Annotated in this window: 40 protein-coding genes (1 of these 40 running past the window's edge); 15 read left to right on the top strand and 25 right to left on the bottom strand. The window is 61.0% G+C overall.

The genetic code is table 11. The annotated features are described in order from the left end of the window. The 6 genes from RRF64_RS04285 to RRF64_RS04260 form a co-directional block, all read left to right on the top strand. Positions 1 to 663, top strand: partial view of a DMT family transporter gene (locus RRF64_RS04285; protein WP_323844585.1) — the 3' portion only. The gene continues 252 nt to the left of window position 1, outside the view; the window shows 663 of its 915 coding nt (coding positions 253-915); its start codon lies beyond the left edge, outside the window; it ends in the stop codon at positions 661 to 663. A 162-nt stretch (positions 664 to 825) separates the two neighbouring features. After that, complete coding sequence (locus tag RRF64_RS04280) at positions 826 to 1983, top strand: acyl-CoA dehydrogenase family protein (protein ID WP_323844584.1); 1158 nt, start codon at positions 826 to 828, stop codon at positions 1981 to 1983. A gap of 197 nt (positions 1984 to 2180) precedes the next feature. Continuing rightward, positions 2181 to 2975 carry a transporter gene (locus RRF64_RS04275; protein WP_323844583.1) on the top strand — a complete coding sequence of 265 codons (795 nt, stop codon included), beginning with the start codon at positions 2181 to 2183 and terminating at the stop codon, positions 2973 to 2975. Positions 2976 to 2992: 17 nt separating this feature from the next. After that, entirely contained in the window at positions 2993 to 4309 is a 1317-nt protein-coding gene (locus tag RRF64_RS04270) for an OmpP1/FadL family transporter (protein ID WP_323844582.1), read from the top strand. A gap of 51 nt (positions 4310 to 4360) precedes the next feature. Next, positions 4361 to 6349: an alkyl/aryl-sulfatase gene (locus tag RRF64_RS04265; RefSeq protein ID WP_323844581.1), complete on the top strand. Its 1989-nt coding sequence runs from the start codon at positions 4361 to 4363 to the stop codon at positions 6347 to 6349. A gap of 12 nt (positions 6350 to 6361) precedes the next feature. Beyond that, a complete protein-coding gene (locus tag RRF64_RS04260) occupies positions 6362 to 6808 on the top strand; it encodes an OsmC family protein (RefSeq protein WP_323844580.1) in 447 nt (148 codons plus the stop codon). A gap of 237 nt (positions 6809 to 7045) precedes the next feature. Here the strand turns inward: RRF64_RS04260 and RRF64_RS04255 are convergent, their stop codons facing one another. The 3 genes from RRF64_RS04255 to RRF64_RS04245 form a co-directional block, all read right to left on the bottom strand. Continuing rightward, positions 7046 to 8527, bottom strand: coding sequence for a phospholipase D family protein (locus RRF64_RS04255; protein ID WP_323844579.1), 1482 nt, complete (start codon positions 8525 to 8527; stop codon positions 7046 to 7048). A gap of 72 nt (positions 8528 to 8599) precedes the next feature. Continuing rightward, positions 8600 to 9115 (bottom strand): hypothetical protein, encoded by a 516-nt coding sequence (locus RRF64_RS04250; protein WP_323844578.1) that lies wholly within the window; start codon positions 9113 to 9115, stop codon positions 8600 to 8602. Between the two features lie 283 nt (positions 9116 to 9398). Beyond that, complete coding sequence (locus RRF64_RS04245; protein ID WP_323844577.1) at positions 9399 to 10904, bottom strand: flavin-containing monooxygenase; 1506 nt, start codon at positions 10902 to 10904, stop codon at positions 9399 to 9401. 119 nt (positions 10905 to 11023) lie between these two features. On the opposite strand from RRF64_RS04245, the gene RRF64_RS04240 reads away from it, so the two are divergent. Continuing rightward, the gene (locus RRF64_RS04240) at positions 11024 to 12058 is read left to right on the top strand and encodes an AraC family transcriptional regulator (protein ID WP_323844576.1); all 1035 of its coding nucleotides are present in this window, start codon (positions 11024 to 11026) and stop codon (positions 12056 to 12058) included. A 20-nt stretch (positions 12059 to 12078) separates the two neighbouring features. Here the strand turns inward: RRF64_RS04240 and RRF64_RS04235 are convergent, their stop codons facing one another. From RRF64_RS04235 to RRF64_RS04225, 3 genes are all read right to left on the bottom strand, one after another. Beyond that, entirely contained in the window at positions 12079 to 13089 is a 1011-nt protein-coding gene (locus RRF64_RS04235) for an AraC family transcriptional regulator (protein WP_323844575.1), read from the bottom strand. Positions 13090 to 13250: 161 nt separating this feature from the next. After that, positions 13251 to 15017, bottom strand: coding sequence for a DUF3604 domain-containing protein (locus RRF64_RS04230; protein WP_323844574.1), 1767 nt, complete (start codon positions 15015 to 15017; stop codon positions 13251 to 13253). 275 nt (positions 15018 to 15292) lie between these two features. Next, positions 15293 to 17611, bottom strand: coding sequence for a multiheme c-type cytochrome (locus tag RRF64_RS04225; protein WP_323844573.1), 2319 nt, complete (start codon positions 17609 to 17611; stop codon positions 15293 to 15295). A gap of 483 nt (positions 17612 to 18094) precedes the next feature. Here RRF64_RS04225 and RRF64_RS04220 point away from each other — a divergent pair, with 483 nt between their 5' ends. Together RRF64_RS04220 and RRF64_RS04215 are read left to right on the top strand one after the other, a co-directional pair. Next, on the top strand, positions 18095 to 19120 hold the full coding sequence (locus RRF64_RS04220; protein ID WP_323844572.1) for an HAD family hydrolase: 1026 nt from the start codon (positions 18095 to 18097) through the stop codon (positions 19118 to 19120). 81 nt (positions 19121 to 19201) lie between these two features. Further along, on the top strand, positions 19202 to 20755 hold the full coding sequence (locus RRF64_RS04215; protein WP_323845594.1) for an arylsulfatase: 1554 nt from the start codon (positions 19202 to 19204) through the stop codon (positions 20753 to 20755). Positions 20756 to 20860: 105 nt separating this feature from the next. On the opposite strand, the gene RRF64_RS04210 is transcribed toward RRF64_RS04215, so the two are convergent. From RRF64_RS04210 to RRF64_RS04195, 4 genes are all read right to left on the bottom strand, one after another. After that, on the bottom strand, positions 20861 to 22657 hold the full coding sequence (locus RRF64_RS04210; protein ID WP_323844571.1) for an arylsulfatase: 1797 nt from the start codon (positions 22655 to 22657) through the stop codon (positions 20861 to 20863). Between the two features lie 429 nt (positions 22658 to 23086). Then, positions 23087 to 25165, bottom strand: coding sequence for a DUF3604 domain-containing protein (locus RRF64_RS04205; protein WP_323844570.1), 2079 nt, complete (start codon positions 25163 to 25165; stop codon positions 23087 to 23089). 31 nt (positions 25166 to 25196) lie between these two features. Then, positions 25197 to 27221, bottom strand: a complete 2025-nt coding sequence (locus RRF64_RS04200; protein ID WP_323844569.1) for a DUF3604 domain-containing protein — start codon at positions 27219 to 27221, stop codon at positions 25197 to 25199. Positions 27222 to 27278: 57 nt separating this feature from the next. Then, complete coding sequence (locus RRF64_RS04195; RefSeq protein WP_323844568.1) at positions 27279 to 28877, bottom strand: DUF1254 domain-containing protein; 1599 nt, start codon at positions 28875 to 28877, stop codon at positions 27279 to 27281. Positions 28878 to 29216: 339 nt separating this feature from the next. Here RRF64_RS04195 and RRF64_RS04190 point away from each other — a divergent pair, with 339 nt between their 5' ends. Then, positions 29217 to 30329 (top strand): cation diffusion facilitator family transporter, encoded by a 1113-nt coding sequence (locus RRF64_RS04190; protein ID WP_323844567.1) that lies wholly within the window; start codon positions 29217 to 29219, stop codon positions 30327 to 30329. 135 nt (positions 30330 to 30464) lie between these two features. Further along, a complete protein-coding gene (locus tag RRF64_RS04185) occupies positions 30465 to 32144 on the top strand; it encodes an NAD-dependent malic enzyme (protein ID WP_323844566.1) in 1680 nt (559 codons plus the stop codon). A gap of 112 nt (positions 32145 to 32256) precedes the next feature. On the opposite strand, the gene RRF64_RS04180 is transcribed toward RRF64_RS04185, so the two are convergent. The 7 genes from RRF64_RS04180 to RRF64_RS04150 all read right to left on the bottom strand — a co-directional run bounded on the left by RRF64_RS04180 (position 32257) and on the right by RRF64_RS04150 (position 42313). Next, entirely contained in the window at positions 32257 to 34422 is a 2166-nt protein-coding gene (locus tag RRF64_RS04180) for a M3 family metallopeptidase (RefSeq protein WP_323844565.1), read from the bottom strand. A 324-nt stretch (positions 34423 to 34746) separates the two neighbouring features. After that, a complete protein-coding gene (locus RRF64_RS04175; RefSeq protein ID WP_323844564.1) occupies positions 34747 to 35562 on the bottom strand; it encodes an SDR family NAD(P)-dependent oxidoreductase in 816 nt (271 codons plus the stop codon). A 132-nt stretch (positions 35563 to 35694) separates the two neighbouring features. Next, complete coding sequence (locus RRF64_RS04170) at positions 35695 to 36645, bottom strand: MBL fold metallo-hydrolase (RefSeq protein WP_323844563.1); 951 nt, start codon at positions 36643 to 36645, stop codon at positions 35695 to 35697. A gap of 229 nt (positions 36646 to 36874) precedes the next feature. Next, positions 36875 to 38128 (bottom strand): MgtC/SapB family protein, encoded by a 1254-nt coding sequence (locus tag RRF64_RS04165; RefSeq protein ID WP_323844562.1) that lies wholly within the window; start codon positions 38126 to 38128, stop codon positions 36875 to 36877. 209 nt (positions 38129 to 38337) lie between these two features. Next, a complete protein-coding gene (locus tag RRF64_RS04160) occupies positions 38338 to 39684 on the bottom strand; it encodes a patatin-like phospholipase family protein (RefSeq protein ID WP_323844561.1) in 1347 nt (448 codons plus the stop codon). Between the two features lie 162 nt (positions 39685 to 39846). Next, positions 39847 to 40356 carry a transcription elongation factor GreB gene (gene greB / locus RRF64_RS04155; RefSeq protein WP_323844560.1) on the bottom strand — a complete coding sequence of 170 codons (510 nt, stop codon included), beginning with the start codon at positions 40354 to 40356 and terminating at the stop codon, positions 39847 to 39849. 4 nt (positions 40357 to 40360) lie between these two features. Continuing rightward, positions 40361 to 42313, bottom strand: a complete 1953-nt coding sequence (locus tag RRF64_RS04150) for a S9 family peptidase (protein ID WP_323844559.1) — start codon at positions 42311 to 42313, stop codon at positions 40361 to 40363. A gap of 208 nt (positions 42314 to 42521) precedes the next feature. Here RRF64_RS04150 and RRF64_RS04145 point away from each other — a divergent pair, with 208 nt between their 5' ends. Both RRF64_RS04145 and RRF64_RS04140 read left to right on the top strand, forming a co-directional pair. Further along, entirely contained in the window at positions 42522 to 43376 is an 855-nt protein-coding gene (locus tag RRF64_RS04145; RefSeq protein ID WP_323844558.1) for a beta-keto acid cleavage family enzyme, read from the top strand. Between the two features lie 147 nt (positions 43377 to 43523). Continuing rightward, entirely contained in the window at positions 43524 to 45002 is a 1479-nt protein-coding gene (locus RRF64_RS04140; RefSeq protein ID WP_323844557.1) for an alanine/glycine:cation symporter family protein, read from the top strand. Positions 45003 to 45032: 30 nt separating this feature from the next. Here RRF64_RS04140 and RRF64_RS04135 read toward each other — a convergent pair whose 3' ends face one another. From RRF64_RS04135 to RRF64_RS04105, 7 genes are all read right to left on the bottom strand, one after another. Then, entirely contained in the window at positions 45033 to 45410 is a 378-nt protein-coding gene (locus RRF64_RS04135) for a SirB2 family protein (protein ID WP_323844556.1), read from the bottom strand. A gap of 79 nt (positions 45411 to 45489) precedes the next feature. Beyond that, positions 45490 to 46671: an acyl-CoA dehydrogenase family protein gene (locus tag RRF64_RS04130; RefSeq protein ID WP_422732607.1), complete on the bottom strand. Its 1182-nt coding sequence runs from the start codon at positions 46669 to 46671 to the stop codon at positions 45490 to 45492. A 19-nt stretch (positions 46672 to 46690) separates the two neighbouring features. Next, positions 46691 to 48694, bottom strand: a complete 2004-nt coding sequence (locus tag RRF64_RS04125; protein WP_323844555.1) for an acetyl/propionyl/methylcrotonyl-CoA carboxylase subunit alpha — start codon at positions 48692 to 48694, stop codon at positions 46691 to 46693. Continuing rightward, positions 48694 to 49485 (bottom strand): enoyl-CoA hydratase/isomerase family protein, encoded by a 792-nt coding sequence (locus RRF64_RS04120; protein WP_323844554.1) that lies wholly within the window; start codon positions 49483 to 49485, stop codon positions 48694 to 48696. The genes RRF64_RS04125 and RRF64_RS04120 overlap by 1 nt, the downstream gene beginning before the upstream one ends. Before the next feature lie 17 nt (positions 49486 to 49502). Further along, positions 49503 to 50669, bottom strand: a complete 1167-nt coding sequence (locus RRF64_RS04115; RefSeq protein WP_323844553.1) for an acyl-CoA dehydrogenase family protein — start codon at positions 50667 to 50669, stop codon at positions 49503 to 49505. Between the two features lie 259 nt (positions 50670 to 50928). Beyond that, positions 50929 to 52542 (bottom strand): acyl-CoA carboxylase subunit beta, encoded by a 1614-nt coding sequence (locus tag RRF64_RS04110; protein WP_323844552.1) that lies wholly within the window; start codon positions 52540 to 52542, stop codon positions 50929 to 50931. Continuing rightward, a complete protein-coding gene (locus tag RRF64_RS04105; RefSeq protein ID WP_323844551.1) occupies positions 52542 to 53435 on the bottom strand; it encodes an SDR family oxidoreductase in 894 nt (297 codons plus the stop codon). The genes RRF64_RS04110 and RRF64_RS04105 overlap by 1 nt, the downstream gene beginning before the upstream one ends. Before the next feature lie 189 nt (positions 53436 to 53624). Here RRF64_RS04105 and RRF64_RS04100 point away from each other — a divergent pair, with 189 nt between their 5' ends. Next, positions 53625 to 54248 (top strand): TetR/AcrR family transcriptional regulator, encoded by a 624-nt coding sequence (locus RRF64_RS04100; RefSeq protein WP_323844550.1) that lies wholly within the window; start codon positions 53625 to 53627, stop codon positions 54246 to 54248. Between the two features lie 197 nt (positions 54249 to 54445). After that, a complete protein-coding gene (locus RRF64_RS04095; protein WP_323844549.1) occupies positions 54446 to 57043 on the top strand; it encodes a hypothetical protein in 2598 nt (865 codons plus the stop codon). A 255-nt stretch (positions 57044 to 57298) separates the two neighbouring features. Here RRF64_RS04095 and yciH read toward each other — a convergent pair whose 3' ends face one another. Then, positions 57299 to 57622 (bottom strand): stress response translation initiation inhibitor YciH, encoded by a 324-nt coding sequence (gene yciH / locus RRF64_RS04090; protein ID WP_323844548.1) that lies wholly within the window; start codon positions 57620 to 57622, stop codon positions 57299 to 57301. Positions 57623 to 57671 lie beyond the last annotated feature (49 nt).

Here is a 57671-nt window from a genome sequence, read left to right as displayed (position 1 = left end):
AATCCCTTCCTTTATTACCTGGTGCTGTTTCACGCCTACGACATGCTGCCGGCGCAGCAGGTGCTGCCCCTGAATTACACTTGGGGCATATTGCTGGCGCTGCTGTCGGTGCCGGTGCTCAAGCAGCAGCTGCGCACCCAGGATCTGGTGGCCGCGCTGATCTGCTACAGCGGCGTGCTGGTGATCGCCACCGGCGGCGATCTGCTGGCGCTGGACTTCGAGAAGCCGCTGGGCGTGGGGCTGGCCCTGTTCAGCACGCTGATCTGGTGCTGTTTCTGGTTGCTGAACACGCGCATCGGCGGCAGTGCGTCGGTCAACCTGCTGCTCAGCTTCCTGTGCGGTTTGCCGTGGCTGGCGGGCGCGCTGGCGGTGCAGGGCGACCAGTTCCAGTGGCAGTCACCCGCCGGTTGGCTCGGTCCGATCTATGTGGGCCTGTTCGAGATGGGCATCGCCTTCCTGCTGTGGCAGGCGGCGCTGATGCACTGCGACAATACGGCGCGCATCAGTAACCTGATATATCTCTCCCCGCCGCTATCGTTGGTATTGATTGCGATTTTGGTCGGTGAGCAGATTCAAATGGCAACCATTGTCGGTCTGGTTTTGATTATGCTCGGTGTCGCAGTTCAGCAGGGGATTCTGCGCCGGCTGATATTCAAGCGATGATCAAATCGCTTTTGGCGACCAATATCAAAGTCGTCGTCATCCCGGCGCAGGCCGGTATCCAGTGCTGTGGCACCTGGGTTCCGTCTTGCGCCGGAACGACGAATGTGCTCCTACAAATATGTTTGGCAAACGAGTAAACGATAAAGAATAAGCAGGTACGGTATGGATTTCTCACTCACCGAAGAACAGCAGATGATCCAGGAAGCGGCGCGCCAGTTTGCGGACAGCGAACTGAAACCGGTTGCCGCCGAGCTGGACAAAACCGCCAATCGCGAACTGCTGCTGGAAAAACTCCAGCAGCTGGCCGAACTGGGCTTTATGGGCATCAATATCGATCCCGAGTACGGTGGCACCGGCGCTGGCACCATCGCCTTCAGCCTCGCGATCACCGAACTGGCGCGCGGCTGCGCCTCCACCGCCACCACCACTTCGGTAACCAACATGGTCGCGGAAGTCATTCAGGCGGTGGGCGATGATGCGCAGAAAGCGAAGTACCTGCCGAAAATCTGCAGCGGCGAATACGCCGCCGGTTCCTTCTGCCTGACCGAGCCCGGCTCCGGTTCCGATGCCGCCGCCATGCGCACCCGCGCGGTGAAAGACGGCGACGAGTATGTGCTGAACGGCAGCAAGCTGTTTATCAGCAGCGCCGAGTTCGCCGGCATCTTCGTGGTCTGGGCGGTGACCGATACCGAGGCGCCGAAAGGCAAGGGCATCTCCTGTTTCCTGGTGGAGGCGGGCACGCCGGGCCTGATCATCGGCAAGGCGGAAGAGAAGATGGGGCAAAAGGCCTCCGTCACCAATGAAGTGTCATTCGACGACTGCCGCATTCCCGCCGCCAACCTGCTCGGTGAGGAAAACCGCGGCTTCCGTATCGCTGCCGGTGAACTGGCCGGCGGCCGCATCGGCATCGGCTCGCTGGCGCTCGGCATCGGCCTCGAAGCGCTGGACTGCGCCCGCCATTATCTGCAGGAGCGCGAGCAGTTCGGCAAAAAGCTGGCGCAGTTCCAGGGCCTGCAGTGGCAGCTGGCCGACAAGTACACGGAAATGGAAGCGGCGCGACTGCTGCTGTTGCAGGCTGCATGGCAAAAGGATGCCGGCATGCACTTCGGCCCGGCGGCGTCCATGGGCAAACTCTACGCCAGTGAGAAAGCCAATGAGGCCTGCTATGTGGCGCTGCAGATGCACGGCGGCGTCGGCTATACGCGCGAGTTCCCGCTGGAGCGCATGACCCGCGATGTGCGCATCACCACCATCTACGAGGGCACCAGTGAAATTCAGCGCCTGATTATTGCGCGCCATTTGCTGGAAGACGTGCGCTGATCGCGCCAATTACCAAGATAAGAAGCGGGCCTTGCCCGCTTTTTTTATGTCTGGCTTTTTTTTTAAGCGGTAAAGCTGACTCCAGAATCATCAGTTCAATGATTTCAGCGCAACGGCACAGTTTGCCAGCAACATTTCCTTTCTAGACTGTCAGAAGCGATAAATTTTTTTTCTGGATTTCGCTGTAGGAGAAAGGGATGTCGAGATTCGCTGCGGTGTTGTTGTTATTGCTGTCACCTGCACCACTTATGGCTCAGAGCAGTGAAGAACTGGCCAAGAAACTTTCCAACCCCGTCTCCAGCCTGATCAGTGTGCCGTTCCAGAGCAATTTCGATCGCGATGTCGGTCCATTCGATCAGGGGCGCCGCTACACACTCAATATCCAGCCGGTGATTCCGATCAGCCTGAACGAAAACTGGAACCTGATCAGCCGCACCATTGTTCCTGTCATCAATCAGGAAGATGTGTTTCCGCAGGCCCCGGAGAAAACCGGCCTGGGCGACACGACCCAGAGCCTGTTTTTCTCACCAAAGGAGCCGGTGAACGGCGTTACCTGGGGCCTGGGGCCGGTGTTTCTCGTGCCGACCGCGACCGAGCCCGAGCTGGGCACGGAAAAATGGGGCGCCGGCCCCACCGGCGTGGTGCTCAAGCAGACGGGTGGCTGGACCATCGGCGCACTGGTGAACCATATCTGGTCCTTCGGCGGCAGAGGCAGCCGCGCCGACGTCGACAGCACCTTTATTCAGCCCTTTTTCGCCTATACGACCCCGAGTGCCTGGACCTACACGCTGCAGACAGAATCCACCTACGACTGGGAGGCGGAACAGTGGAATGTGCCTGTCGCCTTTCTGGTCGCGAAAGTCTTTAAAGTGGGTAAGCAGACCTACCAGATCCAGGCCGGACCGCGCTATTACGCGGACAGCCCGCCGACCGGCGCAGACAATTTGGGCTTCCGCTTTAACTTCGTGCTGCTGTTTCCCGCAGGAAATTAACCAGCACCTATCTCGAAATGGTGTTGATTATGAGGTCTCGTAAACTCTCGCCCAGAAAGATTGCGCTTCTGACGGCGGTCAGTGCGCTATCGGCAATACCTCTCGCTCATGCTGGCGGCCTGATGCTGTGGGAAATCGGAACGCCTACTCTGGGTACCGCAAGTGCCGGCTGGGCCGCAATGCCGGAAGACGCCTCCACCGCCTTCACCAATCCGGCCGGCACTGTCTGGCGCGACGATATTGAGATGCGCGCGGCAGGTCAGCTGTTGTACGGCGATATCGGCTTCAGCAACGGCGGCCTGACGAATGTACCCGGCAATGATGGCGGTAATCCTATCGATTGGTTTCCCGGCGGCGGTTTCTACGTCGCGGGCAGGTGGACCGACAATCTCGGCTGGGGCCTCGCCATGGCCGGCAATTTCGGTGCGGCCCTGGAGTACAACAATGGCTGGGCCGGGCGACGCTTTACGCAGGATGTGACGCTGATCGGCATGAGCCTGATTCCATCGCTGAGCTGGAAGATCAACGATTGCTTCTCCATCGGCGCCGGGCTGAACGTGATGGGATCCTACTTCAATTTCAAATCCAACCCGCGCGCCGGCCTGATCGACGAGGATGCCAGCCTCAAGTACAGCGATACCGAAATAGACTATGGCGGCAATCTGGGCATCATCTACCGGCCGGTACCCGCCACCACATTCGGTATCACCTTTACCTCCGAGATCGAGGTGGATTTCGAGGACCGCCTGCGATTGCGCAACTTCGGTCCGCTATTTACCCAGCTGCTGGAGCGTTTCAATGACAAGCGCACGGATATCGACACCACGGTGCCGGCCACGGTGACTGCGAGCCTGCGGCAAAAACTGACGCCTGCGACCACCCTGTATGCCAACCTCAACTGGCAGGACTGGTCCAAATACGCGCAGGTTGCCCTTGAGATAGATAACCCGGAACAGACCTCGCTGCGGGTGAACCGAGGCTACAAGGATACCGGGCACTTCGCCCTCGGCGTACGCCACGATGTTGGCCGCGGTTTTCTTAACAACTGGCTGGAGGGCTGGTCACTATCCACAGGCTTCGCCTATGACAGCTCAATGACCACCACCGCATCGTTGACCGCCGACACCCCGGTGGCAGACCAGTGGCGCCTGGGGCTCGGAGCCGGCAGGGAACTGTGCCCAGGCGTCGAGCTGGACCTCGGCTTCACCTTTCTGTGGGCAGGCAACATGGATATCGACCAGCGCGGCGGTCCACCGTTCAACCCGATTCTGGAGGGAACCTACAAGGATACTGCGACATATTTCTTTGGCGGGTCGGTGCAGTTTGAGCTTTGACTTTGTAGTCGCCGCGGCATCGAAGCCTGTCAAATTACAAGGAGCAGAGCAATGCTATTTACCACGCGAATGCTATGGCCGATTTTTTACTGCGTGGCCGCTGTCCTGGTCGCGGCGGCAGCCCATGCACAGGAATCCAAGCCGGCAACCGCCACTACCAGGGAGACCAACTCTGCCGTGCTCAAGGAGCTGCCGTTCAAGAATCAGCAGGACTTCAAGGATGTAAAGCGTGGCTTTATCGCGCCGCTACCGGACAACGGCGTCATAAAAAACGCAAAAGGGCAGCCGGTGTGGGATCTGGGTGCCTACGGTTTCGCCCATGGCAAGGATGCGCCGGAAAGTGTCAACCCCAGCCTGTGGCGCCAGCTGCAGTTGCTGTCCGAGGGCGGTCTGTATGAAGTGACGCCGCGCATCTACCAGGTGCGCAGCGCCGACCTGTCCAATATCACTTTTATCGAGGGCGACAAGGGCGTCGTGGTGATGGATCCGCTGATCTCTGCGGAAACGGCCAGAGCCGCGCTGGATCTTTACCGCAAGCACCGCGGCAACAAACCCGTGGTGGGTGTCATCTACACCCACAGCCATGTGGACCACTACGGTGGTGTGCGCGGCGTGGTGGAAGAAGAGGATGTGAAGGCAGGCAAGGTCAAGATCATTGCTCCGGAACATTTCGTGGAAGAAGCAGTGAGCGAAAACGTCTTCGCCGGCAACCATATGTCTCGCCGCGCCACCTTCATGTATGGCAACCTGATTCCCAAAGGCCCCCAGGGCACCCTGGGCACGGGTCTCGGGCTGGGCACTTCCCCCGGCACGGTTACGCTTATCGAGCCGACCGACACGATTACCAAAACCGGCCAGCAGATCAAGCTCGACGGTCTCACCTATGAATTTCTGCTCGCACCGGGAACCGAAGCACCCGCGGAAATGCACTTCTATATTCCCGAGCTGAAGGCGCTCACCGCCGCCGAGAACGCCAGCCACACGCTGCACAACCTCTATACGCTGCGCGGCGCTAAGGTGCGCAACGCCAAGGCCTGGTCCGGATACCTGAACGACACCATCAATCGCTGGGGCGACAAGACGGAGGTGCTCTACGGACCGCACCACTGGCCCACCTGGGGCAATGAGAATGTCGTGAACCACCTGAAGAAGCAGCGCGACCTGTACAAGTACCTGAACGACCAGACCCTGCGCATGGCCAACCATGGCTACAACATGGTGGAGACTGCGGAGATGATGGAGTTACCGCCGGAGCTGGCCAACTACTGGGCCAACCGCGGCTACTACGGTAGCGTCAACCACGATACCCGCGCCGTGTGGAATTACTATCTCGGCTTTTTTGACGGCAACCCGGCGCGGCTTTACCCGCTGCCGCCGGCGGATGCGGGCAGGAAATATGTCGAATACATGGGCGGCGCCGACAATCTGCTCAAACAGGCACAAAAGGACTACGATGCCGGCAACTACCGCTGGGTGGCACAGGTCCTGGACAACCTGGTATCCGCGGAACCGAACAACAGGGTCGCGCGCAATCTGCTCGCCGACGCGCTGGAGCAGCTGGGCTACCAGCAGGAAAATGGTCCCTGGCGCAACTTCTTTATCAGCGGCGCCAAGGAGTTGCGCGAGGGCGTCAAGAAACTGCCAGTGCCGAATACCGCCAGCCCTGACACCATCCGCAGTATGCCGACCGGAATGTTCTTCGACTATCTCGGCATCCGCCTGAACGGACCCAAGGCCGCCGGCAAGAACATTGCCATCAATGTATCGCTGCCGGACGTGAAGGAAAACTACTCGCTCGTGCTGGAAAACGGCGTGCTCAACTACGGCCCGCCGGTGGACAGACCCCACAGCACCGTGACCATCAACCGCAGCGATCTGAACGACGTCATTCTCGGCACGGCGACCATGAAGGACAAGATGAACGACGGTTCGGCCAAGGTGACGGGCGACCAGGCCGAGTTCGAAACATTACTGTCGCTGCTGGATACCTTCGAGTTCTGGTGGAACCTGGTCACGCCCAATCCGCCACCGAAAAGCTGACAGGAGAAATCTATGGGTGGCCCGACTCCGACAGTTGTCACAGTAGAAGAAAGCGGCGATGGGAAATTCACCCAGGCCCTGACCTCCGGCCCCCATCATCTGGTCGCCGATGAGCCCGAGGATGTCGGCGGCGATAACAAGGGTCCCGGCCCCTACGAGTACGTACTGCTCGGCTTGGGCGCCTGCACCAATATGACCATTCGCATGTACGCCGACCGCAAGGAAATCCCGCTCGGCAGGGTGCGCACTGTGCTGTCGCACCGCAAGATCCACGCCAAGGACTGTGAGGACTGTGAGAGCAAAGACGGCAAGATCGACGAAATCGTGCGGGAGATTACCCTGGAGGGCGAACTGACCGGTGAGCAACGGCAGAAGCTGCTGGATATCGCCAATCGCTGCCCGGTGCACAATACGCTCACCTCGGAAATCGTGGTGCGCTCGCGATTGTCGTCCGCCTGAGCATGCAGTTGGCGCATTCCTTGTAGGAGCGGCGGGGCGGCCAACGGCGGATGGCCGCCCCGCCGCTCCTACAATATTCTTTCGACGTTTTGAGGCCGTCTGGATGTCCACGACCACAAAAATGGATACCGGCCTGCGCCGGTATGACGATTGGGGGGCGCATTACATTCTTTCGTCATCCCGGCGCGGGCCGGGATCCAGGGATCTCGAAACTGGATAACAGCCTGCGCCGTTCTCTCAGATCTGTGATTCGATCGGCAGTCGCGACAGCATCCGTGACAGCATCCGCTGCCAGAAATTGCTGTCTGGATCTCTGTGTTTCACTATCGCTCTATTGTCGTCGTCAGTCGCGTGCCAGCTTATGCGGCCTCTGTCATCGAGCTGCAGGCGCCAGGCGGCATCCGGTGCTACCCAGGTTTCGAACAGCCGGTGCAGCTGGCGGTTGACCGCCGCATTCTCGATCAGCACGCCGATCTCCGTATTCAGAATAAAGGAACGGCTGTCGAGGTTGATGGAGCCGACAAAGCTCCTTTCGCTGTCTATTACCATCATCTTGGCGTGCAGTGTCGCCCGGGACTTATCACTGAACCAGTGCATGCGGTGTTCCCGTTCCGCCGTAGGTCGCAGTTCCCACAGGCGCACGCCGGCGCGCAGCAGCGGCTTGCGGTAGCGGGAATAGGCACCGTGCGCGACGGCCGTGTCATTGGTGCCGAGACCGTTGGTGAGGATGTCCACCTGTACGCCGCGTTCTTCGAGCTCGGCAAAGAGTTCGGTACCGCGCCGGCCGGGAATCAGGTAGGCGTTAGTGATTTGCAGTCTCTCCTGTGAATCTTTAACGATTTGTCCCAGCTGGTAGCCCGGGTAGTCGGAGAGGGGGACACTTTCGTGATCCGTCGCCTTGGCCGGGGGATCGGCGTACAGGGTGGCGGTGCCCCACTGGAACGGCACCTTGCCGGCGGCGAGCTCCTTCACCAGGGTGGACTCCCGCAAGGCATCGCGGAACTCGGATTTTTCCTCCTTGACGAGATGTTCACGCAGGCGAGTGCGCAATTCCTCCAGCGAGTGGGTCTCCTCCCTAAGCGATATCAGCTTTGATACGGGCAGTGACACCGAGTGATTCCAATAGTCGTCAAAGGTGATCGACGCATCGGCGATGATTGCACCTATGGCAATGACGTCTACATCGAGGAATTCCACCTCGGCGTTGGTGAAGTAGCCATCGGCGACGTTGCGTCCGCCGGTGATCATCGCCAGCCCGTCTGCCACTAACAGCTTGTTGTGCATGCGGTGGTTGATGCGGCCGAAGTTGAGTGCCTGTTCCAGCCCGCGGCGCAGGCCGCTGCGACCCTCGACCGGGTTGAACACGCGGATCTCCATGTTCGGGTGGCTGTCCAGCGCCGTCACCCAGGGATTGGTGAGGCGCGTGCCCAGGTCGTCGACCAGCAGTCGCACCCGCACACCTCGGTCCGCCGCTTCGAGCAGTTTTGCGGTCAGCAGGCGCCCCGAAGTATCGTCGCTGTAGATGTAGTACTGCAGATCGAGGGAGATAGCGGCCTCCTCGATCAATACCGCGCGGGCGACGAATGCGGACAGCCCCTCGTGCATCAGATAGAAGCCTGACTCGCCGGAGGAGTGCCCGTTGCTTTCCATTTCGATGCCATGCGCCAGCCGGGTATTCATGGCCGGGGGCAGGGCTCCGGTATTTTCACTGGAAGTCATCACGTCGTGCCGACTGCAAGCGTGGATGACCGGGGCGAGGCCGCCAAATGCATACGATTCATGGGCGTCGGCTCAAGAAGGCGGACTGGTGTCCCGATCGGGTTCTTCGGAAGGTTCGAACCTGCGTGGGCAGATCTTGAGAAATACGCCCAGGGCGACCAGCAGTGCCGCCGCACTGAAAATGACGGCGATCGGCGCCGGCAAGTCTTCAACATTCTGGTCCTGAATGAGTTTTATGACCAGAACCAGCCCTTCCAGGGCGAGGGCGGCGCAAACGACGATGATAAAGCGAGGCGCCGACTCCAGTAACATATGCGACGATTCAAGCCTGGGCTCCCTGCGGATATTGATTTTGATCACCACGTAAAGCTCGAACATCGCCAGTGCGATAATCAGGTTGCTGATGGCATTGATGATGACTTCGGGGATTTCATTTTCACTGTAGAAAATTTCGGAAGAGAAAAAGAATTTCACCAATGTCGACATGGTTGAAATCAATATCGCCGCACAAAGTATCAAGAAAAGTACGGAAAAGAACCACGTAAATATGACATGTGCAGAGTATTTGGAGAGTTTCGGTTCCGTCATGGTTGTCCGGGTCGCATTTCAAACTTTGCGATTGAAGTCTGCCGCGTCCCAAATGTTGTCGAAACCGTCAGGGTGCCTATCCATCAGGCGAAAAACGGCTTGCGCAAACCGGGAGCGGCGGGCATGGCTATTGTGAGCTGGCTGAATCTAGCCTAGCAGGACTGGGAAGCGCGGGGGATTGAAGGGAGGGAAGCTGTCGCGGGAGCCGAGCTCCCAGCCACCCGCACCGTGGTATGGCACAGTTTGGGCAGCTGGAATGGGAGCCGGTCCAACTCTTATAGCATCAGCCGACAGTTGCTTCCGCCGCTCGGGCAAAATTCGGGTCGGATTTGCTGCCAGATTCGAACTGCAGGATGCCATCCAGCAGGGGTGACTCCAGCAGGATTTTCGAATCCTTTTCATAGTCGTTCAGCAGCCGCCAGGGATACCTGGTGCCCTGGCGTGGTAACACATCGTTGCCGCGCTGCACATAGCCGGATTGCAGCCCGCTCATTACGGATGTCTCTTCGGCACAGCCCTCGCGATCTACCGCGACGGAAACCCGCAGGTTGTTGCGTTTCATATGATTCAGTAGGCGACAGACATAGCGCGCGGCGATGTCTGCCTTGAGGGTCCAGGGCGCATTGGTATAGCCGAAGATCCACGACATGTTCGGCACCCCTTCCATCAGCACCGCCTTGTAGGTGAGCTTGCGGTTGACCTGCACCGCCTCGCCGTCGACCCGGAGCGCCATTCCGCCCAGCACCTGCAGCTTGAGGCCGGTGGCAGAGATGATGATGTCTGCTTCCAGCTCCCGGCCGGACTTCAGGCGAATGCCGCTTTCGGTGAAACTCTCGATCTGGTCAGTAACGACGGAGGCCTTGCCGGACTTGATGGCGTCGAACAGATCGTCGTCCGGGATAGCGCACAGTCGCTGGTCCCAGGGCATATAGTCCGGGGTGAAATGCCGCATATCGAAGTCTTCCCCCAGTCCCTTGCGCACGCCGCGCAGGTAGAGGGCGCGCATCAGGCTCGGCCAGCGCTTGGATACCTTGAACATCCAGCGCTGCAACTTGATGTTGCGCCAGCGCGCCATGCGGAAGACCCAGCGTTCCGGCAGGAACTTCTGCAGTATCGCGGAAATTTTGTCGTAGGCGGGGATAGACAGCACATAGGTTGGGGAGCGCTGCAGCATGGTCACATGAGCCGCGTCGCCAGCCAGGGCAGGCACCAGGGTCACTGCCGTGGCGCCGCTGCCGATGACCACCACTTTTTTGTCGCGGTAGTCCAGATCCTCCGGCCACTGCTGCGGGTGGATAAAGCGGCCGCCGAACTGTTCGAGTCGGGGAAACTCGGGTGTGTAACCCTGATGGTGATCGTAGTAGCCGGTACAGGAGATCAGGTAGTCACAGCTGTAGCTGCGCGGTTCACCGGTTCGGGTGTCCTTGGCCTGCAGTGTCCAGCGTCGCTGCTCGCTGCACCAGTTGGCATCGTTCAGATCCACGCCAAAATGAATCTTGTCGCGAACGCCGAACTCCGCCGCGGTGTCGCCGATATAGCGGCGGATGGCCGGGCCGTCGGCCAGTACCTTGAGGCCGTTCCAGGGGCGGAAATTGAAGCCGAAGCTGAACATGTCGGAGTCCGAGCGGATGCCCGGATAGCGGAACAGGTCCCAGGTGCCGCCCACATCGTCGCGCCGTTCCAGGATTGCGAAGCGTCTGTCCGGGCACTCCCGGCTCAGGTGGCAGGCGGTACCTATGCCCGACAGGCCGGCGCCGATGATCAGCACGTCGTAATGTTGTGACTGCATGGTTTCTCTCACGTTTATTCTTATCGTGGCCGAGTAGATTGCGCTTCTTCCGATGACTTTTATTGCTTTATTGCGACAAAAGATTATCGTATCCCGACAAACCAGCCTTGGAGTAGCAGATGGCGAGTGTCATTCGGGCCAGTGTACTGGCCGGATACAGTGAACTGGTGCGCGACCTGGGCGGTGATCCGGCGCCGTTGCTCGAGGTGCTGCGCATCCCCGCGGATATAGTGCCGTCGGATAATCGCCTGCTGCCATTCCGGGATTCGGCACGGCTGCTGGAGTTGACGGCAGAGAGACTGAGGTGCCCGGATTTCGCCCTGCGCCTCGCCGTCCGGCAGGGCGTTGATCTGCTCGGCGGCATCGCGGTGATCGCCTGTAATTCACGCACGCCGCGCGAGGCGGTCGAGGATGTCACGCGCTTCATGCCACTGCACAGCCCGGCCATTCACCTGCGCCTCGAGCCCACGGAGGCGGCAGGTATCGAGCGGTTGCTTTTCGAGCTGGCAGACCCGGTATTGTCCCGTCTGTGCCAGGTACAGGAACAGACCCTCGGCAATGCGCTGGGGATCCTGCGGTTGCTCGCCGGCTCTGAAACTGCACCGCGACGGGTTTTTCTGCCCCATGCACCGCTGATGCCGGCGCAGCAATATCGCGCATATTTCGGTTGCCCGGTAGAGTTCGGACAGGACTGCTGTGCGATGGAGTTGCCGACAGAAATGCTGGATAGCCCCATTGCCACGGCGAATCCGCTCACCAAGCAGCTGGCCGCCAATTATCTCGAGAGGCAATTCGTTTCCGCGGCTGAGGCAGTCAGCGTTCAGGTCCGCCAGTTGATTCGGCAATTGTTGCCCACCGGCAAATACCAGATTGGTGTAGTGGCTGAACATCTTTGCCTGCACCCGCGCACGCTGCAGCGTCGCCTGGCAGAAGAGAATCTCCGTTTCGATGCGCTGCTGGATACAGTGCGCGTCGATCTGGCGGCGCAGTACCTGGCAGATGCCACCCTGACCCTGGGCCAGATTACCGGCCTGCTGGGTTATTCTGAACAGAGCACTTTCCAGAGAGCCTGCCAGCGCTGGTTTGGGGAGACACCGCGGAACTATCGCAAGCGCCTGGTTGCCGGTCGGCGCGCGACCGCTCAGTTGGCCTAGGGGCGTGGGTGTGAGGGCGCTTACAACTTTTGTAACAGCTGCTGGCGCTGCACGGAAGGCGGCACGCCAAACCAGCGCCGGCAGGCGCGGTTGAATGTGCGCTGATCTGCGTAGCCAAGCAGACACGCCACCTGGGTCATCGGCATGTCCTTCTCCGCGAGATAGATCAGCGAGCGGTCCCGGCGTACCCGGTCGACTACCTGATCAAATGTGTGCGACTCTGCTGCGAGTTGTCGTTGCAGAGCGTGCGGTTTCAGGCCGAGCTGTGTGGCAATCGTTTTCAGATTACAGTAGCGCGTAGGCAGGAACTGAATGATCAGGTGCTCCACGCGCGCGAGTACCGTCAGAGGACTGTCGCGCAGCGCATCCTGGACAAACGCTTCCAGCATGTCGTGGATTTGCGGGTCCGATCGATCGATTGGTTTTTCGAGGACTTTGGTTTCGACAAGCAGTGCGTAATATTGCTGCTGCTTCGAGACAGGGGCATCGAAAAAATTGTGATAGTGAAGAATGCTCAGGGGTGAGTTTCCCTTCAGCAGGACCTCTTTCGCGCGAAAGTCCTGCCCGTACAGCATTCTGACCGCCTTGTCCGCTACCCCAAGCGTCAGATCCATGGTCTGGCGGAGCTGTTTGACTTTAGTTTCCAGGTCGAATGTCATGCGTGCGATGCCCGGCTTCACGTCCCGGGTCAACTCCATCTTTACGCCGGGTGCGTAGTAATGCATGTAGCGGATAATCTGCTCGAGTGCGTGCCCGACCGTCTGCGCATTGAGTGCAATCACTGCCAGCGGCCCCAGAATCATCAAGTCTTGCCTTTTCGCCAGTTGCAGTCCGAAATCGGGGCACTCCAGCTGGTTGGCAGTATCTTCCACGACACGGATCATCGCGCTGTGCGAGATGACGTCGTCGAGTTTTCGGACTTTTTCAGGGTCGATCAAGAATTTCCGCAACTGCGCATCGGGGTCGCCGCCGAGTTCTTCGACGAGATCGATATAGCCCATCAGGGAAGTGGAGCGGATCAGTGTGGTCATGATTCAATGAGGATAGGACAATACACCGAATCATTGACTGCAATATCTGGCCGCCGGGCCAATTTCATCGCGGCGTGGTCGAACGGAAGCGACTGGAAAAGCAAATGTGAATTCAGTCTTTGTTATCGCCCGGGTTAACGTATTTGTCGTTTCGTGACGATTTAGGGCGTATACCAGATCGGCGAAGTCCAGGCGCGCTCCTGAATGGTCTCCGGCAGGTCGTCACGCGGTTTGCGCCCCACGCGCATGGCGTCGTAGGTGGACCAGCGCGGTGTCGGGATCTCGATGACGCGCGCATAGTAGAAGGCGTGCTGTGCTGGGTCGAACTCCTCGTCCGTCCATACCGCAGACAGCTGTGCCGCACCGATAGTATTGGTATAGGTCGCGTCCTCGACGTTGACGGTGTTGCCCACAGGCGCAACCTTGCCGTCAGCGCCGGGTTTGCGATCGCCTGACACGGCGACGTTGAATATTTTCTGGTGCTGCTCGCCTTGTTCGTCGACCCAGCCCTTGATGATCTGGAGGCGGTCGAGATTTGCCCCGGTGCTGTCCTTCATCGCCTGCAACAGAAACACCGGTTTCTTGCCGGCGCTGCCCGGCTTCAAGTTACCTCCCATGGGTACCCCGGCGGCATAAGCGCCTTTGGCCCATTCTCCCTGCAGGCTCTGCTCGTTGTAATCCCAGCCGCCAAAAAAGCGCACTTTCATGCGCGGGCCCGAGGTTGCGTAGGTCTCCTTGCGTTTGACCGCATCCCAGATGGCCTCGCGGGTATTCTCCCTGGCCCAAACCGCGGCCAGGCCGCCGGAGCTGAATTCGCGCACGCGCTGGTTATTGACCTCATCGCCGGGTATTGGTCCGTCGAGCCGGTGTTCCGGGCTGGCCTCCATACCGAACTTGCCGGTGTAATTGTCCTCCTCGATTGCGGACGCAGAATTGTGCGTGTCGGAATCCCCGATCAGGCCGAACACATAGGGATTGCCCTTGCCGTTGGCCGCCATCGACAGGCCGTCGAGATAGGCCTGGCGCGCATAGCTGCCTTTCTTGTTTTTAGGCCGCACCACCTTGGTCGACGACAACGTATAGTCCCAGATTTCAAAATCGGCGAATTCATCGTTGGGCGAAAGGCTCGGGAAAGTCTCCGAGGTGCCCTTGATCTGCGAGACCTCGTAGACCGGCTCATTGCTGACACGTGTCGCGATGTATTCTTCGGTCAGCGGTTCGCCGTCGAGTTCGACCGGAAACATCAGTCCGTCGCTGGCGTTGCCGTTGTGCGGTATGGCGAACAGCGTTGCGCCGCCCTTGCGGGCACTCTCCATCCACTTCCACAGATCGCGTGGGTCATCCGAATCCAGGGCCGAGTAGGGCATATCCGGTACACCGTCGGAAGTGCGGAACACCACTACGCGATGCAGGTTCAGCTTGTCGGGGTTCGAGGTCCATTCGAAGGCGGGGAAGGTGGTGAGCTTGCCCGGCTCGTAGTATTGGTCGGCAGTCTCCACCATTTCCTTCCAAATGGGCTTGGTAATCGCGGGGTCTGACAGGGCCGGGTCTGATTTACCCGGCTGCATCGAGTCGAGCACCCGCGCATAGGCATCGAAGGCCACCTTGGTGTCTTTCGAGGTGATTTCCTTGGCGATCGGCAACTTGCTGGCCGGGCTGTTGGGGTCATACATTTTCTTGAAGACCCCGAGATATTCGGCGTGATCGGAGACTGCGTAAAAGTCCAGCGGCCGGTTGATGCGCAACTCTCCACCGAGCACACCGGCGGGAATGGCTTCGCCCCTGGCCCAGCGGTAGGCGTCTGCCGGAACCGTGGTGGCGCCGTTGGTCACGGCGTCAAACGAGTAGCTGGTATGGACGTGGAAGTTGCCGAAATAAACGTTGTCGGCGATTTCACCAGGCGCATCGCCCAGTTCTTCTTCAACCAAAATTTCCCTTGCATTGCCGGTCCCGGTGCCGTTTCTTGTGACCGACTCGGTTGCGGATAACTCATCGGTTTGTGCCGGCTCTGCCGAATCTTTGTCCGGTTTTTGTTGATCCCGGTCGCCACCACAGGCGGCGAGCATGCAGGCCATTAACAATATTTGACTGAACCGGCGCATCGCACATTACCTTTCGCTAGACAATCTCCAGCGATAAGAGTAGCCATTGGGAAGGCGAGCGGCTACTGGGCGTGCACAGTACAGCGTATTCTGGGCAGAATTCAGCGCAACATTTCTTCGTATTTGTCGGCGGCCTGCTCATTGCCAGCTTCCCGGTTGATGGAAACGAGCGCAGAGAGGATTTCCCGGTTGCCGGGAAAAAGTTGCTGACCGCGTTCAAGTTCACGCAGTGCATCGGCGCTCTTGCCGGCGGTGTTGAGTGCGATGGCATAGACGTAGATGTAGCGCGCGGTTGTATTCGGGTTCTCGGCTGCCTGGCGCAGGAATTCCAGCGCCTCCTGCATGCGCTTCTGCCGCACGAGGGACAGCCCCAGCGAATGTTGAAGCGGAGAATTCACGAGCACCTTGTCGAGTCCGCTGCGCAACAATGCTTCGGCATCCTGTTCGCGCCGGCCGCTGCGATACATGTCGGCCAGGTTGATATAGGCAGGGCTGTAATGGGGGGCTATCGCCAGGGCGCGGCGGTAAAAGGCTTCCGCCTGTTTCTGGTTGCCGCGCTGCGCGTGCAGTGCGGCCAGGTTGGTGAGGGACTCGGGGCGATCCGCATTGAACGTCTCGGATGCGAGGTAATGGTTCAGCGCCTCGGTAAATTGGTGCTGTACCGCCGCCGGGTAGCTGTCCATCGGCAGCGCGGCGATCGAGTTCGCCGCGAGCGCACTCGTCACGCGCTCGTCTTCATACAGCAGTGGAATAGCCAGTGCCGGGCGTATCTGCTGCGGCACCGAGTCCAGCGACTTGGCCAGCCCGAGATTGAGCAGCGCATCATCGCCCTGGGCGATCGCCTGCAGTAACTGCGCAGAATTTCGTGAAAGATAGTGCGGCAGTAGGCTGACCGCCGTGGCGCGGGCGATGGTCGGCTGGGACTCGTCCGCAATCAGCGCAACCAGTCTGGATTCCGCATCGGCGAGGCCGTGACGCCCCGCGTAAATGGCCTCCCCGTAGTGCGCCTCGGTGGGTTTGCCAAACTTTTTCTCCAGCACCTCCGCAGCCCAGGTATTGGCTTTGTCCGTGTGGCAGCCGGTACAGGCGTTGGGTGTTTCGAGCTTGTCCGAGAGATCCGGGCGCGGAATACGGAGGCTGTGGTCGCGGCGCGTGTCCACCTGCATATAGGTCTTGGTGGGCATATGGCAGCTGACGCACTGGGCCCCGGCACTGTTGGCGGGGTGGAAGTGGTGTTCGGGGGTGTCGAATTTTGCCGGCAGGTGGCACTGGGCGCAGACACCATTCCCTTCTACGCGAAGCTGCAGACTGTGCGGATCATGACAGTTGCTGCAGGTCACGCCCGCCGCATACATTTTACTTTGCAGAAAGGAGCCGTAGACGTAGACCTCGTCGTTGATCTGGCCATCCGCGTGGTAGAGGCGCTCGCTCAGAAGTGCAGGGTTGAAGTGGTCGAGCAGATCGTCACCGGCCCGAGCGCCGGGGAAGCTGGTGCTGCGGCGCGAGTGGCACTGGGCGCAGGTCTCTATTTCCGTCTGTGTGTCGGCCGGGTGCTGCAGGTGCGCGATGCCGGTTTCGGTGTCCATGGCCCAGACGGCCTGTTTGCGCCCGCTGAAGGAAACCGCCAGGCCTTTGTCGGCAATGTCGGGTTTCGGGTTTTGCGCCCACTCCACATGGCTGGCACCCGGGCCATGGCAGGCCTCGCAGGCCACATTTATTTCCGACCAGGATGTGCTGTAGGTCTGGGCGGCGAGATCGTAGTTTTTCTGCAGATTGGTGGAGTGGCAGTCGGCGCACATGAAGTTCCAGTTAAAATTGAGACCGGTCCAGTGCAGCTCGTCGCCGTGTTTGATGTGCTCGTCCGGATTCAGGTGGTACCAGCGCTGGCCGCCCTCTGACTCGCTGCGGCTGTCCCAGGCGATGCTCAGCGCCTGCATCTTGCCGCCGGGGAACTCCACCAGGTATTGCTGCAGTGGATAGACACCAAAGGTGTAGGCGATGGGGTAATCGTGCAGCTCGCCATCCGGACCGTCCGTGCGGACAAAGTAACTGCCGTCCTTTTTGTAGAACCGCGAGACCGTGCCGAAATAATCGAATTCCGCGTTTTCAAAATTGCCCAATACAGTCTCGTCGTTGGCCTTTTTCATGGCCAGGTCGTGATGTGAGCCCTGCCAGGCCTTGAACTGCTCGCTGTGGCAAGCGGCACACTGTTGCGAGCCTATGTAGGTTCCGGGACCGGTACCTTTGTCGGAACCAATGTCTCCAGTTTGGTCACCTTTTGCCTGCGGATAGGTGGTGTTTTGCTCGGAAGCGGCGCTTTCATCTGCCTTGGCCCCACCTTGCGACGGGTCTCGTTGGGAATTTTTGTCGCAGCCGCAAATGAAAAGCACGAGCAGCAGGATGCGCAGGGTGGTCGGCATGGATTCCTCAGAGGTCTGTCATTTTATTTTTTGCCACGACACTTTTGCGGTGCGGGTTTCTATCCGTGAACTTCCATGATAGCGGTGCCTCTGTCACAGACAGGATTATTGTGAATGCATTTTACGCCATTATGGTTGACCGGGGCATGGTGTAATTGTCAATAACGTCAATGACTTAGGGGAGAAGCAGCAGAGCAGACTATGCCTGGTGCCCAATTTCTGCTCACGTAATGGGGGCAGCCAAACGTCGGTGCGACGATATTTGCCATTTAGTGAGCGCCAAGCTGCCGGTGAATCGCCCTGCGCTACAACTTATTTCGGAACTCTACCGATCGAGCAATTGGTTCCGCTGACCGGATGGTATTTAGCGTCGTTGATTCACACATACTCGTTTTTCGGGCTATGGTGAGATAAGGCGCAAGGATTGCGGGCTTTTGTATTGCTTCACCGTTGTTTTCGAGTAGTCGTTTTCGAGGAGTTGCCATGATCCTTACACCCCGTCTGCTCGGCCTCCTGAAGCTGGGTTTGCTGCTGAGCCTTTTGGGTGCCATGACAGCCGTTCAGGCTGCAGATCCGCTGCCGTCATGGAATGACGGCGAGACCAAACAGTCCATCATCTCCTTCGTCGACAAGACCACGAAGGAGGGCTCTCCCGGATTCGTCCCCCCCGAACAGCGCGTCGCCACCTTCGATAACGACGGCACCCTGTGGGCGGAGCAGCCGATCTATTTCCAGCTGCTTTACGCCATCGACAAAGTGAAGGAAATGGCGCCGCAGCACCCGGAGTGGAAGCAGCAGGAGCCCTTTGCCTCGATCATTAAGGGCGACACCAAGAAAGCGCTCGAAGGAGGCAAGCCGGCGCTGATGCAGCTGCTCGCCGCCACGCATACCGGCATGACCGGGGAGGAGTTTCAGGACAGCGTCAAGAAATGGCTGGCCACTGCGAGACACCCGGAGACCAATAGGCCCTATACCGAAATGGTCTACCAGCCGATGCTGGAGTTACTGAAGTATCTGCGTGCAAACGATTTCCAGACTTACATCGTCTCCGGCGGCGGCATCGATTTCATGCGCACTTTCGCCGAGGGCACCTACGGCATTCCCCCCGAGCAGGTGGTAGGGAGCAGCCTCAAGGCCAAGTATGAAATGCGCGACGGCAAGCCCGTCATTGTGAAGCTGCCCGAAGTCAACCTGATTGACGACAAGGCCGGCAAGCCGGTGGGTATCTACCAGCATATCGGCCGTCGCCCGATCTTTGCGGCGGGCAATTCCGATGGCGATTTCGAGATGCTGCAGTGGACCACGGCCGGCGAAGGTCCGCGTTTCGGCCTGCTGTTGCACCATACCGATGGCAAACGCGAGTGGGCCTATGATCACCCGTCCCATGTAGGTCAGCTCGACAAGGCCCTGGCGGCAGCGCCGAAGGAGGGCTGGACGGTGGTCGACATGAAGGACGACTGGAAGGTGATTTTCCCCTGGGGAAATCTGAAAGCCGCATCCGGTCAGTAATTTATCTCGAAGTATTCCGGGGGCTAGCCTGCCGCTCCCGGAAGGTCACATCTGAGGCAGGCAGAATTCCGGGAGGAAATGATGTACCTATCCTCGCTGCGCGGGTTGCTGCTGCTCCCGCTGTCACTGCTACTGCTCTACCCGGGCGTTGTTCAGGCCCAGGAAAAGCCCAATATTCTCGTCATCTGGGGCGACGATATTGGTATAACCAATATCAGCTTCAACAGCCGCGGACTGATGGGCTATTTCACGCCCAATATCGATCGCATCGCCAAGGAGGGACTGTCCTTTACCGATTACTACGGCCAGCAGTCCTGCACCGCCGGTCGCGCGGCCTTTATCGGCGGCAACGTACCGGTCAGAACCGGAATGACGAAAGTTGGGCTGCCCGGGGCGAAGGAGGGCTGGCAGAAGACCGATGCCACCGTCGCCACCGTGATGAAAAGCCTTGGCTATGTCACCGGCCAGTTCGGCAAGAACCACCAGGGCGATCGCGACGAGCACCTGCCGACGAACCACGGCTTCGACGAGTTCTTCGGTAACCTCTATCACCTGAATGCGGAAGAGGAACCGGAAAATCGTGACTACCCGAAAGACCCGGAGTTTCGCAAGAAATTTGGTCCCCGCGGCGTGATTCGTGCAACTGCCGGTGGAAAGATAGAGGATACCGGCCCTCTGACGAAAAAGCGCATGGAGACGGTGGACGAAGAAACGCTGAATGCGGCGATCGACTTTATCCAGCGCGCGCACAAGGCCGGCAAGCCCTTCTTTGTCTGGTGGAATGCCACCCGCATGCATTTCCGCACCCATGTGCGCGAGGAACACAAGAACCTCGGTGGCCCCAACAGCAACGAGTATATCGACGGTATGGTCGAGCACGACCAGCACGTGGGCAAACTGCTGAATCTGTTGGATCAACTGGGTATCGCCAAGAATACCCTCGTGTTCTATTCCACCGACAACGGCCCCCACTACAATACCTGGCCGGATGCCGGTATCACGCCGTTCCGCAGTGAGAAGAACTCCAACTGGGAGGGCGCCTACCGGGTTCCTGCGTTCGTCCGCTGGCCCGGCAAGTTCCCCGCAGGTAAAACGCTCAATGGTATCGTGTCCCACGAGGACTGGCTGCCGACATTGGCGGCGGTGGGTGGCAATGCCAATATAAAGGAGCAACTGCTAAAAGGCGTCAGCTTGAACGGACGCAAATACCGCAACTATATCGACGGCCATAACATGCTGGACTATTTCAGCGGCAAGACGGAAGAATCGCCACGCAAAGTGTTCATGTATGTCAACGATGACGGGCAGATAGTGGCGATGCGCTACCTGCCGTGGAAGGCAGTTTTCCTGGAGAACCGCGGCAAGGCGTTTGAAGTCTGGCGCGAGCCTTTCACCGAGCTCCGTGTCCCGTTGCTGTTCAACCTGCGCCGCGATCCGTTCGAACGAGCCCAGCACAACGCGAATACCTACAACGACTGGTTCCTGGACCGGGCCTTCGTACTGGTGCCAATGCAGCAATATGTGGCTCAGTTCCTGAAAACTATGCAGGACTACCCACCCAGCCAGACGCCGGGCTCGTTCAATCTGGAAAAGATACAGAAACAGCTGGAGGCGGGCGCCTCGGGCAGTAACTAGTACGGCTTGCGGATTCGAGCGAGCCTGATAATGAAGATGGGCCCGCTGTTTAATAGACGAAGGCCCCGAAAATCGGGGCCTTCATGCAAATGAATTTGGAGTTATTTAGTTTCCCGTCGGCATGGGAATCTTGACCCCGTCCTTCTCGAGCTGTTCGCGGAGCCACTGGAAGCGCTGATACTCGGTGATCGTGATTGGGCCACTGTAGCTTTCACTCTGGAGCTTGCGCGGCGGATACTCGAGATAGGTCTTCATCAGGCCCTCGATCGCCTGGCTGATCGTTACCATGGTCCAGGTGCGCTCGGTAAAGTTATTCATAAACAGGTCGTAGCGCTCCTGCGGGTCCTGCCACAGATCGAACACCTGTGGCACCGTGGCGACATATTTTTGTGCGCCCTTCCAGCCGAGGTTACTGTCCACCGCGAGGCCGCCGGTGTGGGCGCCGTCGTCGCCGCGCAGGTTGAATACCGCCTTGTAGTTACCGACACGGGCCGCCCCCGGCGTGAGTTCGTCTTCGGTGAAATAAAACCAGGAGGCGCGCGAGCTCTTGCCGGTACCGGCCAGTACCGGTGACATGTCGTAGCTGTCGAAATAAATCGGCTGGCCAGCGCGGTCCTTCTCCGGCAGTTTTATACCGGCCACGGAGGCGAAGGTGGCCATCAGGTCCAGGCCGCCGAGAATGTCGTGATTGCGCACGTTCGCCGGAATCTTGCCCGGCCAAACCGCGATCGCCGGCACCCGGTTGCCGCCTTCGCGCACGGTGCCCTTGGTGCCGCGGAAGGGGGTATAGCCGGCATCGGGAAAGACATCCTGCCAGGCGCCATTGTCCACCGTGTAGAACACCAGCGTGTTCCGATCGAGCCCCAGTTCACGCAGTTTTGCCAGCACGCGGCCGATGCGCGTGTCCAGTTCCACTACCGCGTCGGCGTACTTCGACTTGGACATGGATTTGTGCTTGAACTCGGGTGCCGGCATGTTGGGCTGGTGGTTCTTCATGAAATTGATATTGATAAAGAAGGGTGTGTCTTTATCCTTCGCCGCCTGCTCCAGGAACTTGATCCCCGCCTTTTCGATATAGTCGTCGAGGAAGGGCAGGCCAACGACGCCTTTATCCGGTGTATTCACATACTGGCCATTGACCTTCCAGTCCTGCTTGGCCGGTTCACCGGCCTTGCCGGACATTGAGCCCTTGGTCACCCGGTCGAACATGGCGCGCAGCTTCGGATCCATATCCGGGAACCAGGTCGGGTCGCCATAGGTATAGGCATTGGCGTGATATAGGAAGGCGTGTTCCATAAAGTCGTAGCCCTGGGCGTTGGGCAGCGCATAGTCGGATTCGCCGAGGTGCCATTTGCCGGTGAAGTAGGTTTCATAGCCCGCCTTTTTGAGCACCGATCCCAGAGTCCACTCTGCTTTCGGCAGGCCGCCGCCCTGGCCCTGGAAGGCCACGGTGGTCATGCCGCTGCGGTTCGGAATGCGACCCGTCTGGATCGCCGCGCGCCCCGGTGTACAGCTGGGCTGGGCATAGAAGGAAAAGAAGGTCATGCCTTCGGCGGCCATGCGGTCGATATTGGGAGTCGGCATACCGCGCCCCTCACCACCACCATAGGGCCCCAGGTCGCCCACGCCGGTATCGTCGGAGACGATCAGCAGGATATTGGGCTTGGTGCCGGCGATTGTGGCCGGAGCGGGGGCGGGCTGGGTCGCCATTTGCGCTAGCGGTGATTGCGAAGTCGTCGATGGTGTCGGCGCTGGCGGCGTGTCCTGCATTGGTGAGATGGGCTCCGCCGACGCAGTTTCGCCAGTAGCCGCGCTGTCCTGCTTCCTGGCCGCGGCATCATTGCTGTCGCCGCAGGCGGCCAGGAAAACCGACAGCAGGAGAGCCGCATAAAAGTGGCGCATGGGCAAATCCTTTTTCGATAGCGCTAAAGGCGATCCTTTTTGGATTCCATACCAGTAAGGCGGAATGGAAGCATACCCCGCTCCCGGGACCCTATGAGGCATGGATGCCGATGACGAGCGTCCAGGGATGTATTCACAGCGTGTTCCGGGAGAGGGGTATGCTTTCCTTTCGATCCGGTAGTAAGTAACTCAAGTTTCGGCGTTCACATCGAGGGCAGGAAGAACCCGCTTGGCACAGTGCGAGGCCCTGCTACCGGTGGCCACCTGGCAAATATTTACCGATGCGGTTTTTTGCCAGGTGGCCACCGGTAGCAGGGCCGCTCGAAGGCACTTCCCTTCCGGCCTGGCAACTCCTGCGAACTCCGAAACTTGAGTAAGTAATAGCATAGGGGTGTCGCGCGTCACTCAATCGCTGGCCAGTGGCACCATCTAGGGCGTGTACCAGATCGGTGACGTATAGGCGCGCTCCTGGGTAATCATGGGCACTTCGTCCGGCATCTTGATGTTGAAGCGCTTGGCCTCGTAGGCGGTCCAGCGCGGAGTCGGGATTTCGATGATGCGGGCGTAGTAGAAGGCCCTTTCGCCGGGGTCGAAGTCCGGGTCCTTCCATACGCTGATCAATTCCGGTGCGCCGATGGTGTTGTACCAGACCGCCTTCTCTACATCGACGGTGTTGCCCACCGGAGGCAGTTTGCCATCGGCACCGGCCTTGCGGTCGCCGGACCAGACGACGTCGTAGACCTTCTCCTGCTTCTTGCCGTCCTGGTCGAGCCAGCCCTTGATGATCTGGATCCGGTCCAGGTTGGCACCGATGGGGTCGCGCAGGGCGGCGACGAGGAAGGTGGGGCTCTTGCCCTGCGGGGCTTTGCTCAGGTCGCCGCCCATGGGGACGCCTTTGTCGTAGCCGATCCAGGCCGGGTCGCGGGCGCCGGCGTCTTCCTCGGTAAAGTCCCAGCCGCCGAAGAAGCGCACCAGCATGCGCGGGCCGGTACTGGCATAGGTTTCACGGCGCGCCATCGCATCCCAGATGGCCTCGCGGCTATTTTCTGTGGCCCAGACGGCCGTATAGCCGGCGGCACTCATCTCCCAGCCGAGGACTTCGCGCCCTTCAAAAGACAGGGTGACATGCTTGTACCGCTCGGGTCCGGGCTCTACCCCCGGGTGTTTGCCGAAGAAATTGTCCTCTGCGCCGGTGGTGAGGCCGGTATGGGAATCGGTGCCGGCGGCCAGGCCGAACTTGAACGGATTTGCGCCCAGCTCCCGCTCCAGCAGCAGTCCGTTTTTGAGCGCCTCGCGGGCGTATTCAAATTGCAGCATCTCCGGTTTCTTCGGCAGCAGGTTCAGGTTGCCCTTGTCCCAGCTCTCGAAGTCTGCGAACTCATCGTTGGGAGAGAGGGCGGGGTGGGTCTCGCCATCGCCCTTGATCTGCGTGACCTCGTACAGGGGTTCCCGTTTTTGCCGCTCCAGTGCGTAGGCTTTCGTCAGTGGTTGGCCGGTATAGGTCTCCATGGCGAACATCAAACCGTTGGAGAGATTGCCGTTGTGGGGAATGGCGAGAATCCTGCCGCCGCTCGTCTCCTCGTAGCGTGCCATCCACTTCCAGAGATCTTCAGGGTTTACCGTTTCGTAGGTTGTGAGTGGCGTCTGTTGAATCGCCTTGTCGCGCCCGTCGCGGTAGACGAGATTGCGGTGCAGGTTGTTGCCGGGGCCGGGATTCGGTGTCCACTCGTAACCGATAAATGCAGTAAATCGTCCGGGCTCATTATATTTTTCGATGATCTCTGTATATTTTTCCCAGTTGCTCTGCAATGTTTTGGGATTTTTGAGAATATCCGGCAGGGTGCCTTTGCTCTGCGCCGCGATGGCTTCCATGGCGGCGGCCACCGAATCCTGCGGGTCGCCATTCATGGCTTGGTTCCACTGTTTTAGGGTCGGCTCCTGCATATACTCCGGATTGCCCTTTCTAATCTCTGCCGTGACACCAAGGGAGTCGGAGTGGTCCGTCATCACCACCCAGTCCAGTGGCCGCGACAGTCGCACAGGTACGCCAAAGGTCGACTTGAGCTGTTCCCCGCGGGCAAAGCGCAGGGCGTCACCGGGGGTAATCGTGGCCAGAAAACCCGCGTCGAAGGACCAGGAGGTATGCAAATGCTGGTCTCCCCAGAGCGCGCGGCTGGGGAATGTGCGGTTGGCGTAGGGCGAGAAACTGCGGGGCCCCAGTTTCCTGGTTTGCATAATCGCTTTCGGGTCGATCAGTCCCATATCGCCGGACTGGACCGGATGCTCTGTGCCTTTTTCGCCACCCCCTTGTTGCGCTGCTGTCGTCTGAACAAGTGCTTCGCTGGACTTGTCGGCGACATTGTTGGCTCTGCTTTCCGGTTCCGGTGCATCTTTCGGTGGGGACTCGCGCTGACAGGCCGTCGCCAGTATCACCAACGCAAGGGCCGTGCCGGCCGTCAGTCTGTGTCGACAGGATATAGTTGCCGAACCTGTTTTGAAGATATTCATGACATCCTCTGTCACTAGATAACCTGAGCCTTCAGGGCGTATACCAGATCGGACTGGAGAAGGCGCGTTCCTGCTGCACCTTGGGCACTTCCTTGTCCATGTCGATGCCGAAACGGACCTTGTCGAACAGCGTCCAGCGCGGCGTGGGGATTTCCAGTACGCGCACGTAGTAGACCGCTTTATGGAGGGGGTTGAATTCCTCGTCCTTGAAGTAGCCGATCAATTGCGGCGCGCCGATATCGTTGGTGTACTTGGCGGTCTTCAGGTCGACGGTACTACCGACGTGTTGGATATGGTGCATTGCGTCCTTCTTGCGATTGCCGGACCACTTCACGTTGTAAATCTTTTCGTGAGTCTCACCGTTGCCGTCCACCCAGCCTTTGACGATCTGCACGCGGTCGAGGTTGGCACCCTGCGGATCTTTCATCGCGGCAACCAGGAAGGTCATTGGCTGCCCGCGTTTGGCAGCGGAAAGCTTGCCGCCCATAGGTACGCCTTTTTCGTAGCCCGCTGCTGCGATATCGCCTGCTGCGTCCTGTTCATTGAAGCCGAAACCGCCGAAGAAGCGCAGCTGTATGCGCGGGCCGGTGGTGGCGAAGGTTTCCTTGCGCATCATCGCATCCCAGATGGACTCGCGGGTGTTCTCCTTGGCCCAGACGCCCATCACGCCAGAGGCCGCCTGCTCCCAGCCCATATATTCTCCGCCTGGCCCGCTCAGTAACGGGAACTTCCAGCGCTGTTTGTTGCTCGGTTCCAGGGTCTTGAACTTGCCGAAGAAATTGTCTTCCTCGGTGGTGGATAGGCCGGTGTGGGTGTCGGTGGCGCCATTGGCGCCGTACTGGAAGGGATTGGTGCCGAGCTCGTCCTGCAGGCGCATGCCGTTCTTGAGCGCTTCGCGCCAGTATTCGTACTTGAGTGCGCCGGGCGGTTTCGGCTTCACGATCAGGTTGCCGCGGTCCCACAGGTCCCAGTTGGCGAACTCGTCTTCGGGTGACAGGGAGGGATGGGATTCGCTCTGGCCCTTGATTTGGGTGACCTCGAACAGAGGCTCGTATTTCGCCCGCATTGCGGCCCACTCTTTGGTCATTGGCGAGCCGTCGAAACGCTGCTCTTCGAACATGCGGCCGTTGGACAGATTACCGTTGTGTGGAATCGCCAGTACGCGGCCGCCGGTTTTCTGCTCGTAGGCCTGCATCCATGCCCAGAGCTTTTCCGGATCCTGAGTCTCGAATGTGGTCAGGGGCAATAGGGTGCGGGTGCGGTCGGCGCCATCGCGGAAAATTACGTTCCGGTGCAGGTTGTCGCCGCCACCGGCGTTCACCGTCCACTCATAGGCGATGAAGGTGGTGAATTCGCCGGGTTTGTAGTACTTCTCTGCGGCGTCCACCGTCTTTTCCCAGGCGGATTTCATCCACTTGGGGTCCATGACCAGCTTCGGCAGCTTTCCTTCCGACTGCATGACGATCAGTTCGCTCTTGGCATCTGCCGCGGCTTTTTCGTCGCCGGAGGCCAGCGCGTCATGCCAGCGCTTTAGTGTCTCGTCCGCCATCATTTCCGGGTTGGCGGCGACGATTTCATTGATCACGCCCATGCCGTCAGAGTGATCTGTGATCATGAACCAGTCGTAGCGCCGGTGCAGCTTCGCCCTGATGCCGGAGTTGGACTTCACCTCCTGGCCCAGCGCAAAGCGATAGGCGTCTTCCGGCGTCAGGATAGCACCGTCCATACCGGCATCGGCGGACCAGCCGGTGTGCACATGGGTGTCGCCGAAGTAGACGTTGGTGGGGTAGCCGGCGGTGGAAGTGGTAGCGGGACCGCGAGCGGAACCGCCGGGGGGGGCGGCAGTGGAATCCCCGGCCGCGTAGGGATTGCCTTCGACGGAAGCATCATCCGAATCGGGAACCGCAGTTCCATATTCCTCTTCGACAATCTGCTCGCCTGCTGTCCTTGGTTCCTTGGTCGTGCCTTTCCCGCTGTCGCGGTCGCCGCCGCAGGCGCTCAGTAACACAAACAGTGACCATATCAGCAATGACTTGGGGAACATACTGCGGGACATTATCTCGACTCCTTTCGATCAATCTATGCGCGCCGCTGGAGCGATTAATGCCGGCGCCTAGTTCACGAGTTCAATCTCACTCGGGCGCCACTGCTTTGTAAAGAATGGCTCCAGCGGGCTGTAAAGGCGCAGTATCGTGAACCAGCCCCTGCCGGGCATCGTCTGTATCCAGTTGCCGCGCTCTACACCGTCCGGCTGAGTGGGGCTGAAGTAAATGGTAGTCGACCCGTCGCGGTTCGGTTTCGCAGCCGGAGTGGGGTAGCCCTGACTGCCGGCACGGGGGAATCGCTGGGGTGTCGCGAGCATGGAGCGGGTCTGGTTGTCGTATAGGGTCAGCGACCAGAACTTTTCGGCGGGAATATTTTTCGGTAGTGTCACCCTGTAAGTCTTGGCGCCGTCGTAGGGATTACCATCCGCGTCCAGAAACCCCATCAGGTACTGGGATCCGACACCGGGAATGCGCATGATCATGCCGGGCGAGTCGAGGGTGTAGCCGTAGTAAAAGGCGGTGCGCGAATCCAGCGTGCGTGCACCGCTAGGGGGGAAGGGCTTGAACATACCGTCTTTGGTAAAGATCGGCGGCGGAGTCTCAAAGAAGGCGCCGCCCTGCCATAGCATGCTGCCCCACATGGAATCCTGGTAGTAGGCCCAGTCCGGGTGCATCACCGCGAAGCGCCAGTTGAGTACGCGTCCGGCGCCATTGCCGACCGCAGCTGCGTCGGTGAGGATCTGTTTCATACGGGCATCTGGCTTGAACGGCTTGCCTTTCACTATTCCGATTGCCGCCAGTTGCCCCGCGAGTTCTACGTCGTAGCTGTCGGCGGGCTCGTTCTGCAGATTGGCATTGATCATCTCATAGAAGCTGAGGTCATTCGGTGGAATGGTGTTGAACACTTTGCCGCTGCCTTCGATAAATCTGGTCTCCGGTATGGCGGGGTTTTTGCTCATGCGGACTTCACCTTCGAGCGCGGTGGCAATACTGGTGCCGATACCCCCCGGCGTATAGGGGTAGATTTTCAAGTGCTTGCGAATGTTTTCAACGGCCGGCTTGGGATCGTCGTTGACGAGAAAGGTGCGGGACGCATAGAGCGCGCGATTGGTTTTCGAGTGGGCGATGTAATATCCGCCTTCGGGGAGGGGGCCCTCATAACCCGGCGGCACCAGCAGGTATTTGCCGCCCTCGCCGCGGTCGGGGCCCGGGAATCCGATATCGATGATCCAGCTGAACCACATATCGTTGATAGTCCCGAGTCCCATCGGCGGCTGTTCGATCACCATTGGCCCTTTCGACAGGTCCACCGCGGACAGGTAATAGACGGTATCTGCATTCGCGGTGAGGAATAGCGAGTTGGCATCCATCAGCTCGGAGAATATCAGTACGTCGTTGTCCTTGGCGCCGATGCTGAGAAATCCCGCGCGAATGGCGTAGGCAGACGCGCCGCGAAAGCTGTTGTTGAAGACGTTCAATGCCCGGGTGAAATCCAGTGTGTCGCGCACGCGCTCGGCAGTCTCCACTGTCGGCACACCATCCCAGTATTCCAGAGTGCCTATACGTGTCTCAGCCTTATCAGGCGTGGTGATGGAGGGCGGGATTTTCGGGTTCGGCTGGGCCGCGGCCACCCAGGGGAGCACCGCCGCCAGTACCCATAGAGTCATACTCCTTAAAATCAGCACTTTGAATTGCTCCGAGTTGAAGTTTTCCTTCCGAATTGCTCCGAGTTGAAGTTTTCCTTCCGAAAAGCATAGAAAGCTTTCGGAGTCGGGTTGCCGTTTAAAGCGCAAAGTTACACGGAATATCGCCCGGTTTGTGTATAAGATAAGCAGCGTAGTGAAGTCGATGTGGTGGGGATTGAAATGCAACACAAATTTGTCACTGTCGTTGGAACCCTCGACACGCTCGAGTAGCCGCGCGACATCGAGGGGCGAAACAACACCTGCAACAACACCTGGGTAACTCAGTTCAATCAGAAAGATAGGGACAGTCGGCACAAGCTAATGGCAGAGGGTTCAAAAAAAGCGGTTCTCTACGCAATCTGCGTCAATGCAGTCATCACGGTCCTGAAGGGACTGGCAGCACTGGCCACCCACTCGGCGTCGATGACGAACGAGGCGGTGCACAGTCTGATGGATACGCTCAATCAGGTCTTCCTGATGGTCGGTCTGATCAAGGGCGGGCGGCCGGCGGACCGCGAGTACGCCTTCGGCCACGGCCAGAAGAAATACCTGTGGAATCTGTGGAGTGCCATAGGGCTGTTTTCCATCGGCTGCGGCCTGGGCCTGGCCCACGCCTGGCATGCCTGGCACCGGCTGCATATCGTCGAGCGGCCGACATCGGTGTCGGTGTTGGGCCTCGAGATAGCGCCGATATGGATCTCGGTGGTGGTGCTGCTGATCGCACTGGTACTGGAAGGCTATGTGCTGGTGGTGGCGGCCAAGGAATTCGCGCTGCGCATGCGTGCCGCCGGCGTGAAGAATCCGCTGCGCTACCTGCGCGACGCCGACGATCCCACGCTGATCGCAGTGCTGCTCGAGGACAGTATCGCCGTCACCGGTGTGATCCTTGCCGCCACCGGTATCGCCATGACCCAGGTGACGGGCAACAAGCTCTGGGATATCGGTTTCTCGGTCATCATCGCGGCGATGCTCGGCGTGACCGCGATCTTCCTCGGCATGATCAATATGCGCTACCTGACCAGTATCCGCGATCCGGGTGTCGAGCGCGCTTTCCAGGAGATCTGCAAGTCCCACCCGGAGATAGAGCGCTTTCACGACCTGCGCTCCATCGTCGTCGACGAGACTCATACTGTCGTGGTGGCCGAGGTGGAGTTGCGCGAGGAGCGTCTGGTCGGGGACATGCGCGCGCGTATCGACGCCCACGAGCGAGCGCTGCTTGCACGCGTGCCGGAAGAGCGCCTGAATGACAAGGTGCGGGAGTATGTGGAAACCCGCGCGGTGATCCAGGCCACGTTGGAGCGCACCGAACGCATTATCGACGAGCTGGAAACAGAGCTGAAGGAGCGCTGCCCGCGGGTGTTCCACCTGACGGTGGAAGTGGAGAGCATAGCCGCGCCGTCGCAGCTCGACGATCCGGAAGCCTTGTTATCTTAGCTGGTAATCGCTAGTCTTCCGGCCTTCGCCGCACCGGCACCGCGCGGAATTCCCTGACTGATATCCCGAATTCCGGTCACTATCGAATTCCGCGCGCAACCCATTTCGCCACCCGCCGCAGATGTAAGCAGGTTTATGAGCAACAAAGACAAGCGCCCTCTATATATCCCCCACGCCGGCCCCTCGCTGCTGGAAATGCCGCTGCTCAACAAGGGCAGCGCCTTTACCTTGAAAGAGCGGATCGAATTCAACCTGGTCGGCCTGCTGCCGAACAATGTGGAATCCATCGAAGAGCAGGTGCGCCGCGCCTACCACCAGTACGAGCAGTGCCGCACCGACCTGGAGCGGCATATCTACCTGCGCGCGATCCAGGACGACAACGAGACGCTGTTCTTCCGCCTGATCGAGCAGCATATCGAGGAGATGCTGCCGATCATCTACACGCCGACGGTGGGTGCGGCCTGCGAGGAATTCTCCAATATCTATCGCAATCACCGCGGCCTGTTCGTGTCCTACCCGGACCGCAAGTACATGGACGATATCCTGTTCAGCGCCACCAAGGAGAACGTGAAGGTGATCGTGGTGACCGACGGCGAGCGCATTCTCGGCCTCGGCGACCAGGGCATCGGTGGCATGGGCATTCCGATCGGCAAGCTGTCCCTGTATACCGCCTGCGGCGGTATCAGCCCGGCTTACACGCTGCCGGTGATGCTGGACGTGGGCACCAACAACCGCACCCTGCTGAACGACCCCATGTATATGGGCTGGCGCCACGAGCGCATTTCCCAGGAGGAGTATGACGAATTCGTGGCCGAATTTGTCGCCGCCGTGAAACGCCGTTGGCCGAAGGTGCTGGTGCAGTTCGAGGACTTCGCCCAGACCAACGCCATGCCGCTGCTGGCGCGCTACCGCGACGAGATCTGCTGCTTCAACGATGATATTCAGGGCACCGCGGCGGTGGCGCTCGGCACCATTCTCGCCGCCTGCAAGACCAGGGAGGAGACACTGCGCGACCAGCGCGTGGTGGTGGTGGGCGCCGGGTCGGCCGGCTGCGGCATCGCCGAACAGATCGTCAAGGCGATGGTGAACGAGGGCCTGAGTGACGCCGAGGCGCGGCGCCGCCTGTTCATGTTCGATCGCTACGGGCTGATCACTTCCGATATGAAGAACCTGCTCGACTTCCAGGCCAGCCTGGCCCAGGACCCGGCCAAACTCAAGGGCGTGGCCGACTGGAATCTGCAGCAGCTGATCGAGAAGGTGAAACCGACCATCCTGATCGGCGTCTCGGGTCAGGGCAGCCTGTTCAGCCAGCCGGTGATCGAGGCGCTGCACGCCGGCTGCGAGCGCCCGCTGGTGATGCCGCTGTCCAATCCCACCTCGCGCGCCGAGGCGACACCGGAGGAAATCCTGACCTGGACCAACGGCAACGCCCTGGTGGCCACCGGCAGCCCCTTTGCACCGGTGGAGCTGGCGGGCAAGACTTATCCGATCGCCCAGTGCAACAACGTCTATATCTTCCCGGGCATCGGTCTCGGAGCCATCGCCGCCGGCGCCAACCGGGTCACCGACAATATGCTGATGGCGGCTTCCAATGCCCTGGCTGAGCAGGCGCCGGTAGTGAAGAAGGGCAAGGGGGCGCTGTTGCCGCCGCTGGCGGAGATCCGTGACGTCAGCCGGGACATCGCACTGGCGGTGGGCAAGCAGGCGCAGCAGGACGGGGTGGCGCCGGTCGTCGACGAAGAGAAACTTGTGCGCGCGATCGAGCGCAATTTCTGGACGCCGAATTACCGTACCTATCGCCGCCGTTCATTCTAAAAAAGGTTCAGACATTTCGTCCGGAAGGGCGGAAACGAGCACTTAAGGAACTTCCGCATATCGTCACTCCGGCTTCCGCCGGAGTGACGAATTGGACTTATTCCGAGATTCCCTACTTGGTCAGTAACCCGCGCCGGGCCAGCAGTGCATCGACGCTCGGCTCCCCGTCGCGGAACTGGACGTAAGCCTGCATCAGATCCTGGCTGTTGCCTATGGACAGGATATGCTTGCGATATTCGTCGCCGTTCTCGCGATTCAGGCCGCCTTGCTCCTTCAGGTAGGCAAAGGCATCCGCGGCAAACACTTCCGTCCACAGATAGGCGTAGTAACCGGAGGAGTAACCGCCGGCGAAAATGTGGCTGAAATAGGCAGACTTGTAGCGCGGTGGAACCGGTGCGAAGTCGATGCCGTGCTTGGCCAGGGCCTGCTTCTCAAACGCATTGAAATCTTCGATCCTGGTGCCGGCCGGGATGCTGTGCCATTCCATGTCCAGCAGTGCGGATGCCAGATATTCCGTGGTATCGAACCCCTGGTTGAATTTGTGCGCCTTCAATATTTTGTCCAGCAGTGCCTGCGGAATGGACTCGCCGGTCTGGTAGTGCTTGGCGTAATTGGCGATTACCGCCGGATCGATATTCCAGTCCTCATGGAACTGTGATGGGAATTCCACGAAGTCGCGGGCCGTGGCAGTACCGGCCAGGCTCGGGTATTTCACCTGCGAGAAGAGGCCGTGTACCGCGTGGCCGAACTCGTGGAACATGGTGCTTACTTCATCGAAGGTCATCAGCGTCGGCTGTCCCTCGGCCGGCTTGGGGATGTTCAGCGCGTTGTACACCACCGGCTTACTGCCCAGCAGGTGGCTCTGGGAGACGTATTCGTCCATCCAGGCCCCGCCATTCTTGCCTTCGCGCGCATAGGGATCCAGGTAGAACAGTCCTACTGAGCTGCCATCCGCATTGAAGATTTCGTAGGCATGGACGTCCGCGTGCCATACAGGCAGGTCGTCGCGCGGCTTGACGGTGATGCCATACAGGCGCTGCATGGCGAAGAACAGGCCGTCGTTCAGCACACGATTGAACTCGAAGTAGGGTTTGACTTCGCTCTCGTCCAGGTCGTACTTGTCTGCCCGTACCTTTTCCGCATAGTAGGCCCAGTCCCACGGCTGCAAGGTGAAGTCGCCGCCCTCATGCTCGATCATGGCCTGGATGTCAGCGGCCTCTACCTTGGCTTTGGCGACCGCTTTGGGCGCGAGATCGTCGAGGATCTTGTATACCGCTTGCGGCGTCTTGGCCATCTGGTCGGCGGTCACATAAGACGCCCAATCCGAGTAACCGAGCAGCTTGGCCTTGTCGGCCCTGAGCTCCGCCATGCGAACGAGAAGCGGGCCGTTGGTGTCAGCGGCGCGATTGGCCGAGGTTTCCCAGATCTTCTGCCGCAGCTCGCGGTTTTTCAGGCTGCCCAGGATCGGATTGCGGGTGGTATTGACGAGGGAAATCATGTAGCCCTCTTTACCGGCTCCCTTGGCTGCCGCCGCTAGCGAGGCGATCTGTTCCTCGGACAAACCGTCGAGTTCCTTCTTATCCTTCACCAGGACCACATCGTTCTTGAACGAGTCGAGGATGTTGTTGTTGAACTCGGTAGAAAGCTTGGCCAGCTCGGTATTGATTGTGCGCACCTGCGCTTTGTCCTGTTCCGACAGCCTGGCGCCGGCGCGGACAAACTGGTCGTAGTAGAAATCTATCAGACGCTGGTCTTCCGCATTCAACTTGGATTTGTGCTTGTAGATGCTGTTAACACGGGCAAACAGCTCGGGGTTCAAATAAATATTGTCGTTGTGCTCGGACATCTTGGGTGCCACCTCGCCCTGAATCGCCTGAATTTCTTCGTTGGAGTTCAGGCTCGCGAGGTTAAAGAATACACGCGCAACGCGAGAAAGCAGCGCACCGGTCTTTTCCATTGCAACAATGGTGTTGTCGAAAGTCGGCGGCTCAGGGTTCTTGGTGATCGCAGCGATCTCTTCGACGTGCGCCTTGAGGCCCGCTTCAAAGGCCGGGCGAAAATCTTCGATCTTCACCAGGTCGAACTGCGGCGCCTCGTATTGCAGCGGGCTGGGCTTGAGGAGCGGGTTTGTCGCCGACTTGTTCATGGCGGCCTGGCCCTGGGTGCTGGCTGCCGGAGCGGTGTCAGTTGTGGCCTGGTTATTGGTCGATTTGTCGTCTGAGCAAGCGCTCAATGCCAGACTGGCGCTAATAGCGGTCGCGATCAGGGATTTACGCATAAGTTCTCCGAAGGGTTCGCGTTTATTTCGCACTGAAGGGGCAGAGAAGCTTCTGAGGCATCCATCTCATGATGCCGTGGCGGCAACCATGTACGGGTCGATTCCCAATCGGTGGGAGTCGCCGTGGCAGGGTCTCGCTGTCACTGCAGTGCTTTACCTATCTTTACAAATGCCTGCAAAGATGGAAGCCAATAGTTCGCTCAGCATACTATCGCACTGCGCCGTGGATTCAAGCGCCTGCGAAAGTGGAGCTGTGACCGAGGGGTTTGTAACGGTTGACTGGGGTCAAGCTATCAGTCACCCATCTGCGGAATGTGAAAATTATCAGGTGCTGGCATGTAACTTCATTACCGCCTTTCTCAGCAATCCGCGGCAGAAGCGGTAAAACACATTGGGAAAGTGGCGGTTGAGAAAGGCGGTCAGTTTGCTGCGCGCGCCGGGGATGATCTGCCAGCGGCCGGCATCCAGCCCCGCCAGAATCTTATCGCAGGCCGTATCGACATCCAGGGAGCCGGCGAGCCTTTTCAGCTCCAGCGAAATGGGGTTGCCGCTGGCGTTCTCGCCGTTCACCATCGGCGTGCGCACTTCTCCGGGGCAGATGCAGCTGATGCCTATGCCCAGCGGCTCATATTCGATACGCAAGGTGGTGGCGAGACCGACGACGCCGAACTTGGAGGCACCGTAGGCGGCGTAGCCGTAGTTGCTGGTCAGACCGGCCATCGAGGCGATCAGCGCGAGGCGCGCGCTCCGCTGCATATGGGGCAGGGCGGCGGCGGCAAAGTGGAAACTGCCATTCAGGTTTACATTGACCACCTGCCGGAACTCCGCCGCCGTCAGATCCGCGACGGCCCTGTTGATGATGATACCGGCGGAGTTCAGGGCCAGTGCCGGCGGTCCGAACGCGCGCACCGCTTCCGCGACCGCGTCGCGCACGCGCGCGGCGTCGGTGATATCGATGCGCAGGAACTGCCACTCGCCCGCGCCCTCGCGGGCTGCGCGGTCGAGCTGCGCCGAGCTCTCCTCGCTGACCTGCAGGTCGAGCACACTGACTTTGCTGCCGCGGCGCAGCAGGCGAATGGCAATCCCGAGTCCGAGGCCGCTGCCGGCGCCGGTGATCAGGGCGTGAGACCAGGCTTTCATTATTATTGTCCCGTTTGCGATTTCGATAGGGGCCCAGGGGGCAGGGTGCCAGTATCCGTATTTTGCCGGGCCGAAATCAAGGACGGGGCGCGCTGCCGCGGCAGCGCTGGCATGGTTGGTGGATTCCCGGGCTCAGAACCCCAGCTTCTTCAGCGTCCAGCCGAGGAACTGTTCGAATCTGGTCTTCGGGCGGATGATAAATTTGTCCAACACCTTGTGCTGCGGCTCGGCGCCCATCGCCTGCAGCTCGGTGTGCAGCAGCTGCAGGTCGGCGACCGCGAGTGGCAGCGGGGCTTCATCCGGCTGGAAGCTGCTGCCCCTGGGGTAGTCGCGGCCCGGTGTACTGGACATTTCGATATGGCTGCCCAGCAGCGCGGATACTTCGTTGCCCTCACAAAAATTCACCAGCCGCTGAATACTGGCCCGGTAGGCTTCCCAGTCGTCGATATACAGCCGGCCGGGATAAAAGGTGTCGCCTGTCAGCAGCCAGTTGGTGTGCGAATCGTAGACTGAGATGCTCTGCGCATGGTGGCCAGGCGTGGGAATGATGGTCAGTTCGCGCCCGCCCAGGTCGAGTCTGGCGGAGCCGTTGGGCCAGTCACCGAGTGCGAAGTGTTCGCGAATTGCGTCCGGCTCCGCCGCCACCAGGGTCACGCCGGGTTTGTCGAGGAACTGGCCGTCCGCGGCCTTGTGGTCCCTGTGGCCGTGGGAGTGTGTCACCAGCAATTCCTGCGGCTCTGCGTGACCGGCGGCCTTGCGCCGCTCAATCAGCGACCGCACTGTCTCATAGAGCGGAAACTGCTCGGCGTCGGCAGTGGCACCGGTGTCCTGCAGGAACAGTATCTTCTCGCCGAACAGGGCATAGATAAATGGCGCTTCGTAATTGAGGCAGCGGTTCTGGCGCAGGATAAATGTGTCGGCGTCGTGCTGGTAGATCTCGATGGGCGGGTCCCGATTGAGGTCGCAGTTTTCCGAGCCGTGATTCCAGTTTTTTTCCCGCAGTTTTTGCAGGCCATCGGCCTGGACGAAAGTTGCCGGCAGTAGTAACACTGCGAGCGCAAAGTAGATTCTGATTTTTTTCATCGACCGATTTACAAATCCGTTTGTCATTCAGGGGCGCTATTTATAGCGCAATGCGTTTGCGGAGTATATCGGTGCCGGCTCACTTTGGTTTTAATTTTGTCTTTGATTTTAAATGGCTTCGAAAGGCACATGAGGCTTGGTCAAAATTATTCTATTTTTATCGCTTGTCTGCGCGGGCTCCGCGACGCTTCAGGATATCGCTAGAGCGGGAATGACTCTTTCTCTGACGCTATCCGCCCGGCCAGAGCGCGAGCACCGCAATCCCGGCTGTGAGAGGGACGGCAAACAGGATTGCCAGATAGCGGAGCAGCGCGCGGCCGCCGAGAATACCGGCCACGCCCGCCTTGAACAACATATTGGCGAGGGTGGCGATTACCATCGCGCGCCACGCCGTCGCGGGGGCGAGCACGCCATTGCCCGCGAGGTTGGCGGTGGACAGCGTGATCGCATCCACGTCCGTAAAGCCGGAGATCAGCGCGACCACATAGATGCCGCGGTTGCCGAAATATTCACGCGCAGCCGCGATCGCCACCAGGATCACCGCATAGAGCCCGGCAAACACCAGGGCCGGCATCAGCTCGGCCGGGTTGATCTGTTCCGGCATCTCGTTCTGCCGGTGTTCGAAGAAACGGTAACCGATGGCACAGGTAACGGAGCTTACCGCCAGCAGCGCAATCAGGGGCGGAAGCAGCTGCGGCAACATGCGCGGCGCCACCACCGCGATTTCCACGAACATGCGGATAAACATGCTGGTGGAGGCAATCAGTATCACCAGTGCCGCAATACCGGCGACGCCCTTCTCGAGTCGGGCGCGGCGCGCATAGCTGACGGTGGTGGCGGTAGAAGAAATCAGCCCGCCGATCACCCCGCTGAGCACGGTGCCGGCGCGCGCCCCAATCAGTTTGTAGGCGCCGTAACCGCCGAGGCCGATACCGACGATCAGTACCACTAACAGCCATATCTTGAACGGATTGAGCACATCGTAGGGGCCGAAGGTCCGGTTCGGCAGCACCGGCAGTATGATCAGGGAGATGAGCGCAAACCGCATGATTGCGCGGAGATCCTCTTCCGGCAGGCGCCGGGCAAACTTGTGCATGCCCGGCTTCAGGTGCAGCAGTATCGCCACGGTGCCGCCTATGGCGACGGCCACGGTCTTTTCGCCCAGTACCAGGAAGGCGCCGAGCAGGTACATCAGCAGCGCCGACATCTCGGTGGTGATGCCACTGCTTTCCTGCTCGCCGCGCATGCGCTCCAGATTGCCGAGCACAATCAACACCGTCATACACAGCAGGCCTGTCGGCACCAGCCACAAACTATCCTGCAGCTGGCTGAGCAGGGCGGAGAGCACGCCGAAGATCGCGATCAGCGGGTAGGTGCGGATGCCGCCGAGGCGGTCCGCAGTGCGCTCCCTCTGCAGGCCGATCAGCAGGCCCAGTCCGAGGGCGATGGCGAAGGCGACAACACTCTCCGAGTCTATAAACACTCGGAGCGTGTCGGGGATTCCTTCCGCGTCACTGGCCCTCGGCGCATCTTGCATCGGATTCTCGACTGGCAGCCCCTGCGATCGGTGGTTCCCTAATTCTAGTGAATGCGTTGATGGGAACAGTCGGCGCCCAGGGGCCGGAGGCTGCATTTTTCGCGCCGCTGTGGCGCGAAATGCTCAGCAGCTACCCAGGTTTGTTGCAGCCGCACCTAGCTCTCCTGTGTCGCGAGCTCCGGGTTGACTGCTTCTGATTCGACGATTGTGGGCTGGCGCAGCTTCAAGTATTCCCGCCAGTTGAATCCCTGGCTTGGATTGCCTGGGTCGGTGCGCAGGAAATCGACGGCGGCCCTGGCGCCGCACAGGAACAGGTGCTCGCAGTGGGCCTCGGGCATGGAGAAATCCAGCCAGTGCGGCTGGTCGCCGTTGTCCAGCGGGGGAATCGCGATCTCCTTCACCAGTGCGTGGTACTCGGCGTTGAGGCTGGCGCGAAAGTGGTTGTCGAGCATATGGCGGCAGGTGTTGATCAGGCCCATGGTGAAGCGGCCAATCCTGTTGGTCTTGGGCTGGTAGAGATCCACTTCCAGCTTGACGCCGAAAGTCGGCAGCTTGGGAATACCGGTTTGGGCGTGGAATATGTCGAAGGGGAAGTTGGATACCATGCCGCCGTCGACAAACTGGATGTCCTTGGGGAAGCCCCTCTTGAAAAAGGTCTGCGGATCCTTGATCCCCTTTATCCTGCGCCAGTTTTCTGACACCGCGGTGTCGGCGCCGAGCTGCGGGATGTCCCTCACGGTATGGGGCTCGAAGAAGCCGGGTACCGACATGGACGCCCGCACAAACTCGGCCGGGTTGACGGCGTCGGGGTTCGTAAAGTAAAGCGCGGCCTTGCCGGGGAACACGGCCCGGGTTTCGGTGGTGATATCGGCGGCTACCAGCGCGACCTCGCCCCTGCCGACCCGGGTGTCCCTCACGCCGCGGTATTGCAGCGGCGGGAACTGGTTGATGCGGGTGTTCAGTTGCGCGGTGTGCTCGATGCCCAGCTGCTTCAGCTGGTCCTGCAACCACTGTTTGAAACTGTTGCCGGGGTTCAGGCCCTTGCGCCTGAGCAGATGTCTGATTGTGCGGTAGGAGTCTACCGGGTGCAGCAGCACATTGTCGAAGGCGCTTTGGCTTTTGAGCAGGCGTTTGACGGTTTTCCTGCAATAGTCCTCGCCGTCCTCGAAGCTGGCGAAATCGGCGCTGGCCATGATGGCCAATAATTTCTCGCTCTTCACTTCATCCGGGGTTCCGGCCGCGGCCAGGAACAGCGCATTGATGGCGCCGGCAGAGGTTCCTGCGATCTTGCGGAAGCGGATGCCCGCCTTTTCCAGCATGTAGGTATAGCCCACCAGGGCAATACCGAGCATGCCGCCGCCCTCCATGACCAGGTCTACATACTGGTGGCCCGCCTCGTCGCTGACGTCGCTGTAGCTATTGCCGATGATATTGGGCCTGGCAGCTTCCCATTGCGCATCCGCCTTGGTGATGGCGTTTACAACCCAGCTTGAACTTCCCACGGTGAGCTCCTTTGCCGATTGGCATTTATTAGAATCGGGTTATATATCGGAACGAAATAGAAGCTATTTTCTTGTAACACCTGGCCAATGTGCAAAGCCCAGTTTCAGGGGCGTTTTGCTGGCGGACGTGTCCGAGCGTGCGCGCTCATGGAAGCGCGGGCATTATCCAGATTGTTCCTGATAGCGGATATCCACCACGTAATAGGTCAACCATTGATCGCCACTCCGGAGGTCCACTTCGTCGTCCAGGCGGCGGCCGAGCAGGGCGCGGGCCACCGGGGAGTCCATGGAAATCAGGCCGGCCTTAACATCGAATTCATCGGGGCCGACGATGCGATAGGTCAGGGTATTGCCGTCGTCGTCTTCGAGCGTGACCCAGGCACCAAAGAACACCTTCTCCCGGTCGTCCGGGATGCGGTCCACAACGGTGATCTCTTCCAGGCGCTTGGTGAGAAAGCGCACGCGGCTGTCGATTTCGCGCAGGCGCTTCTTGCCGTAGATATAGTCGGCATTTTCCGAGCGGTCGCCCAGTTTGGCCGCGTCGCTCACGGCCTGTGTCACCCGCGGGCGCTCCACTTCCCAGAGTTGTTTTACTTCCGCACGCATACGCCGCGCACCCTCCGGCGTGATATAGCGGGAACCGCGCGGACGCGGTGGTCTCCATCTGCCCATGGCGTCAGTGATCCAGGTTTTCGATAGTGATGCCCGGACCGGGTTCCGGCAGCGGGAAGCCGAAGATACGGCTGTAGAACTCCAGCTCGCCCTCCAGCGCCATCACAATGCTGTCGCCACTGCGGAAGCCGTGGCCCTCGTTTTCAAAGGTGATATAGGCTACCGGGATGCCCTGGCGTTTTATCGCGTCGACCATGGTCTGGGCCTGGTTCGGCGGCACCACCTTGTCCTCGAGGCCCTGGAAGAAGATCACCGGGCAGTTCAGCCGCTCGACATGATTGATCGGCGAGCGCGCGCGGTAGATGTGTTCCGCTTGCGGCCATGGCCCCACCAGCTTGTCCAGGTAGCGGGACTCGAACTTGTGGGTGTCCCGCGCCAGCGTGGTCAGGTCGCCGATGCCGTAATGGCTGGCGCCGCCCCTGAAAGTCTCGTGGAAGGTCAGGGCGGCCAGCACCGTATAGCCGCCGGCACTGCCGCCTTTGATCAGCAGCCGCTCCGGATCGGCGAGCCCCTTGGCCACCAGGTATTCGGCGCCGGCGCAGACATCTTCCACGTCGGTAATTCCCCAGCTGTCTTTCAAGCGCTCGCGATAGTCGCGGCCGTAGCCGGTGCTGCCGGAATAGTTGACGTCGAGAATCGCAAAGCCGCGACTGGTCCAGTACTGCACCTTGAGATTGAGGCCGGCAGAGGTGGCGCCAGTGGGCCCGCCGTGGCTGAACACTATCAGCGGCGGCTTCTCCCCTGCGGGTGCGACGTATGCGGGGTTGTACGGCGGATAGTAGAAGCCGTACACACTGCGCTCGCCGGCGGGGAACTCTATTTCCTGGGCCAGGGAGAATACCGCCTCCGGCAGCGGGTTACTGTTGCTGCTGGCGATGGTGTTGAACTTGCCGCTGTGATTGTCGTAGCCAACGACAGCGGGAAAGGTATCCGCTCCAGCGGCGATCATGACTGCGCGGTGGCTTTCGCAATGCAGGCTCTCGATATCGCTGTAGGGCTGCTCCAGTATTCGGTGCTCGCCGCTGTGTATGTCCAGTATCGCCAGATGCCAGCGGCCTTCCTCGGTATAGGTACAGAGTATTTCGTCGGAGTTGAGGAAACCGTAGGTGGACATGCCAAACACCCACTGCGGTGTAGCGAACTCGGCCTGTTTTTCCCACAACGTCTGATTGCTGCCCAGGCGGTAGAGGTTCCACCAGTTGTTGCGGTCGGAGACGTAGAAGAGTTCGCCCTCCGGCGACCACTGGGGCTGGAACAGGGATTCGTTGTCGCCGCCGGCGACTCGCTCGGTGTTGATAACGGCGCCGCTCGCGTCAAGCTCCGCGATACACAGTTCGGTGCCGTCCCAGGGCATGTTCGGGTGGTACCAGCGCAGAAAGCTCAAGCGGGTGCCGTCCGGGTTCAGGGTCGGGTTCGAGTAGAAGTCGGCGCCCTCGGCCAGCACCCGCGGATCACTTTTAAGCGACTGATCCAGATCGATGGCGATAATGCGCGCCCGGGCCTCGCCACCGCCCGCGCAGGGCGTATGATCCTCCTGCACGCAAATAAGCGCATTGCGTGCACGGTCGAGACACAGGTCGGCGTAGCGGAAATTGCCCGCCACGGTGACGGGCTCCGGCAATTGATTGTCCAGATCCATGCGGTAGATGCGCTGGTCCTCGGCGAGCACGAAGTAGACCGTATCGCCGCTCACCAGGTAGCTGGCGCCGCCGTATTCGTGCGCCTTGGAGCGGACGCTGAGCGGCGCCGGCACCAGGTCGCGGCGGCCGCGCTCGGGACAGTACTGCACCAGGGCCGAGCGGCCCTTTTCCGCCGGGCGCGACTCCAGCCAGTAATAGCGGCCGTCCACCAGGCTGGCTTCGCTGAGGCGCACGCTACCCTGCACCAGCAGTTCCGCGCCGATAGCCGACTTCCAGCTACCGTAGGGGGCCGTCCTGACGGCCGGGGACTCGCTCATGGGGACACTTCCTTTTTCTGCTACGCGGCGCATTCTGCCGGGCGGGGCAGGGTGATACAAGTTGCCTTTTTCCGGCCCGCGGCCTGTGCTAGGCTGCCAAACCAAGCAAGCGCTTGGTGGTGGTGTGCATGGGGCATGGCGTGCGCCGGGCGGCGCTCCGGCGCGCGGCGTGCGTGACACAGATAAAAATAATGCAGGAGAGGCAGCGATGTCGGATGAAGTGGTGATCACCTGTGCCCTGACCGGGGTGCTGACCAACCCGGAGCAACACCCGGTGCCGGTCAGCCCGCAACAGATGGCGCAGTCGGCGCGGGAGGCCTACGATGCCGGCGCCTCGGTAATGCATGTGCATTTCCGTGCGCAGGAGCCGGGCAGGGGACACCTGCCGAGCTGGGATCCGCAGGTGGCGCTCGCGATTGCCGACGCCATTCGCGCGGCCTGCCCGGATGTCATCCTGAACTTCACCACCGGCACCATCGGCCGCGACCAGCAGGGCGCACTGGAGTGCATTCGCGCCGGCCGCCCGGAGATTGCCGCCTGCAACGCCGGCAGCCTCAATTACCTCAAGGCGCGCACCGATGGCACCTGGGCCTGGCCGCCGATGGTGTTTGAGAACCCGGTGGACAAGGTGGAGGAGCTGCTGGCGGTCTGCCGCGAAACCGGTACCCGGCCCGAGTTCGAGTGCTTCGACGTCGGCATAGTGCGCTCCGTGGGCATGTTCAGCGACGTGGGCATGGTCGACAAGCCCAATTACAACCTGGTGATGGGCGTGGCCTCCGGCATGCCGGCGGATGTCGAGCTGTTGCAGCTGCTGCCAAAGTACATGAAGCCCGGTGCCCTGTGGCAGAGCACTGTGATCGGCCGCGGGGAGATCTGGCCGGTGCACCGCAAGACGGCCGAACTGGGCGGCCACCTGCGCTCCGGCGTGGAAGACACCTTCTACCTGCCCGGCGGTGAACGGGCCAGTGGCAACGGCCAGTTGATCGAGGCGCTGGTCCGCGTCGCCGAATCGTGCGGGCGCAAGGTGGTGTCACCGCAGCGCGCCCGGGAAATCTTCCTTTAATCTCCCTGGTATGCGGCGGTCCGGTATTGCCGACCGCCGAGACACAGCGCTTTTATTCGCTTTCCCGGTTCTCGACTAGGCTTATACAGAAGTCTCTTTCCGCGCCAGTCGTGCTGCGCGCGGCACAGTCCTAGGCGGGAGCGCGCGATGCAGGGCTTTCTGGATATCCTCGCCAGCCTGGTCGGCTGGGGCAATTCGATCACCTGGGGCGGTATCGCCGGACTCTGGTGGATGGGGATACTGATCGCCGGACTGCTGCCGGCCGGGCTCTATTTCACCTGGCACAGCCGCTTTATCCAGTTCCGCCATTTCGGCCATATGCTGACGGTGATGAAGCGCAGCTTCCGCAAGGAACACTACGATTCCGTTTCTTCCTTCCAGGCCTTTGCGACCAGTGCGGCCGCCCGTGTCGGCACTGGCAATATCGCCGGCGTAGCGGTCGCGATCACCGCGGGCGGGCCGGGTGCGGTTTTCTGGATGTGGATGGTGGCCTGGGTGGGAATGACCACCAGCTTCGTAGAGAACACCCTGGCCCAGACGTTCAAGGAGCGGGGCGAGGAGCACGGTACCTACCGCGGCGGCCCCGCCTATTACATCGAAAAGGGACTGGGCAAGCAGTGGAAATGGCTGGCGGTACTGTTTTCCATATTTCTGATCATCTGCTTCGGCTTCTTCTTTAACGCGGTGCAGTCCAACGCGATGGCCGCGGCCATTCATGGCGCCTGGGGTGTCAATCCACTGCTGGTGGGCTGTGTGGTCGCGCTGCTGGCGGCAATCATCGTGTTCGGCGGTATCCACTCCATTGGCCGCTTCGCCGGTATCGTGGTGCCCTTTATGGCGCTCGCCTATCTCGGCGTCGCATTTGCGGTAGTGCTGATGAACCTGGGGGACTTGCCGAGAGTTTTTGCAGAAATCATCGGTAACGCGTTCGGCTATGAAGAGGCGGGAGCCGGGGCCTTCGGCGCTGTGGTGGCCAATGGCATCAAGCGCGGTCTGTTCTCCAATGAGGCGGGTATGGGTTCTTCACCAAACGTCGGCGCAGCTGCGGATGTGAAGCACCCGGTAGTGCAGGGCTATGTGCAGATGGCCTCGGTTTTTCTCGACACCATTCTGATCTGTACCGCAACAGCGGCGATAATCCTGCTGGCCGACGTCCATATGGTCGGCAATATCGAAGGGGTGACACTGACCCAGGATGCCCTGGCCAGCGAGGTGGGTGCCTGGGGCGGCGGCTTTATTGCAATCGCGCTGCTGTTCTTTGCGTTCACATCGATCATCGCCAATTACTACTACGCGGAAACGAATATCTTCTACCTGTGGCACTCGCGCCTGTCGATCTTCTGCTACCGGCTGCTGTATATCCTGTTCATTCTGTTTGGCGCCTGGGTCGCCTACAGCGGCAGTTCGGCTAACTTTGCCCTGCTGTGGAATATGGCCGATATGTCCATGGGCTTCATGGCCACGGCTAACCTGCTGGCCATTCTGCTGCTGTCGGGCGTGGCCTTTAAAGTATTGGGTGACTACGAGGCGCAGCGGGCCGAGGGTATCGCCGAACCGGTGTTCGATGCGCGCAGGTTGGCTATCAAGGGCATAGAACACGACGTCTGGGATGCCGATGCCCGCTGAGGCTGGATGCTCTGAACGCTAATTATCCGCTCAGAGAAGCGCCGGTTTGCGGATCGCGAGATAGAAAATCAAGGCCACCTGAACGAGTGCGAATGCGGCACCGGTCAGCCGCGTGCGCCGGCCGAGGTGCTGCCGCAGTGCGACCATACCCGCGGCAATGTAGCCGCACAGCAACAGGATCTTTGCTCCGAGCCAGTGGTAAACGAACGGATTCCAGCCGCCCATCACCGCAAGCGCGACGGCGGCGCCCAGCAGCAGGGTGTCATTGGCATGCGGTAGCCAGCGCAGCGCGGATCGCCGCCAGCGCGGTCTGCCGCTAAAGTCCAGACCGACACGCAGCACAAACAGTGACACGCTCAGAACAGCGCAGGTAACGTGTACGAATTTGATGAGCGAATAGATCGACATTACAGATAGTGATGCGCTGGTATTCGGAGGCGCCGATGGCGATTAGTGTGGGAACCGAACATTTGTATCGCCCCCGCTCTTAGATGCCCATCTGTCTGGACGCCAGGTCCCGCAGAATTTCCTCGGAACCGCCGCCGATGGCATTGACCCGCACCTCGCGGTAAATCCGCTCCGTGCGCCCGCCGCGGATATAACTGGCACCGCCGATCACCTGCATCGCCTCCCGCGCACAGAACTCCAGTGTTTCGGTGGCCTGCACCTTGAGCAGTGCCACGTCGGTGACCTTGAGTCGCCCCTCCTGCTCGGCCCAGGCGCACAGCTCCAGGTAGGAATGAGTGGCGTTGATACGCTGCAGCATCTGCGCGAACTTGTGGCGGATCACCTGGTGATCGGCGAGGCGCCTGCCGAATGTTTCCCGCTGCTGGGCCCACTCGATCGCTTCGTGCAGGCAGACTCGGCTGTACTCCACACAGGAGGCGGCGATGCCCAGGCGTTCCCGGTTGAAGTTGTGTACGATCGGCAGGAAGCCCTGATTCTCCGCGCCGATCAGGTGGCTTGCCGGCACCCGCACCCGGTCGAAGAAGATCGTCGCGGTATCCGAACACCACCAGCCCTGCTTCCTGTCCAGGGGGTGCCGGCTTACCCCGTCGGCATCGGCGGGAATCAGCAGCAGCGAAATGCCGCCGAAGCCGTCGCCGCCGGTCCGGACCGCGGTGGTAAACCAGTCGGCGCGCATGCCGCCGGTAATAAAGGTCTTCTCCCCGCTGACAAGGTAACTGTCACCGTCGCGCACCGCGCGGCAGCGGAGACTGGCGACATCGGAGCCGGCGCCGGGCTCGGTCACCGCCAGCGAAATATGTTTCTCGCCGCTCAGTACCGCGGCGACGACCAGGTCTTTGAGCGCATCGCTGCCATAGTGCACCAGTGGCGGCAGGGCGATGCTGTGCACCATCAGGCTCGCATAGAGTCCGCCGGCACCGCAGCGCGCCAGTTCCTCGGCGGCGACAATGGTGTGAAAGGGATCCGCTTCGATACCCCCATAATTGTCCGGATAGCCCATCTGCAGCAGCCCGACATCCGCCGCCTTGCGCCAGAGCTCCGCCGGCAGGGTGCAGTCCTCATCCCATTCGGTGACGAACGGCATGATCTCCCGGTCGACGAAGCGCCGCAGCTGCGCACGCCACTGGTGATGGCTGTCATTGTAGAAAGGGCTGGCTGGGCGGGTCGCATCGATATCGAACACGGCAAGATCCTCTGGCAAGTTCCTCTAGCAAGTTCCTCTAGGAAGTCGCGCCGGTGGCGATTTCCACTGGCTCGATCTGCACCAGCAATTGACCGCCACGCACCTGATCACCGGCAGACGCGGCCAGCTTAATGACAGTGCCATCGCGATCGGCTTTCAGCGGGTGCTCCATCTTCATAGCCTCCATAACGGCGATGGTGTCGCCGCAGCGGACGGCCTGGTTGGCCTGTACATGAATTTCCACGATGCAGCCGTCCATCGGCGCGGTGATGTGACCGCTGCCCTGTGCCAGCGCGGTGCGCGCCGGAGCCTGCGTAGTATCGACAAACTGCCACTGGCGGCCGTCGCGCAGCAGAAATAGCGCGTTATCGACCCGCACAAAGCGCTGCTCAAGCTCGACACCGTCGACGGTCAGCCGAGCGCAGCGGTCGGCGAATTGCCGCACTTCGATGTCAAAATCCCGGCCTTCCACCATTACGCGATAGCTGTGCCCGCCGCGACAGGCGAGCCGGCAGTGCAATTCCTGTGCATCACATTGCAGCTGGTAATGCAGCGGCAGGCTGTGGTCGCCGCTGCGCCAGTTCGCGCGCCCGCTGCGTCTGTCCGCTGCGCGCAGATGGCGCTCGTGGTTCAGTGCGGCGGCGATCGCCTGCGTCCAGGTGTCCGGCGCTGGCTGCGCCGGATACCAGTTGGCATCTTCCAGGAACGCGGTAGTGGCTTCGCCGGCGACAAAGCCCGGCTGTTGGAGCAGCTGGCGCAGGAAGTGGATATTGTTCTTGGGGCCGATCAGCTGCAGCTCGCCGAGGGCGCGGTGCAGCCTGCGCCGCGCCTCCTCGCGGTCCCGCCCCCAGGCGATCAGCTTCCCGAGCATCGGGTCGTAGAAGGGCGACACTTCGCTGCCCTGCAGCAGCGCGTGGTCGATGCGGATACCTTCCCCGGCCGGTTCGCGCCAGTGGTGAACGGGGCCGGTCTGCGGCAGGAACTGATTTTCCGGATCCTCCGCGTAGAGCCGCACCTCGATGGCATGGCCGCGCTGCGTCACCGCCTGCTGGGTGACCGGCAGCGGCTCGCCGCGCGCGACCGCCAGCTGCCAGGCCACCAGATCGAATCCGGTGACCATCTCGGTGACCGGGTGCTCCACCTGCAGGCGGGTGTTCATCTCGAGAAAATAGAAGTCGCCGCTGCGGTCAAGTAAAAATTCCACCGTGCCCGCACCCAGGTAGCCGCAGGCGCGCGCCGCGGCCACAGCCGCCGCGCCCATCCTCTCGCGCAGTTGCGCATCGACGGCCGGGGAGGGCGACTCCTCGACGATCTTCTGGTGCCGCCGCTGGATGGAGCAGTCGCGCTCGCCGAGATGAATGACATTGCCGTGGCTGTCTGCGAATACCTGTATCTCGATATGGCGCGCGTCCAGCAGCGCCTTTTCCAGGATAATTTCGTCGCTGCCGAAGGCGCCGAGCGCCTCACTGCGCGCAGAGCGCAGCTGCGCGGCGAAGCTGCCCGCATCTTGCACCAGGCGCATGCCGCGGCCGCCGCCGCCGGCGGCGGCCTTGATCATCAGGGGAAAACCGATTCTTTGCGCCTCGGCCATCAGCGTGTCGTCGCCCTGGCTGCCCCCCGGATCCGAGTGCGAGAAGCCGGGAATACAGGGAACTCCGGCGTTCGCGACAAAGTCCTTGGCCCTGCGCTTGTTGCCCATCAGCTCGATGACTTCGGCGGACGGGCCGATGAATACCAAGCCGGCCTCGGCGCAGGCGCGGGCGAACCCGGCGTTTTCCGCCAGAAAGCCGTAGCCGGGGTGAACCGCGGCGGCACCGGCTTTTTGGGCGGCGGCAATGATCTTGTCAATATCCAGATAGGATTCGGCGGGAGTCTGGCCGCCGATGGCAAGGGCGCGGTCGGCGTCCCGCGTGTGCAGTGCGTCGCGGTCCGCATCGCTGTAGACCGCCACGGTGCTGTAGCCCTCGGCGCGGGCAGTGCGGATGATGCGCCGTGCGATCTCGCCCCGGTTGGCAATTAACAGGGTGGGGGAGATTGACATCAGTATTGCCACTCCGCGGCTCGTTTTTCCAGGAAGGCGCGGGCACCTTCGCGCCCCTCGTGGCCCTGGATCGCATTGGAAAAAGCTTCGGCGCCGCGGTCGAGTAAGCGGCTCAGCTGCTCATCATCCGCGACCTGTGCACTGGCGAGCAGCAGTTGCTTGGTCGCGGCCAGTGCCGCGGGCGCGCAGGCGCGGATCGCCTGCAGCTGCGCTTGCAGCTCCTGTTCCAGCGCTGCGGACCCGTCGGCCAGCAGGTGGCAGAGACCGACGCGCTGCGCCTGCGGCGCATCGATGGTTGCTCCGCTCAGCGCGAGGCGCCGGGACTGGGAGAGCCCGAGACGGGATACCACAAACGGCGCTATCTGCGCGGGCGGCAGGCCGAGCCGGGTTTCGGGCAGTGAGAACTTCGCCGCGCTATCGGCAATGGCAATGTCTGCGATGCAGGCGAGACCGACGCCGCCGCCCATTACCGCGCCCTCCAGCAGCGCAATGATCACCAGGCGCGAGCGGTTGAATTTCTCCAGCAATTCGCCGAAACGGCGGTTGAGCCGGTAAAAAGCCTCCGCGTCGCCGTCGCTGGCGCGCTGCTGGGCCGCCAGCATGTCGCCGATATCGCCTCCGGCACAGAAGTTGCCGCCCGCGCCGCGCAGGACCAGCGCGCGCACGCTTTTGTCCTCTTCGGCTCGCTGCAGTTGCTGTAGCAGCTCCTCCACTATCTGCAGGCTGATCGCATTGCGCTGCTGCGGCCTGTTTAGCGTGACGATCTGGGCGATGCCATTAGTTTCGCTCACAATTGTCTGCATGCGGTTCACGCCTCAGGTTTGCGTTTGCCCGGCAGTATGCCCATCAGCTTGCAGATAATGCCGAGCATCACCTCATCGGCGCCGCCGCCGATGGCGGTCAGGCGACAGTCGCGGTAGGCGCGGTTGATTGCCGTCTCCTCGATATAGCCCATACCGCCCCAGAACTGCAGGCACTGGTCGGGAATACTGCGGGACAGGCGGCCGGCCTTGAGCTTGGCCATGGACGCGAGTGTGGTGACATCCTCGCCGCCCACGTAGGCCTCCACTGCCTGCCAGGTCAGTGCGCGCAGGCACTCGACTTCGGTCTGCATTTCGGCCAGGGCGAAGTGCACCGTCTGGTTCTGCAGCAGCGGCGCGTCGAAGGCGTGGCGTTCGCGCACATAGTCGATGGTGCTGCTGACACAGTTCTCCAGGCCCTTGATGGTCAGTGCGGCACCGGCGAGCCGCTCCTCCTGGAACTGCAGCATCTGCAGCAGGAAACCCGCACCCTCGTCGCCGATGCGGTTGCTCTGCGGCACCCGCACATTGTCGAAGAACACCGGCGCCGTTTCCGAGGAGCGCATGCCGAGCTTTTCCAGTTTCTGGCCGACGCGCACGCCGGGCGTCTTGGCCGGAATGATCAGCAGCGACTTGTTCCGGTGCGCAGCACCGTCACCGGTATTGACCAGGGTGCAGAAAAAATCCGCACAGGGTGCGTTGGTGATCCACATCTTGCTGCCGTTGACGATATAGTCGCCACCGTCGGCCACCGCAGTGGTCTTGATGCCTGCGACATCCGAGCCGGCGCCGGGTTCGGACACGGCGATGGCGCCGACCATCTCGCCGCGAATGGCCGGCGTCAGGAACTGTTCGCGCAGCGCATCGCTGGCGAAGTTCGCCAGCGCCGGGGTGCACATGGATGTCTGCACGGCGATGGACAGTGGTACACCGCCGCAGTGGGCGCCGCCGAGCTCCTCGAGAAAGACCGTTTCGTAACTGAAATCGAGACCGAGGCCGCCGTAGGTCGGGGACTTGCTGATGCCGAGCAGACCCAGCTGGCCGAGTTGCTGGAAAATTTCGCGGATCGGGAAGGCGCCGGCCCTTTCCCACGCCGTCACATTGGGATTGATTTCCTGCTGCACGAAATTGCGTACCGTGCGCTGCAGTTCCCGGTGTTCGTCGGTCAGTATCATTATTTTTGTCCCGTAAGTTTGATTCGTCTTCTTCTGTAGGAGCGGCCCTTGGCCGCGATAGATTTCCGCAATCTGCGATGAATCACAAACTGGCACAGGGTGAGGTCCTGCTGCCGGTGGCCCTTCGGGAAATATTTACCGATGAGGTTTTTTCCCGGAGGGCCACCGGCAGCAGGGCCGCTCGAAGCTCATCGCACTGCCGGGCCCTGATCGCGGCCATGGGCGGATGGCCGCCCCACCGCCCCTACAAAGTACTTTTCTAAAACCTCGCCACACCGAAGGTGCTTTTGCGCAGATTAAACCGCTCCGATTCACGGCAGATTTCCAGCAGCATCCCCAGCAGCTTGCGGGTGTCCCGCGGATCGATAATGCCGTCGTCCCAGAGACGCGCGCTGCAGGCGAGGGCATCGGAATTGGCCGCCATAAACGCGGCGGTATCCGCTTCCAGTTTATTCAGGGCACTCTCGTCCACCTTGCCAGCGCGCTGCATCTTCTGCTCGCTGACGATACGCAGCACCTTGCCGGCCTGGGCGGCGCCCATCACCGCGGTGCGCGAGTTGGGCCAGGCGAAGATGAAGCGCGGGTCGAAGCCGCGGCCGCACATGGCGTAGTTGCCCGCACCGTAGGAGCCGCCGACGACGATGCTGATCTTGGGCACCGAGGCATTGGCGACAGCCTGGATCATCTTCGAGCCGTGCTTGATGATGCCGTTCTGTTCGACCTCGGTGCCCACCATAAAGCCGGTGGTATTGTGCAGAAAGAGCAGCGGTGTGCCGCTCTGCTCACACAGCTGGATAAACTGTGCTGCCTTGTTGGCGCCCTTGGGTGTGATGGGTCCGTTGTTGCCGATCACGCCGACCGGCTGGCCCTCGATGCGGATATGGCCGCAGAACGTCTGGCGATCGAATTCCGGCTTGAACTCCAGCAGGGCAGAGGCGTCGGCGATGCGCGCAAGGATTTCGCGCACGTCGTAGGGTTTCTTGCTATCCGCCGGTATCAGGCCGAGCAGCTCCTCGATCGGGTAGCGCGGTTCCGTCCAGCCTGTGGGAGCCTGCCCGGCAGGCGAACCAGGCTCCCACAAGCTGGCGACGATCTCCCGCGCTATGCGGATGCCGTCGGCGTCATCTTCCGCCAGGTAGTCACCGCTGCCGGACTGCTGGCAGTGCATTTCCGCACCGCCGAGATCCTCCTCGACCGCCACTTCGCCGGTGGCCGCCTTTAACAGCGGCGGCCCGGCCAGGTACATGCCGGTCTGGCCGCGCACCATCACCACATAGTCGGACAGCCCCGGCTGGTAGGCGCCGCCGGCCGTGGCGCCGCCGTGGACGACGGTGACCTGGGGAATGCCCGCGGCGGAGAGGCGCGCCTGGTTGGCGAAGCCGCGCCCACCGGGCGCAAAGGTTTCGGTGGCGTACATCAGGTTGGCGCCGCCGCTCTGCGCCAGGGTGACGATCGGCAGGCGATTCTCCAGGGCAATCTGTTGCATGCGCAGCGCCTTGTCCATGCCCGCCGGAGAAATGGTGCCACCCTTGACGGCATAGTTGTCGACCCGCACCAGGCAGCGCCGGCCGCTGATCTGTCCGATGCCGCAGATGGCGCCGCCGCCCGCGCCACTGCCGTCGCGGTCATCATAGAGCTTGTAGCCGGCCAGTGCGCACAGCTCGACAAAGGGCGCGCCCGGATCCAGCAGGCGGTTGAGGCGCTCCCGCGGCAACAGCCAGCCGCGCTCTCTATCGCGCTCGGCTTTGTCCCGCTCCGCCTGAATCGGGCGCTGTTCCGCCGCGCGAAAGCGGGCGATGCTTTCCAGCATGGCGGCGCGATTGTCGTTGAACTCGGCCGAGCGACTGTCGAGTCGCGATTCGATCGGCTGCATCAGAGCTTGCCCTCGGCTTCCAGTTCCTCGACGACCTGGGGCCTGCGGCTGCGGTGGAAACCATTAAAACGATTGCCGCCGCACGCCGGTGCCGGGCGCCACAGCGGCGAGTGGTGTTTCAGGCTCGAGCCGCCGTCGATACGGAGCGTCTGGCCGGTGATGTAGCTCGCCGCGTCGGACAGGAGAAAGCAGACGGCGCCGCTGATCTCCGCCTCCTCGCCGAGGCGGTAGAGCGGAATACTGTCGCGAAAGCCGGGCAGGAGCTCCCGCAGAAACTCCGGGTCATAGGTGTCAAAACCGCTGGAGAGGATATAGCCGGGTGCTACGGCATTGACCCTGACACCGTGAGCGGCCCATTCGAGCGCCGCGGTTTCCGTGAGGTTTTCCATTCCGGCGCGGGCCGCGCCCGAGTGCCCCATCATCGGCATGCCGCCGACATTGTCCGCGGTAATATTGACGATGCTGCCGCCGTGCGTCTTCATCGACTGCAGGAACACTTCGCGGGCCATCAGGAAGCCGCCGAGCAGGTTGCTGCGCACGACGGCCTCGAAGCCCTTGCTCTTGATCTGCTCCAGCGGTGCCGGGAACTGGCCGCCGGCATTGTTTACCAGCCCGTGGATACATTGCCGCGCTTGCACTATAGCGGCGACGGTGTCGCGCACGGCGTCTTCGTCGCGGATATCGAGGCTGTGCAGGCTGCAGTCACCGCCGTCGGAGCGAATTTCCTCCGCCACCAGCGCCAGTTTTTCGGCACTGCGGCCAATCAGCACCACATGGGCACCGAGGCTCGCCAGTTCGTGGGCGATGCAGCGGCCGATACCGCTGCCGCCACCGGTGACCAGATGGGTCTGCCCGCTGAAGCTGCCGGGGCGCAGCTGGCTCTGATAGCGCATGAGGGGTTTCCTTTTTGGGGCTCGCCCCGCGCGGGGGCATTGGTCCGCATGTTGTCTTGTTCACGCTTGCACCCCGGGGGGTGAACACTCAGAATGCCCTAACGCTACCAAGCAAGCGCTTGGTATTCAATAGTGAATTTCAGGGCGGTGGGTACAGGGGGACTCGTGCAGAAAAAGGCGCAAGCATTAGTGAAGAAGTCGGGCGAAGTGTCGCCGCGCCAGCAGATTGCCGCGCTGGTGGCCGAGGGAAGCCTGACGGATCCCGATTCCCCTCGCGGGCGCCTGTTGCATGCCGCCGCGCGGCTGTTCGAGCAGAAGGGCTTCGCCCGCACTACGGTCAGGGATATCGCGGCCGAGGTCGGCATACTTTCCGGCAGTATCTTCCACCACTTCGCCAGCAAGGAGGACATACTCTGTACTGTGATGCAGGAGGTCACCATTTATGCCCGCGCGCGTATGGCCGGCGCGGTGGCCCTGGCGGCGTCGCCGCGCGAGAAGCTGCGGGCCTGTATCCTGTGCGAGCTGGAGGCGATCCACGGACTGGCGGTGCCGGGCTTTTCGATACTGGTGGCGGAATGGCGCAGCCTGTCGGCGGACAGTCAGAAGAAGGTGCTGCGCCAGCGGGACGAGTACGAGCAGATCTGGCTCGAGACCATCGCCGACACCCATTGCCCGGGGGGCGATGCCGCTCTGGTGCGCCGACTGCTACTGGGAGCGCTCAGCCATACGCACAGCTGGTTCAAACCGAGAGGCAGGGGATTGTCACTGGCCGAGCTGGCGGACCGGGTGTTGTCGATTTTCGCCCCGGCTTAGCCTGTCGCCTGTGGCCAATTAGAAGTGCCAGAGGTCCCCGGGAATTGTGCGCCTTGCCGCTTTTCCAGTGAAATCCCGGTCTATAAGGATTTGGGTGAGAACCAGTACTCACTGTATTTGAAGCGAATCTTTTAGTCTCTGCTGCGTCAATCGTCCGCAATGTGACACGGGATGTCACTAAATGACAGGAGCGCACAATGTCCGCCGAGGAGAAGTTTCAGGTAGTTTCCGCAGGGAAGACGCTGCGGGCCAAGGCGCCGGAAGCTGTACTGCAGGATGCGGCGAAAGCATTTGCCATTCCCCTTGCGCAGGCCCGCCGCCTGTTGGTCAAGGGATGGGTCATCAAGGACCAGTTGTCGTCCAAGCAGGTACTGGAATACCGCACCCGGCTGCAGCAGATCGGGCTGCGCGTAGAGGTATTTCCCGCCGGCAAATTCGACAACCGCGCCCTGATCGCGAAGGCCCAGTTTGCGCAGCAGCGACGCGTGCGCAGTCAGACCGCGGGCCTTGAGGCCGCTAGTACGGTATCTGCAGATATGGCGGTGGTTGAGCCGTCGCCCCCTGTTGAGCCGCAGAGAGCGCCGCCACAGAGTGTCGAGCCGCGGAAAGCCGAGCGACAGAGAGCCGACCAACAGAGAGCCGACCAACAGAGAGCCGAGCCCGTTGCCACCGCGGCGACATCCTCCGGTAAGGGTGGAGCCCGCGCCCAGGTAGAAGCCCTGTTTAGCGACGAGTTGCCCGCGGTGCGGGAAACCGCCGCCGAGCGCGCCGGGCTGCTACTGGGAATGCTGCCGGCCGCCCTGGTGCCGGGGCTGTTTGTCCTCTTGCTGTGCCTGTGCGGCTACACCGTCGCCCGCGCGCTCTGGCAGATTCCGCAGTCCATACTGGCCGGCGAATTCAGTGCACTGACGGCCACCGGCAGCCTGATTTCCGTTTCCTTGGCGGGTTTCATCTGCGCGCTGTTGCTGTGGCCGTACTTCTTCGTGCGGCGCCTGGCGCCCGCGCGCAACGGGGCCATTGACTTGCAGCAGTCCGATGCCAAGGGCTTGTACCTGATGCTGGACGTCCTCGCGGAGAAAACCGGCCTGCCGGCAGTGGAGCGGATTGCCGTCACCGTGGGTGTGGAGGTGATTGCCGAGCCCGACCTGGCCGAGATTCGCAGGCAGAGACTGCCGCTCAGCATAGGATTGGGGGCGGTCCGCTCCCTCAGGGGCAACGAACTGCTGGCACTGGTGGCGCGCTCACTGGGTGTGTTCCGCGGCAAACTCGGGGGCCTCACCGCCTGGCTGGTGTTGGATACTGCCCGCCGTCTGCAGCAAATACTGTGGGCGCTGGAAAATGAGCGCAATGTGGTCTCCGTGAGTGGCGACGCCAGCGCATTGCGAAAGCCGTGGCACGTCCTGTTTGCCAGCTGTGGCAGAGCGCTGATACCGCTGGTAGAGCGCCTGGACGGATGCCATAAGGCATTGTGTGCGCCGGTGGCCCGGCGACTGGAGAAAAGAGGCGACGCCTGGGCCGCACAGCTGCTCGGCAGCGACGCGTTCGTGGCCTTTGCCGAGAAATGGCATCAGCTGGTGCACGCGGATCTGGTGGTGGGAGAAATCAACCGCGAGGCTTCTGTCGCCGGTCAGCGCCTGCAGGATTATCCGGCGGCGGTACTTTGGATGCTGTGCAACCTCGATGACGATACCCGCTCCAACATCGAATTGGCGATGGCGCAGGCAAGTGACCCCTGGGATAACAACCAGGCCGCGGACAATGAACGCATAGCCTGGGCCGAAGCGCTGGCCCTGCAACCGCTGCTGCAACGGGAGTTTTCGCTGCAGAAACTGTTCGAAAACTTCACCGACCTGGTGAATGCGACCAGCGCTGCTGTCGCCGCGGAAGGCGCCCGGGCGGTGGAAAATCATCGCCTCCTGACGGTGAGCAAGGAGGCGGAACGGGCCCTGCAGCGGCTGGGCGAGTACTTCAATCAACTGCCGCCGCGGCTGTTCCTGCCACTGGAACTGCCTGCGGGTGAGGAGCTGCAGACCATGGACCTGCAGGAGGCCGTGGACTGGCTGCGCGGCAAACTGGTGGAGCTGCGCGAACTGGAGCAGCGCTGCGACAACCTGCGCGCGCGTGGCGTGGCCATGCAGCTGGGTTCGGGGTTGATCCGGATACAGGGCAGCATCCAGCCGCAGGAATATTTTCTGAGCGGCAGCACGCCCGCGGCAGCGGATGAAAGTGTCCGCGACAATCGCGTGCGCCGGCAGGAGCTGGCGCAGCAAATCCGGCAGATTTTCTCTGTGTTCTATCTCCGTATTCGTCGCGCACTGGCGGCGATGCCGGCGGGCGAGCGGCAGCTCGCCGAAAAGACGCTGGAGCAGCTGGCGGCCTATGAACCGCTGCAAACGCGCCTCGACAGGCTGGAAAACTACGCAGAAATTCTCGGCATGGCGATCGACCGCTTGTCACTGGAATCCGATCAGCGCGAGTTGGTGCAGAAATATTTCGCCCTGGCCGCGCAGGAGCTGGAAGCGGTGTTCACGGCCGTGGATGCGTCGGAGCAACTCCGCGGCCTGGGCCTGCACAGCGCACTGCAAGAGCGGGTAGACAGGTCGCCGGTGCCGAAGCTGCCGCAAAAGCGCCAGGCCCTGATCGATGTCCTGCAGGCACTGGAACTCAAATGCAAGTACGCCAGTGCGGCGATTGGCGAGCACTACCGCATCCAGCTCGCCCGGTTGCTGGAATCCTGCCTGAAGCAGGAGAGGGCGATGGACATCCGGCCGCTGCGGCTCTTGAAGCCCGTGTAGGAGCGGCGGGGCGGCCATCCGCCGTTGGCCGCGATCGGTCTCTGCTGAGTAACCGCTCGTTCTGATCAAGCGGCCCTGCTGCCGGTGGCCTCCCGGGAAAAAACCTGATCGGTAAATATTTCCCGGAAGGCCACCGGCAGCAGGGCCTTGCATCGCGCCAGCTGAATGATTGTGCGCGGTTCGAACCGGTCTCCGCAGTTCGATCGCGGCCAACGGCGGATGGCCGCCCCGCCGCTCCTGCAGTGGTTGGTGAGTTTAGCCGCCGGCCAGTTTGACCTTGTAAGCGCGGGACTCCAGCAGCGCCTTGATCTCCTCGCGCTTGTCGCCCTGGATTTCGATCACCCCATCCTTGAGCGCGCCGCCGCAACCGCAGCGCTTTTTCATCTCCGCGAGCAGCAACTTGAGTTCGCTATCGGTCCCGGGCAGGCCGCGCACGCAGGTAACGCCCTTGCCCTTGCGGCCCTTGGTTTCCCGTTGAATGCGCACAATGCCGTCGCCCTCGCGGCGGCTTTCCGGTTTGGGCTCCTCCTCAATGCGGCCGCGGTCGGTGGAGTACACCGGGCGACTGTCTTTTGCCATATTGACCTCTGACTGGATTTTTGGCGATTGTGGTCGCCGTGCAGGACTT

The organism is Microbulbifer magnicolonia, assembly GCF_035117725.1.
Classification (GTDB): Bacteria; Pseudomonadota; Gammaproteobacteria; order Pseudomonadales; family Cellvibrionaceae; genus Microbulbifer; species Microbulbifer magnicolonia.
Note: the sequence above shows the minus strand (reverse complement) of the source record. Positions and strands in the feature narration are given on the sequence as shown.

Coding starts and splice junctions, on each gene's coding strand:
- RRF64_RS04280 (WP_323844584.1), top strand. CDS start 826: ATGGATTTCTCACTCACCGAAGAACAGCAGATGATCCAGGAAGCGGCG.
- RRF64_RS04275 (WP_323844583.1), top strand. CDS start 2,181: ATGTCGAGATTCGCTGCGGTGTTGTTGTTATTGCTGTCACCTGCACCA.
- RRF64_RS04270 (WP_323844582.1), top strand. CDS start 2,993: ATGGTGTTGATTATGAGGTCTCGTAAACTCTCGCCCAGAAAGATTGCG.
- RRF64_RS04265 (WP_323844581.1), top strand. CDS start 4,361: ATGCTATTTACCACGCGAATGCTATGGCCGATTTTTTACTGCGTGGCC.
- RRF64_RS04260 (WP_323844580.1), top strand. CDS start 6,362: ATGGGTGGCCCGACTCCGACAGTTGTCACAGTAGAAGAAAGCGGCGAT.
- RRF64_RS04255 (WP_323844579.1), bottom strand. CDS start 8,527: ATGACTTCCAGTGAAAATACCGGAGCCCTGCCCCCGGCCATGAATACC.
- RRF64_RS04250 (WP_323844578.1), bottom strand. CDS start 9,115: ATGACGGAACCGAAACTCTCCAAATACTCTGCACATGTCATATTTACG.
- RRF64_RS04245 (WP_323844577.1), bottom strand. CDS start 10,904: ATGCAGTCACAACATTACGACGTGCTGATCATCGGCGCCGGCCTGTCG.
- RRF64_RS04240 (WP_323844576.1), top strand. CDS start 11,024: ATGGCGAGTGTCATTCGGGCCAGTGTACTGGCCGGATACAGTGAACTG.
- RRF64_RS04235 (WP_323844575.1), bottom strand. CDS start 13,089: ATGACCACACTGATCCGCTCCACTTCCCTGATGGGCTATATCGATCTC.
- RRF64_RS04225 (WP_323844573.1), bottom strand. CDS start 17,611: ATGCCGACCACCCTGCGCATCCTGCTGCTCGTGCTTTTCATTTGCGGC.
- RRF64_RS04220 (WP_323844572.1), top strand. CDS start 18,095: ATGATCCTTACACCCCGTCTGCTCGGCCTCCTGAAGCTGGGTTTGCTG.
- RRF64_RS04215 (WP_323845594.1), top strand. CDS start 19,202: ATGTACCTATCCTCGCTGCGCGGGTTGCTGCTGCTCCCGCTGTCACTG.
- RRF64_RS04210 (WP_323844571.1), bottom strand. CDS start 22,657: ATGCGCCACTTTTATGCGGCTCTCCTGCTGTCGGTTTTCCTGGCCGCC.
- RRF64_RS04205 (WP_323844570.1), bottom strand. CDS start 25,165: ATGAATATCTTCAAAACAGGTTCGGCAACTATATCCTGTCGACACAGA.
- RRF64_RS04200 (WP_323844569.1), bottom strand. CDS start 27,221: ATGTCCCGCAGTATGTTCCCCAAGTCATTGCTGATATGGTCACTGTTT.
- RRF64_RS04195 (WP_323844568.1), bottom strand. CDS start 28,877: ATGACTCTATGGGTACTGGCGGCGGTGCTCCCCTGGGTGGCCGCGGCC.
- RRF64_RS04190 (WP_323844567.1), top strand. CDS start 29,217: ATGGCAGAGGGTTCAAAAAAAGCGGTTCTCTACGCAATCTGCGTCAAT.
- RRF64_RS04185 (WP_323844566.1), top strand. CDS start 30,465: ATGAGCAACAAAGACAAGCGCCCTCTATATATCCCCCACGCCGGCCCC.
- RRF64_RS04180 (WP_323844565.1), bottom strand. CDS start 34,422: ATGCGTAAATCCCTGATCGCGACCGCTATTAGCGCCAGTCTGGCATTG.
- RRF64_RS04175 (WP_323844564.1), bottom strand. CDS start 35,562: ATGAAAGCCTGGTCTCACGCCCTGATCACCGGCGCCGGCAGCGGCCTC.
- RRF64_RS04170 (WP_323844563.1), bottom strand. CDS start 36,645: ATGAAAAAAATCAGAATCTACTTTGCGCTCGCAGTGTTACTACTGCCG.
- greB (WP_323844560.1), bottom strand. CDS start 40,356: ATGGGCAGATGGAGACCACCGCGTCCGCGCGGTTCCCGCTATATCACG.
- RRF64_RS04150 (WP_323844559.1), bottom strand. CDS start 42,313: ATGAGCGAGTCCCCGGCCGTCAGGACGGCCCCCTACGGTAGCTGGAAG.
- RRF64_RS04145 (WP_323844558.1), top strand. CDS start 42,522: ATGTCGGATGAAGTGGTGATCACCTGTGCCCTGACCGGGGTGCTGACC.
- RRF64_RS04140 (WP_323844557.1), top strand. CDS start 43,524: ATGCAGGGCTTTCTGGATATCCTCGCCAGCCTGGTCGGCTGGGGCAAT.
- RRF64_RS04135 (WP_323844556.1), bottom strand. CDS start 45,410: ATGTCGATCTATTCGCTCATCAAATTCGTACACGTTACCTGCGCTGTT.
- RRF64_RS04125 (WP_323844555.1), bottom strand. CDS start 48,694: ATGTCAATCTCCCCCACCCTGTTAATTGCCAACCGGGGCGAGATCGCA.
- RRF64_RS04115 (WP_323844553.1), bottom strand. CDS start 50,669: ATGATACTGACCGACGAACACCGGGAACTGCAGCGCACGGTACGCAAT.
- RRF64_RS04110 (WP_323844552.1), bottom strand. CDS start 52,542: ATGCAGCCGATCGAATCGCGACTCGACAGTCGCTCGGCCGAGTTCAAC.
- RRF64_RS04105 (WP_323844551.1), bottom strand. CDS start 53,435: ATGCGCTATCAGAGCCAGCTGCGCCCCGGCAGCTTCAGCGGGCAGACC.
- RRF64_RS04095 (WP_323844549.1), top strand. CDS start 54,446: ATGTCCGCCGAGGAGAAGTTTCAGGTAGTTTCCGCAGGGAAGACGCTG.
- yciH (WP_323844548.1), bottom strand. CDS start 57,622: ATGGCAAAAGACAGTCGCCCGGTGTACTCCACCGACCGCGGCCGCATT.